This is a genomic window from Microbacterium sp. 2MCAF23 (genome assembly GCF_052115565.1).
Taxonomy (GTDB): Bacteria; Actinomycetota; Actinomycetes; order Actinomycetales; family Microbacteriaceae; genus Microbacterium.
In genome coordinates this window covers 283,417-340,610 of the sequence record NZ_JBFRGY010000004.1, presented here as the reverse complement: position 1 = coordinate 340,610, position 57,194 = coordinate 283,417, and the positions used below count along the sequence as shown (strand labels likewise).

Genomic DNA, 57,194 nt, shown 5'->3' with positions numbered 1-57,194 from the left:
TGGCGGGATCCAGCTCCTCCACGTCGACGAGCGGATGCGGGCCGGAATCGTCACCCGCGAGCATGAGTTCGAGCATGGTGGTCGTGCCGCCGCCGCCCGAGCCGAGCAGCGCGCAGCCCAGCGCGAGCGCGGTCACGTCCCCGGCTCGTAGTCGCCACGCCATCGTCCCAGACTAGAGGCCTCGCATCGGATCCGGATCGGATCCAGGGGCCGGTTCGGGTCCGGCTCCTGGATCAGGCTCAGACGCCCAGCCGCTCGACCGGGCGGAACGGCTCGGCGAGACCGAAGGCGGAGGGGCCGAAGGCCGCGAGGGCGCCCTCGGTGCGCATCATGTCCGGCGTCGAGATGCCGAGAACGCGCACGCGCTGGCCGTAGCGCAGCCCCTCGGTCGTGATGGGCTCGGCGGTCTCGTGATCCACGACGCAGATGAGATCCGGCACGATGGCGACGACCTCGCCGTCGTGCCGGGCGATGAGGTTCTCGTTCTGGAACAGGATCTCGAAAGAGCCGTCGCCCTCGAGCGGCGCGATCACGGCGCGTCCCTTCGCGAATCCCTCGGTGGTGCGGCGCTCGACGTCGACGACCTTGCCCACGGCGAGCTCGCGTACGTGGGCGTAGAGGGTGCGGGAGAGCGTGTCGGCGATCGCCTCGAAGGGGGAGCGGTGCTCTGCGCGGGCCTCGCGGATCGCGCGGCCGAGGGCGAGCGCCATCGAGATCGTGCGCGGAACGGCGGTCCGGCGCACGTCCGCGCCGGACATCGCATACTCCGCGATGTGCCCGACGCCGCCGAGGCGGATCGTGATCGCGCGGGCGAGCCACTCCATCTGGCGGTCGTCGTCGCCGGTGTCGATGATGACGGTCTCCCCGCGCTCGCCGGCGAGGGCGAGGGGCGAGCCGTGCACGCCGTACACGGCGAACGTCTCCATGGACAGCTCGGGGAAGGCGCGACCCATGCCGTCCGCGTCGACCACCGGAAGCCCGGTCTCCGCGGCGACGACGAGCGGGATCATCGAGTTGATCCCGCCGCACTCGATCGGCATGGTGGCGTCGGCCGTGCGCCCCAGGTGCGCCTCGAGCGCCCTGAGCGCCAGCGTGGGCTCTGTGCCCGCCGGGATCTTCTCGACCATCACGGTCGGCGCGCCCATCTGCGCGGTCGGGATCACAAAGAGATCGTCGGGAAGCTCCTCCGGATCCAGGATCGTGATCGCCCCGTCGCCGAGCACCCGTTCGACGAGCTTGCTGCCGATGTAGGGATCGCCGCCGCCGCCCGTGCCGAGCAGTGTGGCGCCGCGGGCGAGGTCGGGGAGATCAGCGGCCGTGAGCTGCCAGCTCATGCCGCGCCCGCCGTCACGAGGGGTTCTCCGGTCGAGACCGTGCCGTCGTAGCGATGGGCCGGCATGTCGTAGCCGAAGTAGCCGGGACCGACCATCGCGAGCGCCTCGGCGGAGTGCCAGCGCTCGTCGGCCGGGGCCGCGAGCACGCGCACGCGCTGGCCGTAGCGGAGGGCCTCTGTCGTGATCGGCTCCCCGGACTCGCCCTCGACGACCATGATGAGGTCGGGCGTGGTGGCGAGGATCCGCCCGTCGGCCTCGGCGACGAGGTGCTCGTTCTGGAACTGCAGGGTGAGCGCGGCACCGCCCTCGCCCTCGATTCGGGCGCGACCACGAGCGAAGCCGGTCGTCGTGGCGCGCTGCACGTCGATCACCTTCCCGTCGAAGAGCTCGCGTCCGGAGAGCTCGCGGACCGCGGCCTCGACCGGATCGGTCTTCGCTGCACGGGCCTCCGCGATCGCCCGCCCCACGGTGATGCACCGCGAGAGCGAGCCGCCGACGAGGCCCGCGCGGGCCTGTGCGCCCGTCATGGAGAACCCGGCGATCATCGTGGAGCAGCCCATCTCGACGGTCGCGACGCGTGCGATCCGCTCCGTCCAGGTGTTGTCGATCGTCTGCAGGACCGCGACGTTGCCCTTCTCGTCGCTGAGTGCGAGGGGCGAGGCGGTGACGCCGATGAGCGTGGGCAGCACCATCTGCAGTTCGGGGAACGCGCGGCCCATGCCGTCGGCGTCCACGAGCGGCAGTCCGAGCGCGGCGGCGGCCGCGACGGGGATCGTCGAGTTCACGCCGCCCACCTCGGCGCACGCGATGTGGGTGACGGGCCGTCCCAGATGCGAGCCGAGGGCGCGCACGGGCTCGACGACCTCGTCCAAGCTCGGGAGCTTCTCCACCATGACGGTCGGTGCGCCCATCATCGCGACGAACAGCACGTGCGCGTCGTCGGGGACTTTGGCGAGGTCGAGGACGGGGACGGGCCCGTCCGACAGCGCCTGCCGGGCGAGGAGGGATCCGATGTAGGGATCGCCGCCGCCGCCGGTGCCGAACACGGCGGCGCCGCGGGCGAGATCCTCGATCTGCGCGGTGTCGATCTGCCAGCCCATCTCAGGCCCCCATGTCCAGGTCGCCGACGGCCTTGGCGCGGATGCGCGTGGCGTTGCCGGGCAGGTACGGGATCGGGACCTCGTCGAAGTCGATGATCGCGACCGTGGACGGCTTCGCGCCGGCGGCGATCGCCTTGTCGACGGCCTCGGCGCGGACGGCCGCGATGGTCTCGTCGCGCGCGCCGGCGGCGATCGCGTAGACCTTGTCGATCTCGCCGCCGACCTGGGCGATCGACGCGCCGATCGCGTTCGCGACCGCGTAGTTCTCCGGGCGGTGCACGGGGCCGAACGGCTCCAGAACGTCGGGGAGCAGGATGGATCCGCCGCCGACCGCGACGACTGCGATCGGGTCGGGGGAGGTGCGCATCCGGTCCACGGCCTCCGTGACCCGCTCGGCGATGCGCGCGAGCACGCGCGCCACGAACTCCGGATCGAGGTGCGCGACCTTCGCGGGGTCGCCGACCTCGGCGCGCCCCGCCGCGACCGCGATGTCGGTCGCGGTGAGGGTCGAGCCGCCGAAGACGAGCGCTTCTGTGCCGAGGCGGTAGCCGACCGAGGCGGGGCCGACCTCGGCGGTCTCCTCGTCCACGATGCTCCCGCCGCCGATGCCGAGGGAGAGCACGTCGGGCATGCGGAAGTTCGTGCGGATGCCGGCGACCTTCACCTCGTTCGCGGTCTCGCGGGGGAAGCCGTTCACGAGCAGGCCGATGTCCGCCGTGGTGCCGCCCACATCGATCACGGCGCAGTCCTGCAGGCCGCTCGTGGCCGCGGCTCCGCGCATCGAGTTGGTCGGGCCGGAGGCGAAGGTCGCGACGGGATAGCGGCGCACGTACTCGTCGTCCATGAGCGTGCCGTCGTTCTGGCTGAGGAAGATCGGCGCCTCGATGCCGTGCGCCCGGACGGCGGCGGTGAGGCCGTCGACGATCTCGGAGGCGAGCTCGCGCAGGGCGGCGTTGATGATCGTCGCGTTCTCGCGCTCGAGGATGCCGATCCGGCCGATCTCGTGCGAGAGGGAGATCGCCACGTCGTCGCCGAGGACCTCGCCGAGGATCTCCGCGGCGCGCACCTCGAGGTCGTGGTTGACCGGGCTGAACACGGCCGAGATCGCGACAGAGCGGATCCCGTGCGCCTTCATGTCCGCGGCGATCCCGCGCAGCTCCTCGGGATCGAGCGGCGAGATCGGGCGGCCGTCGAACTCGTAGCCGCCGTGCGCGAGATAGCTGCGCGCCTGAGCGGCCTCGAGCAGTTCACCGGGCCAGTCCACGAGCGGAGGGAGGGCGCGGGTCGCGGGCAGGCCGAGCCGCAGGGCCGCGGTGGGCGCGAGGCGGCTGGCCTGCACGAGCGCGTTGATGAAGTGCGTCGTGCCGATCATGACGGCCTCGATGTCGGATCCCTCGAACGGGTGGTGTGCCCGAAGATCCTCGATCGCCTGCACGATCCCGTCGGTCACGTCGGGGGTGGTGGAGTGCTTCACCCCGGCGAGGGTGCGGGCGCCGTCCATGAGGACGGCATCCGTGTTGGTGCCGCCGACGTCGATGCCGATGTGCATGGTTCTCGCTTTCTCGGTGGTTCTGGGACGAATGGTCCCGTCGCGGGGCGTCGGAAGGCGCCGCACCCCGCGACGGAGTCTGGGGATCAGGCGGCCGCGGCCTCGGCGGGATCGGCCTGACGGGTGGGGACGGCGCCGACCCCGCGGACGAGGCCCAGCTTGCCCGCCACGATGTACAGCACCATCGAGAGGAACAGGCTGACGAGGGACGGGATCCCCCAGGTCACGAAGTAGCCGACGAGCGACGAGACCACCCAGACCACGATCGTGGCGGGGACGATGCGCGGGGCGGAGGCGGGCAGCACGCCCGCCTCACGGCTGGCGTCGAGGTCCCCGCGCCAGCGGCGGACGATGAAGTACTCGGCGACCATGATGCCCGCGATGGGCGGGAACGCCACGCTCAGCACGATGAGGAACTGGGTGAACTGCCCGAGGATCCCCGCGGCGGCGAGGACGGATCCGACGATGCCGAGGACGATCGTCGTCGTCACGCGGTGCAGGTTCTTGCCGAACGTCGTCGAGACGAAGTTCACCAGGCCCAGGGCCGACGAGTAGAGGTTCCAGTCGTTGATCTTGAGCGTTCCGGTGATGACGATGATGAGGCCGACCAGGCCGACCGAGCTCGTGACGATCGCGACGATGTCGCCGGACTTCGCGGCGTGCGCGAGGAGCACGCCGGCCAGGCCGATCACGAACTCGCCGAGCGTGACGCCCACGACGGTCTGCTTGACGACGTCGGCGCGGGAGCGGTTGAAGCGCGTCATGTCGCCGGTGATGATGGCGCCGACGATGAGGCCGCCGGCGACGATGCCGGTGCCGGCCCAGACGGTGATGTGCGGGCCCGGTGCCGGGCTCGTGAGCAGTGTGCCGAGGTCGTGACGGCTGAGCTCCGAGATCACGGACCAGCCCACGAGCACGAGGAACAGGGGCACGGTGATGTTCGCGAGCCACTGCATGCCGAGGAAGCCGAAGGCCACGATCGCGGTGACGGCGAGGCCGAACAGCAGGCTCCACAGCCAGGTCGGCAGCACGCCGGGCATGAGCGCGTCGAGCGACTGCGCGGAGATCGCGGACTGGATGCCGAACCAGCCGATGAGGCTGATGCCGATCGCGAGGCCCACGAGCGCCGCGCCGATCTCGCCGAAGCCTGTCCAGCGGGCGAGGAGGGCCGTGTTCAGGCCCTCGCGCTGCCCGATGAATCCGACGATGCACATGATGACCTCGAGGATGACGGATCCGAGCAGGAACGCGAGCGCGGCCTCCCCGAAGGTCATCCCGTATCCCAGCGTCGCGCCGAGGAGGAACTGCGACAGGGCGGAGACCTGGCCGAAGCGCTGCACGGCGATGCCGAACCAGGGCTTTCGCGCTTCGGGAGTCACGCGGGAGAGGGCGAAGTCGTCGTGCGGCGCGATACGGGCCATGGTGGTTTCCTTCGGGCGGAAGAGGATGGTGCCGCTCACGCTAGTGACGCGTTGCGCGACCCACCATGTGCGATCCGCACTGATCTCATCATCTGTTCGACATTTCGCACATCTTGTGCGTCGGATGTCGGGAGTCGCGGGAGGATCCAGGCTCGCTCGATCCCGATCCCTCCCGGGGCACCCGGGGCCCATCAGGGCGGTGCGCAGCCTTCGTCTACATGTCTGTGATTCCAGACAGGACGTCGTCCCGGGCACTGTCCGAGCGGCGGCCGAGGGTGTGAAATCGTCTCATGCCCCACACTTCCCCCGTCACCATCGGTGCGGCGCCCCTGCGCCCCGAGGATGTCGTCTCCGTTGCCCGCTACCTCGCACCGGTCGTCATCGACGCCGGTGCGCTCGACCGCGTCGCCGCCTCCCGCGGCGTCATCGAAGGCATGGCCGCCGACCCCAAGCCGCATTACGGCGTCTCGACGGGCTTCGGCGCCCTCGCCACGACCTTCATCGCCCCCGAGCGTCGCCGCCAGCTGCAGCTCAGCCTGATCCGCTCGCACGCGGCCGGCACCGGACCCGAGGTCGAGACCGAGGTGGTCCGCGGCCTGCAGCTGCTGCGCCTGCAGACGCTCGCGTCCGGCCACACCGGCGTGCGCCCCGTCGTCGTCGAGACCTACGCCGCGATGCTCAACGCCGGCATCACCCCGATCGTCCGCGAATACGGCTCGCTGGGCTGCTCGGGCGACCTGGCCCCGCTCGCCCACGTGGCGCTCGCCAGCATGGGCGAGGGCGACGTCCGCAACGCCGCCGGCGATCTCGTCCCGGCCGCCGACGCGCTCGCCGCCGCCGGCATCGCGCCCCTCGAACTGCAAGAGAAGGAGGGCCTCGCCCTCATCAACGGCACCGACGGCATGCTCGGAATGCTGTCGCTCGCACTGCACGACCTCGACAACCTCTTCATCACCGCCGACATCTCGGCCGCGATGTCGATCGAGTCGCAGCTCGGCACCGACGCGGTCTTCGCCGCCGACCTCATGGCGCTGCGCCCGCAGATCGGCCAGGCCGTCTCCGCCGCGCACCTGCGCGCCTTCCTCGGATCCTCCCCGATGGTCGCCAGCCACAAGGGCCCGGGCGACGGCCGCGTACAGGACGCCTACTCGCTGCGCTGCTCGCCGCAGGTCCACGGTGCCGCCCGCGACACCGCTTCCTACGCCACCATGATCGCCGAGCGCGAGCTCGCGAGCGTCGTCGACAACCCCGTCGTCACCAGCGACGGCCGGATCGAGTCCAACGGCAACTTCCACGGCGCCCCCGTCGCGGCCGTGCTCGACTTCCTCGCGATCTCGGTCGCCGACGTGGCCTCGGTGGCCGAGCGCCGCACCGACCGTGCGCTCGACCCCGCGCGCAGCCACGGCCTGCCGCCGTTCCTCGCGGACGAGGTCGGCGTCGACTCCGGTCTGATGATCGCGCAGTACGCGGCCGCCGGCATCGTCTCCGAGCTCAAGCGCCTCGCCGTGCCGGCCTCGGTCGACTCGATCCCGTCCTCCGCGATGCAGGAGGACCACGTCTCGATGGGCTGGGCCGCGGCCCGCAAGCTCCGTCGCGCGATCGACGGCCTCGGCCGCGTGCTCGCGATCGAGATCCTCACCGGCGCCCGCGCGCTCGACCTGCGCGCGCCGCTCGAGGCCGGACCCGCCACCGGCGCCGTCCGCGACCTCGTCCGCACCGTGGCCGGCGGCCCCGGTCCGGACCGATTCCTCAGCCCTGACATGGAGGCCGTGACTGCGCTCGTGCAGTCCGGCCAGATCGCTGCGATTGCGAAGGAGCACGCGAATGACTGACACCACCACCACTGCCGGCCTGACCCTGTCGGACCCGACTCGTTCGATCCGCGCACCCCGCGGCAACCAGCGCACCGCGAAGAGCTGGGGCGCCGAGGCTGCCAAGCGCATGCTCATGAACAACCTCGATCCCGAGGTCGCCGAGCACCCCGAGGACCTCGTGGTCTACGGCGGCACCGGCCGCGCTGCGCGCAGCTGGGAGGCCTACGACGCGATCGTGCGCACCCTCGACGAGCTCGAGCCCGACGAGACCCTGCTCGTGCAGTCCGGCAAGCCGGTTGGCGTGTTCCGCACGCACGAGTGGGCGCCGCGCGTGCTCATCGCCAACTCCAACCTGGTCGGCGACTGGGCGACCTGGCCCGAGTTCCGCAAGCTCGAGGCCGAGGGCCTGATGATGTACGGCCAGATGACGGCCGGATCCTGGATCTACATCGGATCCCAGGGCATCCTGCAGGGCACCTACGAGACGTTCGCCGCGGTCGCGCGCTCGCTCGGCAAGGAGTCGCTCAAGGGCACTCTGTCGCTCACCGGCGGCGCCGGCGGCATGGGCGGCGCGCAGCCGCTCGCCGCCACGCTGAACGACGGCGCGTGCCTGATCGTGGACGTGGACGAGTCGCGTCTCGCGCGCCGCGTCGACCACGGCTACCTGGACGTGTACTACACCGACCTCGACGAGGCCATCGCCCGCGCCGTCGCCGCCAAGGACTCCGGTGAGGCGCTCTCCGTCGGCATCGTCGGCAACGCCGCCGAGGTCTTCCCCGAGCTGTTCCGCCGCGGCGTGCCGATCGACATCGTGACCGACCAGACCAGCGCGCACGACCCGCTCGCCTACCTGCCCATCGGCATCTCGGTGGAGGACTGGAAGGCCGAGGCCGAGCGCGACCCCGAGGAGTTCACCCGCCGTTCGCGCGAGGCCATGGCCGCGCACGTCCGGGCGATGGTCGCGTTCCAGGACGCGGGCGCCGCGGTGTTCGACTACGGCAACTCGATCCGTGCCGAAGCGGTCCTCGGCGGCTTCGACCGCGCATTCGAGTTCCCCGGCTTCGTGCCGGCGTACATCCGTCCGCAGTTCGAGGAGGGCCGCGGCCCGTTCCGCTGGGCTGCGCTCTCGGGCGACCCGGAGGACATCTACAAGACCGACCGCGCCATCGCCGAGCTTTTCCCGGAGGACGCCGCCCTGCACCGCTGGCTGGAGAAGGCCGGCGAGAAGGTGCACTTCGAAGGACTCCCCGCGCGCATCTGCTGGCTGGGCTACAAGGAGCGGCACCTGGCGGGCCTGAAGTTCAACGAGATGGTCGCCTCGGGCGAGCTGTCCGCCCCGATCGTCATCGGCCGCGACCACCTCGACTCCGGCTCCGTCGCCAGCCCGTACCGCGAGACCGAGGCCATGAAGGACGGATCCGACGCGATCGCCGACTGGCCGCTGCTCAACGCGCTGCTGAACACGTCCTCGGGCGCGAGCTGGGTGTCGCTGCACCACGGCGGCGGCGTCGGCATCGGCCGCTCCATCCACGCCGGTCAGGTGACCGTCGCCGACGGATCCGCGCTGGCCGCCGAGAAGCTCGAGCGCGTGCTCACCAACGACCCGGGCACCGGCGTGATGCGTCACGTCGACGCCGGCTACGACCACGCGAAGGACATCGCGCGCGAGCGCGGCCTCAAGGTCCCGATGGGGCTCTGAGCGGTTCCGACCCACATCACGCGTCCCGCCTTGTGCCGGTCCCTGAGCTTGTCGAAGGGCCCGGCACAAGGCGGGACGCACCACTCTGCGGAAGGCTGAGGACATGCGGATCCTGATCACCAACATCGGCGAGCTCACGACGAACGTCGCGGACGGCGACGACCTCTGCGGCACCCTGCACGACGCCGCCGTGCTCATCGAGGGCGAGCGGGTCGCCTGGGTCGGCTCGGCGGCCGACGCGCCGGCGGCCGACGAGATCGTGGACGCGGAGGGCCGCGCTGTGATCCCCGGCTTCGTGGACAGCCACAGCCACCTCGTCTTCGGCGGCGACCGCGCTGCCGAGTTCGAGGCGCGGATGCAGGGGCAGAAGTATGCCGCCGGCGGCATCCGATCGACCGTGGCCGCCACACGCGCGGCGACCGACGACGAACTGCGGATCCGCCTGCGCGGTTTCCTCGACGAGATGCTCGCGCAGGGCACCACCACCGTCGAGATCAAGAGCGGCTACGGCCTCGACGTCGCGACCGAGCAGCGCCTCGTGCGCCTCGCCGCGGAGGTCACCCGCGAGGTCACCTTCCTCGGCGCGCACGTCGTGCCGGCCGAGTACGCCGACCGCGGCGACGACTACGTCGACCTCGTGGTCGGCGAGATGCTCGACGCCTGCGCCCCGCACGCCAAGTGGATCGACGTGTTCTGTGAGACCGGCGCGTTCACCGTGCCGCAGTCCCGCCGGGTGCTGGAGGCCGGCATCGCCCGCGGCCTGCAGCCGCGCGTGCACGCGAGCCAGCTGGGTCCGGGCGAGGGCGTGCAGCTCGCGGTCGAGCTCGGTGCTGCCTCGATCGACCATGGCACCTACCTGACCGACGCGGACGTGGCCGCGCTCGCGGGATCCGACACGGTCCTCACCCTGCTGCCCGGCGTGGAGTTCTCCACCCGGCAGCCCTATCCGGATGCGCGCCGGCTCATCGACGCCGGCGTGACCGTGGCGCTCGCCTGCGACACCAATCCCGGGTCGAGCTTCACCTCGTCCATGCCGTTCTGCATCGCCGTCGCCGTGCGCGACATGCGCATGACCGTCGCCGAGGCGATCCACGCGGCGACCGCCGGGGGAGCCGCGGCCCTGCGCCGCACAGACATCGGCCGCATCGCCCCCGGCGGTTGCGCCGACCTCGTGCTGCTGAAGAGCCCGAGCCGGGTGCACCTCGCGTACCGCCCCGGTGTGCCGCTGGTCGACGCGGTGTGGAAGGACGGCGTGCGCGCGGTCTGATCCTCCCCGTAGGACTCAGCCCAACACGTCCGCGCACACGGCGGCCGCTGCGGCGGACCATGCCTGCGGACGGCAGGATGCCGGGTACGGCACGGGGGTGACGCCGAGCACACGGGCGTCTCCTGCATGCAATTCGGGCATCCGGTAGCCGAACCCCTCGGCGGCGTCCACGAGCTGCTGCGCGATGTCGGCGGCCTCGGCCCGCAGACCCGCTCGCAGCAATCCGTGCACGGCGATCGCGGTGTCGTGCGCCCAGACGCTGCCGCCGTGGTAGCTCAACGGCCAGAATCCCGCCGCCCCCGACGACATCGTGCGGATCCCGAACCCGCTCGACATCGAGTCGCCGAGCAGCAGCGCCGCGCAGGCGCGCTCCTCGTCGGGATCCAGCAGGCCGGTGCCGATCAGGTGCCCGATGTTGCTCGTGAGCGAATCGACCGCGGCGCCGTGGGCGTCCAGAGCGATCGCGGGATAGCGGCCCTCGGGCGTGGTCACCCAGAACGCGGTGCGGAACCGGGTGCGGAGATCCACCGCCCAGGCGCGCAGTGCGTTCCCGCCGTCCTCGCCGAGCGCATCGAGCAGGCCGGCGCCGCGCACCGCCGCTTCGTAGGCGTACGCCTGCACCTCGCTGAGAGCGATGGGACCCTCGGCGAGGCGCCCGTCGCGCCACTGGATCGAGTCGCCGGAGTCCTTCCAGCCCTGGTTCGCGAGGCCGTGCCCGGTCTCGTCGACGTAGTCGATGAACCCGGATCCGCTCGCGTCGCCGTGGTCGATCATCCAGGCCAGCGCCGCTCGCAGATTCGGCAGCAGCTCGCGCACCTCCGCCTCGGGCATGCCCGCATCGCGAGCGTCGGCGAGCAGACACACCCAGAGCGGGGTGGCATCGACTGTGCCGTAGTACAGCGGGGGGAGGTGCACGCCCTCGCTCGGCAGCGACAGCGCACCGCTGCGCAGCTCGTGCGGGATCTTCCCTGGCGCCTCGGCCGTGGCCGGATCCTTCTTCGTGCCCTGCAGGCGAGCGAGCACCCGCAGCGTCGAGGCGGCGATCGCCGGATCCTGGCGGAGCGCGAGCCGCGCAGCCCAGATCGAGTCGCGCCCGAACAGGGTGAAGAACCACGGCGCGCCCGCGGCGTAGAAGGCGTCGTCCGGATGGGCGGGCAGGGCCAGGCGCAGTACGGAGAGGTCGCCGGCAGCGCGGTGCAGCCAGCGCCGCAGCCGCGGATCCCGGGTCTCGGGCACAGCAGGATAGGCGGGGGTGTCCGGCGAGGTGACGACCAGCGTCGGATCCTCGAGCGCCAGGTCGAAGGAGAAGCCCACCGCCGCGCGCGGCGGCAGCACGGCGGTCCAACGGATCACGAGGGCTTCCTCGGCCGTGATCGTCGCGTCGGGCGCGGTCAGGGCGAACGACGCGGTGCCCGAGGATGCGCGCTCGCCGTCCCAGCCCCATGCGCCGGCGTCGGCGAGGCCCGCCTTGACGCGCTGCAGGGGCTCGAAGTCGGGCACGAGGCGCACGGTGACGTCGACCGGTACCGGAATTTCGCGGTGCGAGGAGATCCGGATCTCCTCCGAGACGCCGCCGGGGCGCACCGTGCGGGTGCGTTCGAGGCGCACCTTGGGGTCGGGCTGGTCGTCGTCGAGGCCGCGCAGCACGCTCGTGAACACGGCGCGCTGCGGGGACGGAGAGGACGACGCGATCGCTTCGATCGCGGTGCCGTCGACCGCGACCGTCAGCGACCGCACATGCCGGACGTCGCCGTGATAGACACCGTGGATGGGCGCGGAGCCCATGTCCCCGGTCTCGTCCGACCACACCTGAGTCGGCGCCTGGAGTGCGATGACGGCGTCGTTCAGGAGGGGCTGCAGCGGGGTGTCGGTCATGTGGCTCCTTCGTGAGGGGCGGGCGGGTGTGCGGGTGTGCGGTGGCCGGACGTTGATGAGGGCGGGTTCAGCGGAGGGGAGGAGGGGGCAGAGCCGGGCCTCCGCACGACGCGAGCATCGTGGGGGAGCCGGCGGTCACTCCTTCACCGCCCCGTCACTGGAGTTCATGATGCGCTTCTGGAACACGAAGAACATCACGGCCACGGGGATCGTCATGATGATCGCCGCCGCGAGCTTGAGCGGATACTGCCGACCCTGACTGAGCTGTCCGTTGGCGAGTTGCGCCACGCCCTTGGTGAGGGTGGTGAGCTCGGGGGACTGCGTCGACACGATGAAGTGGGCCAGCTCGTTCCAGGATCCCTGGAACGAAAGGATCACTATCGTGATCAGTGCGGGTCGTGCCATCGGCAGCACGACCGACCAGAACACCCGGAAGGTGCCCGCACCGTCGATCCGCGCCTGCTCCTCGACCGAGGCCGGGATCGACTCGAAGAAGTTCTTCATGATGAAGACCCCGGCAGCGTCCACGAGGAGCGGCAGGATCATGCCTGCGTAGGAGTCGTACATGCCGAGCGTGTTGATCACGAGGAACTTCGGGATCAGCAGCACCACGGTCGGCACGCTCATGACGGCGACGAGTCCGGCGAACACGGCGTTGCGCCCGCGGAAGCGGAGCCGGGCGAGCGCGTAGCCCGCGAGCGAGTTGAAGAAGACCCGGCCCGCCGTGACCACGATCGTGACGATCACGGAGTTCTTGAACCACGTGGGGAAGTCGCTGCGCAGGAACAACTGCGTGTAGGCCTCGGTCGTGAACGTCTGCGGCACGATCGCGAGCGGGTTCGTCGCCGCGTCCGGGTCTGTCTTGAAGCTCGTCGCGACCTGGATGAGGAATGGGTAGATGTAGACGAGCGCGAGGGCGATGAGCAGCGCGTACAGGACCGAAGTGGAGGCGATCCGCACGGTGCCCCAGCGCCTGCGCCGAGCGACGAACGGGGCGGGAGCGGTGGCGGTCATCGCGGTGCTCCTTCACTCGTGGCGGGTGCTCGGTCGGCGGCGGCGGCGGCGCGTGCGGCGGCGTGTTGCGCGACCTCCACGTACGGCTGGTTGCGGCGACGGGACACGGTTCGCTCGCGCAGCGCCCAGCGCTGCACGAGCGTGAAGACGATGATGATCACGAACAGGATGAACGCGATCGCGGCGCCCTGGCCCCATTCCTGGTTGATGAACGACGACTGGTACGACTGGTATGCGGGCGTGATCGTCGTCTTCGCCGGCTGGCCGCGGGTGCCGGTGTAGATCTGGTCGAAGATCTGCCAGCAGCCGATGAGTCCGAGCGTGAGGACGGTGAACAGCGTGGGCCGCAGCTGCGGGAGCGTGACCCGCCAGAACCGCTGCCATCCGTTCGCGCCATCCATCATGGCCGCCTCCTGCACCTCGCCGGAGATGTTCTGCAGTGCGGCGAGGAACAGCAGCATGAAGGTTCCGCTCGTGGTGAAGATCGCCATGATGATGTAGACGCACATCGCGACGCTGGGGCCGCCGATCCAGTCCCAGTAGGAGACGCCGAGGAAGTGGTTCTCCGTCAAGGCCGCAGGGCCGGACGAGGCGCCGAAATGCAGGATCCCGGATGGGTCGTTGAGCCAGTTCGGTCCGTTGATCCCGAGCCAGCCGAGCGCGGCGTTCACGGCCCCCGTGGTGGAGAACAGGAACAGGAAAAGGACCGTGATCGCGACGGAACTCGTCACCGACGGGAAGTAGAACGCGGTGCGGAAGAACCCGCGGCCCTTGAGGATCTGCCGGTTGACGAGCACGGCGAGGAAGAGGCTCAGCGCGGTCTGGCACGGCACCACGAGGATCACGTACCAGGCGTTGTTCTTCAGGCTCATGCCGAAGTCGGCCTCGGCGAGGCCGCCGCCGAGCAGCAGGGCGGCGTAGTTCTTCAGACCCACGAACGAGACGCCGCCGGAGAAGGGCGAGCCGCGCCCGCCCCAGTCGCTCACGCTCACCCAGAGCGCCATGAGCACGGGCACGACCAGGAACAGGCCGAGCAGGATCAGCATCGGGGCGGTGAACAGCCACCCCGATGCGGTCTCACCGCGCCGCAGTCCAGGGTGGGACGCGGGACGGTGAGACCGCACGGTGGAGGAGGCCATGATTACTTGGTCAGGGCTTCCAGGTTCTTCTGCGTGGCGTCGAGGATCGCCTTCGGGTCGCCCGTCGCGAGCGATCCGAGCTTGCCGTTGAAGTCGGTCACGACGTCGCTGGCGCCCTTGGCGGTCGGCACGCCCTGGGCGTAGTCCGCCCCGTTCAGGAACGGCACGAGAGCGGCATTGTCCTTCTTCCACGCATCTGCGGCGGAGGCGATCGACGGCATCGGGCCGAAGGCCTTCGAGAACGCGAGCTGGCTGTCCGCGCTGGTCAGGTGCTCGACGAGGTCGAGGGCGGCCTTCTGGTTCTTGCTGTCGGCCGAGATGCCCCAGCAGTTCGTGAACTGCAGCGTGCCCTTCTTGCCGTCGGGGCCTGCGGGCAGCTCGACCGCCTTGTACTTCACGGTGGGGTAATCGTTCGTCATCGCACCGGTGATCCAGTTGCCCTCCACGACCATCGCGGCCTTCTGGGTGCCGAACGCCTCGCCGCCCCAGCCGGATCCGAGGTCGGCGGCGAACTTCATCGAGCCGTCGCCGAGCAGGCCCTTGAGGTAGTCGAGCGCCTTCACGTTGCCCTCGGCGTCGGCGGTGGCCTTGGTGGAGTCGGCGTTCATCAGCCCTCCGCCGGCGGCGACCATGAAGGCGCCGACGCGCGCGTACTCGCCGCTCATCGACAGGCCGACATGGCCGTCGGCGGTGAGCTTCTTCGAGACGGCAGCGAGCTCATCCCAGGTCTTGGGGACGTCGGCATCCGTGAGGCCGGCCTTCGTCCACATGTCGGTGTTGATCACGAGCTGCAGCGTCGAGAAGTCCTTTGGTGCGCAGTACAGCTGGCCGTCGTAGGTGAACGACTTCAGCAGGCTCGGGTAGAAGTCGTCCTTGTTCTTGAGCAGATCGCCGTACGCGAGCAGGGATCCGTTCGAGGCGTATCCGGCCAGGGCGTCGGTGGACTGGTAGAAGACGTCGGCAGGGGAGCCGGACGCGAAGCCCTGTGACAGCTGCTGGTTCAGGTCGCTCGCCGCGGTCACGGTGGCCTTGACGCCCGAGGTCTTCGACCACGCGGACACGGCGTCGTTCACGGCCTTGGTCTCCGCGTCGCCGGAGGATCCGATGAGGATGTTCAGCGGCTTGTCGGACGATGTGAGCTTCGAGGATCCGGTGCTGCTGCCGGCGTCGCCGCCGGAGAATCCCGAACCGCAGCCGGTGAGTGCGATCGCGCCGGCGAGGACGAGGGCTCCGGCCCCGATCGCGGCGCGCGTGCTGTGCCGTGTCATGTCTCTTCTCCCTTGATGAGCATCCGTGATGATGTGTGCTTCTCGGCGACGACGGAGGCCGTCCCAAGAATTTGAACGATCAAACTCTGTGTCGAATACGCTAGACGGCAGGGGCGCAGGGTGTCAAGGTGAGAAGGTGGTCCCGGATCCCGTGAAGAATCCGGGGAGGGAGAGACATGGCAAGGACGCCGACCGTCGAGGATGTGGCGGAGCGCGCCGGGGTGTCGCGGCAGACGGTGTCGAACGTGCTGAACACCCCGGCGATCGTGAAGCCCGCCACGCGCGAGCGCGTGCAGCAGGCGATCGTCGAGCTGGGCTATCGCCGGCATGCGGCGGCCCGGCAGCTGCGCACCCGCCGCAGCTCCACGATCGGCATCCACCTGGATCCCTACGTCGGTGGCGTCTCCGGCGTAGTCCTGGACCGTTTCGTGCACGCCCTCACCGAGCGCGCCAGCGAGCGCGGCATGCGCATGCTCGTCTACGCCGCCCGGACCGCGGACGATGAGATCGCTCGCCTCGCCGAACTCTGGGAGGGCTCCGAGATCGACGCCGCCATCATCACCGGCACGTTCCACGGCGACCCGCGCACGCGCTGGCTCGGTGAAGCGCGGCTGCCCTTCGTCGCGTTCGGCCGCCCCTGGGGCGAGGACGACCTCGCCGCGCCCGAGCATCTCTGGGTCGACGTCGACGGCGCCGCGGGCACGCGGGCGGCGACCGAGCACGCCCTCGGCTTCGGCCCGAGGGTCGCGTTCCTCGGCTGGCCGACGGGGTCGGGCACCGGCGACGATCGGGAGCGCGGCTGGCGTGAGGCGATGGCCGCGGCCGGGGCCGTGGGGCCGCGCTGGACGAGCGAGGAGGACGTCGCTCTGGCGCGAGCCGTCGTGGCCGCCGCGAGCGCGGACGTGGACGCCGTGGTCTGTGCGAGTGACTCCCTCGCGATCGGCGCGCTCCTCGCGGAGACCGGCAGGTCCGCACGGGTGCCGGTGATCGGGTTCGACAACACGCCGACCGCGGAGGCGCTCGGCTTCTCGAGCGTCGAGCAGCGTCCCGAGGACGTCGCAGCCGCGACCTTGGAACTGCTCATGGGGCCGACCGGCGAGACGGTCACTCCGCGGGACGTTCTGGCGGGCACGGCGCACGCGCTGATCGAGCCGCGTCTGGTCGTGCGCTGAGCGGATCCGGATCGAGCGACCCGTTCTCTCTGGTTCGGGCTTAGCGTGGACGCATGGCACGGATCCTGATCTTCGGCGGCCACGGCAAGGTCGCCCTTCTCCTCGAACCCCTCCTCACGGCGCGCGGCGACCAGGTGACCGCGGTGATCCGCGACGCCGCGCAGATCGACGACCTGCGTGCGACAGGGGCGGATCCCGTGGTCTTCGACGTCGAGTCGGCGTCGAAGGAGGCGATGGCGACGCTGATCGCCGGGCACGACGCCATCGTCTGGTCGGCCGGAGCCGGCGGCGGCTCGGCGGAGCGCACCCGGGCCGTCGACCTCGACGCCGCCGTCCGGTCCATGGACGCGGCCGCCGACGCGGGCGTCGCACGGTACGTGATGGTGTCGTACTTCGGATCCTCGCCCGAGCACGGCATACCCGCGACGGACTCGTTCTTCGCGTATGCCGAGGCGAAGGCGGCGGCCGATGAGGCGCTGCGCGCGTCCGGACTGGAGTGGACCGTGCTCGCGCCGAGCCGGCTCACGCTGGAGGAGCCGACGGGGCGGATCGACGCCACATCGGAGGCCTCGGGCAGCGTATCCCGCGCCGATGTCGCGCACGTCATCGCGCAGACGCTGCTCGAGCCGGCGACCATACGCCGCACGATCCGCTTCAACGAGGGAGACCGGCCGATCGACGAGGCGCTGCGCGAACTCTGAGCGCGCGCTGCGCTCAGTCGCGGTTGAGCACGGCCAGGGCGATCCTGTCCAGCGCCCACGCGGCGAAGAGCGCGACCCCGGCGATGCCGAGCCCGCTCGCCCAGAGCGCCGCTCCCACGGCGCCGAAGAGCGCGGTCTCCAGGAGCACCCGGCCCGCGGGACGGATGCCGAAGCGCGCCTTGGGAGACAGCAGCAGGCCCCAGACGACCGCCAGTACGACGATCGTCACGATGGCGCCCACCCACCCCGGCCAGCCGGGAAGGAGTCGCACTGCGGCGACCGCGGCACCGGCCAGCAGCGCGAGCTCGAGCAGGAACCGCAACCCCAGGGCGGTGCGCAGGGCGGGACCGCCATCGAGGAACGGATCGCGTGCGGGACGGTCGGTCATCGGCGGATCAGCCTCGGCCGGCCAGCGCGGCCAGCAGTTCCAGCACGCACAGTGCGGCGAGGCGCACGGTGCGCGCATCCTCGTCATCGGCGGTGGCATCCACCTCGGCGATGTCGGCGCTGACCACGCGCGGGTCGGAGGCGATGCCCCGCACCAGGGCCCGCAGCTCCCAGGCCGCGAATCCGCCGGGCACGCTCGCCGGGCATCCCGGGGTCGCTGCGCGGTCGCAGGCGTCCACGTCGATATCGAGGTGCACGCGTGAGGCGTCTCCGGCGCCGGCGATCTCCACCGCCTCGGCCACGACGTCGTCGATCCCGCGGCGGCGCACCTCGTCCAGGGTGATCACGCGGATGCCCCAGTCCGCGGCACGCTGGGCGTAGGCGGCGGAGTTCGCGAAGTCCGCGATCCCGATCTGGACGATCCGGTGCGGATCGATCGCGGATCCGTCCGGAGCGTCCTCGACGAGCCGACGCACGGGCGAGCCGTTGGACACCCCGTCGCGCAGGTCGAAGTGCGCATCGATCGTGATGAGGCCTGTGGACCCGGATCCGAGCGCGACAGGGTACGTGAGGGAGTTGTCCCCGCCGAGCGCGATCACGAGGCGCGATGCCGCGGACAGCTCGGACACGCGCGCGATCGCCCGAGCCACGCCCTCGTCACCGTCCGGCTCGTGCACGTCCCCGGCGTCGGCGATCTGCAGTACGGCGTTGAGATCGACCACGGGCGGACCCATCAGGGTCGGGCTGTAGCGGCGCAGCGCGTCGCGGATCGCGGCGGGCGTCGCGTGCGCGCCGGTCGGCGAGAGCGAGGTCCGCCAGGTCGGAACGCCCAGCAGGACGGCGTCGGCGTGCGTGCCGAACGCGGGCCAGTCGCCTCCACGGGGCCAGAGGGGATCGTGCGACAGTGCCATGAGGAGTCCCTTCCCGGACGCGCGGTCGCATCCGCTGTCCAGAGTGCCACTCGTCGGGATCCGCACTGCCGTGCCGGGCTGCGTAGTGTCTGAGAACCGAGACAGGGCAAGTGGTCTATACGTCGCGAGCGGGGCTACACGGGGATGACGGCGTGCGCCACCGCGAAGATCGCGAGCCCGGCGAGCGCTCCGACCACGGTGCCGTTCAGGCGGATGTACTGCAGATCGCGGCCGACCATGAGCTCGATCTTCTCCGTGGTCTCGGCCGGATCCCATCGCTCCACGGTGTCGGTGATGATCGAGGCGATGTCGTGCCGGTAGCGGTCGACGAGGAACACCGCGGCGTCCGTGACCCAGCCGTCCACACGGTGCTGCAGCGGGTCCTCGGTGGCCAGGCGATCGCCCAGCTCGCCGATCGCCACGGCGGCGCGACGGCGCAGCCCGCTCTCCGGATCCGCGAGCGCCGACAGCAGCCCGGTCTTCGCCGCGTTCCACGCCTCGGCGGCCAAGGCGCCCACACGCGGGCTGTCGAACAGGGCCGCCTTGGCGTTCTCCAGGCGCGCCCGCGTGGCGGAGTCGTGCTGCAGGTTGTTCGCCAGGCGGGCGAGGTATCCGTCCAGAGCGCGCCGGGCGGGATGGCGCGGATCGGCCTGCACCGCTCGCACGAACCGCACGGCCTCGTTGTAGGCGGCCTCGTCCACGAAGCGGTGGGCCAGCCGTGGCACCCATCCCGGCAGCCGGCGCGAGAGCAGACCCTGGAACGCTGCGGCGTTGCCATCCAGCCAGGTCGCGATGCTGTCGACGGCGAGGTCCACGGCGTCGCGATGGGCGTCGGCTTCGACGATGCGCTGCAGCCAGGCCCCCGCCGGCGTGCCCCACTCCGGTTCGACCAGATGCTCGCGCGCGAGTTCCGCGATCACGCTCTGCACGTCGTCGTCGCTGAGGGCGCGCAGCACAGCGGAGGCGATGGTGGATCCCTCTGTCGCAACCCGTTCCGCATGTGCGGGTACGCGCAGCCAGGATCCGAGTCGCGCGGCGATGGAGGTCTCGGACAGTTTCGTACGCACGACCTCCGCGGAGAGGAAGTTGGTCTCGACGAACTCGCCGAGCGTGCGGCCGATCTCGTCCTTGCGGCTGGGGATGATCGCGGTGTGCGGGATCGGCAGTCCGAGCGGGCGGCGGAACAGGGCTGTCACGGCGAACCAGTCGGCCAGGGCGCCGACCATGCCGCCCTCCGCTGCCGCGCGTACATACTCCAGCCACGGATAGCGCTGCTGCAGCGAGAAGGCCACGACGAACGCGACCGCCATCACGCCGAGAGCGGCGAGGGCGACGGCCTTCATCTGCCGTAGGGCGCGCAGGCGCTCCAGATCCGCCGGGGACAGCAGTGCTTCACGGGCGCGCGCCATGCGCCCATCCTTGCAGAGCCCCACCCGCGAGGCGGGCGGTACTCTCTACCTCGTGATCGAAGACATCAAGAAGCGCGCCCTGCACCGCACCAGCATCCTCGAGGGGCAGCTCCGCGGCGTCGCGAAGATGATCGAGGGCGAGGAGTACTGCATGGACATCATCACGCAGTCCCGCGCCATCCAGCGCTCTCTCGAATCCCTCAACAAGCTGCTGCTGGAGAACCACCTGCGCACGCACGTGGCGCACATGTTCGACGAGGGCGGCGAGCAGCGCGAGCAGGCCATCGAGGAGCTCCTGAAGGCGTTCGACTTCCAGGCGAAGTAGCTCGCGCGAAACGATACCGAAACACGCATATTCGTTGATGGGCATCCAATTGACAACGAATATCGTCGTCGGAATCCAATGAACCTACGTTTTCCTCTGTACTGAGCGCAGATCCTGTGCCAGACTCTCCGCAGCGAAGAACTCACTGTGGAGGTTCCATGAGCGGTCCCATGTCCGTACCTGCTCAGAGCACGACCGATGCGCCCACCGGCGGCGTCGAGATCTCTGGCGTCACCAAGTACTACGGTGAGGCGACGGCCGTCGACCGGCTGTCGCTGTCGATCCGGCCGGGGGAGTTCCTCTCCCTTCTCGGTCCCTCGGGATGCGGCAAGACCACGACCCTGCGCATGATCGCGGGCTTCGAGCACCCCGACGAGGGCGACATCCGCCTGAGCGGCCGGAGCGTCCTCGGCCTTCCCCCGCACAAGCGGGAGGTGAACACGGTCTTCCAGGCGTACGCGCTGTTCCCGCACATGACGGTGGCGGAGAACGTCGCTTACGGACTGCAGCAGCGCGGAGTGCCCAAGGCCGAGCAGCGCGAACGCGTGGCCGAGGCCCTCGACATGGTGCAGCTGCGCCGCTTCGCGGACCGCAAGCCCACCCAGCTGAGTGGCGGGCAGCAGCAGCGCATCGCACTGTCCCGTGCCCTGATCAATCGTCCCAGCGTGCTGCTGCTGGATGAGCCGCTCGCGGCCCTCGACCGCCAATTGCGCGAGGAGATGCAGCTCGAGCTGAAGCTGCTGCAGTCGCGGCTCGGCACGACCTTCGTGTTCGTCACGCACGATCAGGCGGAAGCGCTGTCGATGAGCGACCGGATCGCGGTGATGCGTGCGGGGCGGATCGAGCAGCTCGCCGCCCCCGCCGACATCTACGCCGAGCCGGCCTCGGCCTACGTGGCATCGTTCATCGGCCAGCAGAACTTCCTGCACGGGACGGTACTCGGCGGCGACGCCGTCGACACCTTCGCAGGAACCGTGTACGGACGCTGGGGCGGGGAGCAGAGCGCGCCGGGATCCTCCGCTGTCGCCGCGATCCGCCCGGAGTTCGTGCGGCTCGCTCCTGCGGGACGTGCGGACGAACCCGGCCTCGACGGCACCGTGCTGGGCGTCTCGCATCTGGGCGAGACCCTGCAGGTCGCCGTGGACGTGGGCCGCGAGCAGACGTTCCTGGTGCGGATCCCCGCTCCCGTCGCGCCGGCGGTGGCCGTCGGCGACGCCGTGCGCTGCACCTGGAGCGACGCCGACGTGCGCATCTTCGCCGGCGACGGGATCCCCGAGACGGCCACCCACGTGATCGCTCTGCCCAAGGAAGCGGCCTGATGGCGCACGGCGGCGCTCACGGCCAGCCCCCGGTGCGGGTGCTCGCGAACGCTACGTCCGCACGCAAGATCGGTGCCGAGCTGACGCGGCGCGGCTTCCTCGCGACCGCGCTTGCGGCTTCCGGCGCCGTGCTGTTCACCGCCTGCGCCCCGCAGAAGGCGTCCGCGGCATCCCAGGCGAACGGCGGTCCGCTCGAGGACAAGCTCTCGATCTACACCTGGAGCGACTACGACGATCCGGATCTGCTGAGCGCCTTCACGAAGAAGAAGGGGCCGAAGATCGTCGTCGACGCGTTCAACTCGAACGAGGAGCTCGTCGCGAAGCTGGTCGCCGCGCGCGGCACGTCGGGCTACGACATCGTCGTCCCGACGGGTCCGTTCATCCTCCCCATGGCCGAGAACGGTCTCCTGGAGCGGCTGAACCTCGACCTGATCCCGAACTTCCAGACGATGAACCCCCACTTCATCCACCGCACGTTCGATCCGAAGAACGAGTACTCGATCTGCAAGGCATGGGGCACGACGGGCTTCGCCTACGACAAGACCGTGATCAAGCGGGAACTGACCGGGTGGGCCGACTTCATCGATGCGGCGCAGAACGAGGCCTCCGGGAAGACCTCCCTCCTCGATGACCCGGCGCCCATGTGCGGCATCTACTTCTGGTCCCACGGGATCGACTGGAACACGACGGACGAGAAGCACCTCGCGGACTGCGAAGCGTTCATGACGAAGGAGATCGCCCCGCATGTGATCTCCTTCGACTCCGCACCCGGCGGACAGATCATCCCGCAGGCGACCGCGGCGCTCGTGCAGGTGTACAACGGCGACGCGCGCACCGGGATCGCGGCGTCGAAGAATCCGGAGCGCTGGCAGTGGGTGCTGGGGGCCCCGGCGACCGAGATCTGGATGGACAACTGGTCGATCGCCAAGGGGGCGCCGCACCCCGAGGCGGCGCACGCCTTCATCAACTTCATCATCGCGCCGGACGTGCAGGTGAAGCAGATGGACTACATCGGCTACGACACCGGCGTCGAGGGCAATCAGCAGCGGGCCGAGGAGGCGGGATTGGAGAACCTCGACATGGTCTTCTTCACGGAGGAGCAGATCGCCACGATGCACGAGGGGAAGTTCACGAAGGCCCAGGAGCGGATCGTGGCGATCTGGAACGCGACGAAGGCGGCCGCCGGTGCGTAAGCTCAGGATCCGCTTCGGCCTGGCCCTGCCCGCCTGGGTGTGGCTGCTCGTCTTCTTCGTCGTCCCGATCGGCGTCGTGGTCTGGTACAGCTTCGGCTACAAGCCGAGCATCTTCTCGACCAACGCGAACGACAAGCTGTCCTTCGATCGCTACGTCGAGGCGCTCTCGCCCACCTTCTTCGCGACCTTCCAGAACACGCTCTGGGTCGGCATCGCCGGAACCGCCCTGTGCCTCCTGATCGGCGCACCGGTCGCGTACTGGATCGCGGTGAAGTGCGCACCGAGCCGGCGCGGGATGTTCCTCGCCCTGGTGATGGTGCCGTTCTGGACCAACTTCCTGGTGCGCACGATCGGCTGGCAGATCATCCTGGCGCCCGAAGGCTGGCTCTCGCACGCGCTGCAGTTCCTCGGCGTGATCCCGGGACCTCTCGGGATCCTGAACACCCGCGGTGCGGTGCTGCTCGGCGTCGTCTACAACTATCTGCCGCTCATGATCCTGCCGCTGTTCGTGGCGTTCGACCGCGTGAGCGGCCCGCTGCGCGAGGCGAGCAAGGATCTCGGCGCCGGCAGCTGGCAGACGTTCTTCCGCGTGACGATCCCGCTCGCGCAGCCCGGCATCATCGCCGGGGTGCTGCTGGTCTACATCCCGCTCATGGGCGACTACATCACGGCGACCGTCCTGGGCGGCGCGAAGGGCAACATGGTCGGTCAGATCGTCGCCAGCCAGTTCCAGACCGCGCAGAACTGGGCGCTCGGATCCGCGATGGCCGTGCTGCTCATCCTCACGATCGCCCTGTCGATCGGGGTCATGGCGGCGATCGGCTGGCTCGTCACGATCCCCATCCGCCGCAGCTACCGACTGACGCTGGAGGACGCACGATGACCGTCGTCGCAGAACGCCCCGCCGAGCAGGCGGATCCGTCACCGTCCACGACCCGGGCGGGATCCGGTCGCCGTGCGAAGGCGCCGCGCAACGTCAGCCGCTGGCTGCTGCCGCTGTGGGCGACGCTGGTGTTCGTCTTCCTGTTTCTGCCGATCGCTGTCGTGATCGTCTACTCGTTCAATGTCGGCCGGCTGCTGATCTCGTGGGACCACTTCGGCTTCGACTCGTTCGCCGCGATCGTCACCAAGCCGGCCGTCCGCGACGCGGTGCTGGTCTCGCTGCGCACCGGTCTCATCGCCGCCGTGCTGGCGACGGCGCTGGGCACCCTCGCCGGCATCGCGATGGCGCGCACACCCGGCAAGTGGGTGCCGTGGTTCCTGGGGTTGCTGCTGCTCATCTCGGTGACGCCGGAGATCGTGGACGCCGTGGCGCTGCTGCCCTGGGTCGTCTTCCTCGGCCAGGATCTGGGGCTGTGGATCTTCAACGACGGCACCGTGCGCCTCGTGATCGGCCAGTCGCTGTTCTCGATCGCGATCGTCTCCTACATCGTGCGGGCGCGCCTGGTCGGCCTCGACGCCCGGCTGGAGGAGGCCTCGGCGGATCTCTACGCCAAGCCGTTCACCACCTTCGCGAAGGTCACGCTGCCGCTCGCGATGCCGGCCGTCCTCGCGGGCTTCCTGCTCTCGTTCACGCTGGGGCTCGACAACACGATCGTCTCCGCCTTCGTGCAGGTCTCCGGCACCACGCCGTGGCCGGTCTACGTGCTGAGCGCCCTGCGCAGCGGCCTGCGCCCGGAGATCGCCGCGGTGTCCACGATCATGCTCCTGCTGACGCTCGGTGCGCTCGCGCTCGTGGCGCTGGTTCTGAAGAAGGCGGGCGATTCCGCCGCCGACATCGCTCGGACGATGGCGGGCGGCTGAGCGGGACGGCTAGCCTCGGCTGCGTGGACGCCCCCGACCTCGCCGCGCTTCGCAGCGGACTGCTCGCCTTCTGCTATCAGATGCTGGGTTCGCCGTTCGATGCGGAGGACGCGGTGCAGGATGCGCTCGAGCGGGCCTGGCGCAGCCGGGCGTCGTACGATCCGGACAAGGCGGCGCTGTCCACGTGGGTGTACCGCATCGCGCGCAACGTGTGCGTGGATCGGCTCCGCGAGACACCGCGACGCCCGCTCCCACGCGACCTCACGGACCCGGGCATCGACGTCGGCGCGCCCCTGGTGCCGGCACTGGACGTGCCCTGGCTGGTGCCGGCGCCGACCCGCTGGTGGGCCGACTCCGAGCCGGAGCGGGCGGTCGCCGAAGCCTCCGGGGTGCGGCTCGCGGTGACGCTCGTGCTGCAGGCGCTGCCGCCGAAGCAGCGCGGGGTCTTCATCCTGCGCGAAGTGCTCGGGCACTCCGCGGCGGAGACGGCCCGGATCCTGGAGACGAGCGTGCCGTCGGTGAACTCGGCATTGCAGCGCGCGAAGGCGGCTGTCGCAGAGCGATCCTCCCGCCCCGCCCCGCTGCGGCGCGAGACGGTCGAGCGGTATGCGCGCGCCATCGAGCAGGCCGACGTCGCCGCGCTCGCGGAGCTCGTCGCCGATGACGTGCTGTTCGAGATGCCGCCCGTGCCGTTCTGGTCGATCGGGCGCGAGACGTACGCCGCGTTCATGGCGCACCTGTTCGACTGGCAGGGGACGGGCTGGCAGAGCCGTCCGATCTCGGCCAACGGGCAGCACGGCTTCCTGCTCCTGCGCGTCGACGACGACGGCCCGCACCCGCACACGGTGCAGCTGTTCGAAGCCGACGTGACGGGAACCCGGATCGGGCACGTGCTGGTGTACCGCGACGAGGCGCTGTTCGCCCTGTTCGAGCGCGAGGGCATCGTCGCAGTCTGACGAGTCCGAACGGATCCCGCCCGTACGGATTCCGCCCGCACCGATGAGTTCGGCTGCTCTCGCCCGTACACCCTCATGAAGCCCTCCGCGGAGGATCCGCATCGGGGCACGAGGCGAGGAGCACGACATGGCACGCATCATCGTGGCGCAGTTCATCACTCTCGACGGCGTCGTGGAGGATCCGGACGGATCCGACGGTACGCCGTTCGGCGGGTGGTGCTTCCGGCACGGTCCCGAGGCGATCTCGGGGGACAAGTTCCACTACGGCCCGATCCTGCAGACCGGGATCTTCCTGTTCGGACGTCGCACCTGGGAGGCCTTCTCGGCCCTGTGGCCGCCGCGCGACGAGACGGATCCGTTCGCCCGCGCGCTGAACGCCGCGGACAAGGCGGTCGTCACGGGCGGCGACATAGACCTCGCCCGGTGGCAGAACTCCCGGCGGGTCGAGACGGATCCGGTCGGCTGGGCGCGGGAGACCGCCACGGAGCGCGACGTCATCGTCATCGGCAGCGGGTCGCTCGTCGAGCGCTTCGTCGCGGCAGGCGCGGTCGACGAGTACCGGCTGCGTGTGTTCCCCACGGCGACCGGCGCCGGCCGGCGACTGTTCCCCGGCGGCATGGCCCTCGACCTCGTGAGCGTCGAGCAGGTCGGCCCGACGAGCCTGGTGATCGCGACGCCGTCGCGCTGAGCCTCGCGCGGCACGATCGCAGACGGCCGAGCGCGGCGCGAGCGCAGACTGCCGAGCGCGGCGCGAGAGCAGAAGAAGGGGGGAGGGCGGATCCCCATCCGTCCTCCCCCTGTCGCGTCCCCAGCGACTACAGAACCGACTCGGCCTCGGTCAGCACGCCGCGCAGGATCCCGGCGATCTCGCGGAACTCCGCCGGCCCTATGGTGAGCGGCGGCGCGAGCTGGATCACGGGGTCGCCGCGGTCATCGGCGCGGCAGTACAGGCCGGCATCGAACAGCGCGCCGGAGAGGAACCCGCGCAGCAGGCGCTCCGACTCGTCGTCGTCGAACGTCTCCCGCGTGGTCTTGTCCTTGACCAGCTCGATCCCGAAGAAGTAGCCATCGCCGCGCACGTCGCCGACGAGCGGCAGATCGAGCAGGGTCTCCAGCTCTGCGCGGAACAGCGGCGAGTTCTCGCGCACGCGCTCGTTGAGCTTCTCCTCCTCGAAGATGTCCAGATTCTCCAGGGCGACCGCGGCCGACACGGGGTGTCCGCCGAAGGTGTAGCCGTGCGGGAACGACAGGTCGCCGTGCGCGAACGGCTCGTAGATCTTGTCGCTCACGATCGCGGCGCCCAGGGGGGAGTATCCGCTCGTGATGCCCTTGGCGCAGGTGATGATGTCGGGCACGTAACCGTAGGCGTCGCAGGCGAACATGTGCCCGATCCGGCCGAACGCGCAGATCACCTCGTCCGAGACGAGCAGCACGTCGTAGCGGTCGCAGATCTCGCGCACGCGCTGGAAGTATCCGGGGGGCGGCGGGAAGCAGCCGCCCGAGTTCTGCACCGGCTCGAGGAAGACTGCGGCGACCGTGTCGGGGCCCTCGAACTGGATCATCTCCTCGATCCGGTCGGCCGCCCAGACGCCGAACGCTTCGGGGTCCGTCGGCGCGCCCATCTCCGCCGCGCGGTAGATGTTCGTGTTGGGCACGCGGAAGCCGCCCGGGGTGACCGGCTCGAACATGGCCTTCATCGCGGGGATGCCGGTGATCGCAAGCGCGCCCTGCGTGGTGCCGTGGTAGGCGATCGCGCGGGAGAGCACCTTGTGCTTGGTGTGCTTGCCCTGCAGCTTCCAGTAGTGCTTGGCGAGCTTGAAGGCGGTCTCGACGGCCTCGCCGCCGCCCGAGGTGAAGAAGACCCGGTTCAGGTCGCCCGGGGCGTAGCCGGCCAGACGGTCGGCCAACTCGATCGCGGCGGGGTGCGCGTACGACCACAGCGGGAAGAAGGCCAGCTGCTCGGCCTGCTTCGCCGCGGCCTCGGCGAGGCGCTTGCGGCCGTGGCCCGCGTTGACGACGAACAGGCCCGAGAGCCCGTCGATGTACTGCTTGCCGGTGTCGTCCCAGATGTGGTGTCCCTCACCCCGGACGATGATCGGCACCCCGTTGCGGTCCATCGTGGACTGCCGGGTGAAGTGCATCCAGAGGTGATCGTGTGCTTTCTGTTGCAGATCGGCGCTCATGCTCCGATCTTGTCACTCGAAATCGGAAATGACAACAGATATCGAAGGTTGGGATCCCCGGATCCTGCGGATTCCGAGGTTGGATAGGACTTTCGATCCGAGTCGTCGTGGTCGGGTTCGGATGCTGACGCCACCTGTGACTTCCAGCACTGTGTAGTACTCTCACTACATCGGAGATCGAGGTGCACGATGTTCACCATGACGGCGCGCGAGTTCAATCAGTCCATCGCCAAGGCGCAGCGCATTGCGGACGGCGAACCTGTGCTGGTGACGCGTCACGGCGCGCCCGCCTACGTGCTTCTGAGCATCGCGGAGTATGAGCGTCTACGACCGTCCGCACCGACCTCAATGCTCGACCTGCTCGCCATGGCGCCCGAGGAGAGCGAGCTGGACGATGGCGAGTTCGATCGGATCATCGATGAGATCGTCGCGGATCGGAAGAAGGACTTCGGCCGACCGCCGGTGGAGTTCTGAGCGGTGTACCTCGTTGACACCAACACGCTCTCGGAAGCTCGACGAGCGGGACACGTGGGGGAAGAGGCTCGGCGCTGGATGGCGTCCGTCGCACCGAGTTCGCTGTTCATCAGTGTGATCTCGGACTATGAGCTGGAGCGGGGAGTGCTGATGCTGGGTCGCCGCGATCCGCGCCAAGCCCAGGCGCTGCGGAGATGGCTCGACGGCGTGCGGCTGGAGCTCGGAGTGCGAATACTCCCGATTACGGCAGAGATAGCCCGGGCGTGCGCGGGAATCAACGTGCCCGACCGCCGCCCGTGGGCCGACTCCTTGATCGCCGCCACTGCACTTCATCACGGCCTGACCGTCGTCACGCGGAACGAGAAGGACTTCGAGGTTCCGGGGCTGGCGGTGGTCAATCCGTTCTCCGGGTGAGGAATCGAGTTCGCATCTAGCCGTCTGATGTCGCAATGCCGATCGCCTCGGGGTGCCCTGAGCGCATCGTGAGAGCGGTGCCCGCAACGCGCTCGATCGAGGGGCTGGTGTGGCCGGCGCCCGGCGGGATCTGCGTCGACGTTGCTAAGGTATGGCGTCGCCGAATGCGCGCTCGAGGCGTCGTTGTTCTTCCTCGGCTGCAAGGTAGGCGCGGCGTCTGTCTGCTTCGACCGATCGCGCGACATCGAGGTCGTGATGCAACCGCCGCACGGCCTCTTCCACGTTCTCGACTCGCTCGCGTTGCGCTCGCATGCCAGCAGACGTGTCAGCGGGACGAAGGCGTGCCTGCTTCGCTGCTGCCCAGATGGACTCCGCCTCATGTATGGCTGTCTCGATCTGATCGCAACGGTCATTGGCGTCGTGCCACTCATCGAGACGCGATTGGGTCGTCTGCCACGCAGAGATCTTGATCAGATTGTTCTTGAAGTCCCACTGGGATCGCGGCAGCGCCGTCAGGGTGACGTCACGGTACTTGATCAGTGACTCTGTAAGGCTGAAACGGCCTTGAGCTGCGTCCATGGCGAGCTTGGTGAGGTTCTGCCACTGGCCAGCAATAGACCTCGTTGCGCTCCAGTCCACAGATGTCTGTGCGTCATCTGGACTCCACCCCAAATGATTCTCGGAGCCTCGAGCAAATGACGTCAGTGACTGAAGCCTGCCGTGCCGGGTTGCGAAACTGAAGTCGGACGAGACTATCCCCGTCAAGACGCGCTCATCTCTCGCGCGCGCATCGGCCCAGTTGCCCGAATGTTCGGTGAAGGCCTCGACGGCATCTCGAAGCGAGATACCCGGGAAGACGCCATCGATCCAGCGTCCCTCGACGGTATCGACTGGAGTGGTGTTGAATCCACGGAAGCCTGCGAACGGCGCGTCGACTCCGGGCTCGCACAACACGACGGCGTCGTGTGACCCGCGCAAGATCAACGCAGGGACTTCTCGCACATAGAACACGTTGCCGCGTTCGCGCAACTGCTCCGCGCCCGCCCTTGCGCTCGTCACGTCGCGGAAGAGATGTGTGTTGCGGAACCAGTGCCTGACCCAGGTGCTGTGCCAAGCATTCCGGCCGCGATATAGATACGCGACAACTCCTGCATCGATGCTGAGCAACAGACCGTCGTCGTAGCCGCCGCTGTCCGGCCAGACGAGTTCGGGGATCTTCACGACTTCCCTTGGCTACTCAGAGCCACCCCGGGAAAGCTCGACATCAGTCGACCTCGTAGACCTTCATGACTTCGTCGCCGTAGTCGTTGATGACCTTGATGGCGATCTTGCCGGTGGCGGGGCGGTCGAAAGGCATGGAGACCGTTCGGTACAGCTGCTCCCACGCCTCGGCATTGATGTCCGCCTTGAGGGCGACTTTGAGCTTCTTCATCGGATCGTTGCCGCCCGTGAAGTAGCAGTGCCGCACGAAGAACGACTCCTCGTTGTAGTCGGTGTCGATCATCCAGAGCGCGATGTCTTTGGTATCGCGTGAGCGGACGTCGTTGATCGCCACGTCGTAGACGTCGACGCCGAAGAGCTCGGCTTCGATGCGGTCAGAGCCGTCGGATGCGGGGCGGATCTCGACGTCAGGCTCGCCGAAGACGGTGAACAGGTTTCCTGCACCGGTCTTCTTCAGGGCATCGCCCATGAGTAGTTCGGCGTTCATCCGGACGATCAGCACCTTGAGGCGGCCGAGCTTGCGCTCGCCGGAGACATGCGCGAACCCGCCGTCATCGGCCTCGATCTCCACCTGTTCGACCTCGGTGACCTCGGTCACGTTCGGCTCGAAGGAGAAGCCGAGCACGCAGAGCAGATCCACGTCACGGTCGGCGAGTGCTTCCTTGGCCGCGTCGCGGACGAAGCCGGCGCTGACCGTTCCGTATTCGGGCCCGATCGCGATCGCGACGTTTCCGGCGGGTGCGTCGTCGGTTTCGTTAGCGCGCTCGCCGATCGCCTGCACGTGCGTGCCGCCCCACTCGTCGAGCGTCGCGAACTCGATGCGCTCCTTGCGGCGCCCGTTCTGGATGCCGGCGCTGCGCAAGTTGTCGATGATCGTCTGGGCGTAGTCGGCACCCATCGCATCGGAGGATCCGGCGAGTTCACTTCGGCTCGCTTCGCCGTCCTGGTCGAGTGTGCGATAGGGCGAGAGGCTTTCGACCGTGAACCTGCCGGTCACCCGCACTTTCTTCTTGTCTTCGTACGGCTTGTCGTAGAGCAACTCGAAGTCGGCGTGCTTCTTGATCGCCGCGTCGATCTCGTCGCGCGTCATTCCCTCGTGGATGTCCGGGTTGTTCGCGATCGATTTCAGCGTGATGTGCTGCACCCGCTCGTAGACGAACCCCTGACTGATGTCGCCCTTGGTGTCGGCGGGCGGCATGAGCTTGCCGGAGACCTGCGCTTCTTTCGCGCGGCCCTCCGGCGAATCGGCCAACAGGTAGTACGGGTAGCGACCGCCCATGAGGCGCTGCCGTGCAAGGGCCAGCGCGACGCGAGACGTGTCGATCGTGATCCAGCGACGCCCCCACTGCTCCGCGACGTAGGCGGTCGTGCCAGATCCGCAGGTCGGATCCAGGACGAGATCTCCGGGATCGGTGCACATCAGCATGCAACGGCCGATGACTTTCGTGGTGGTTTGGACTACGTAGACCTTTTCATCGGTGAAGCCACCAATGATTGTGTCGTTCCACACGTTGGTGTATGGCGCCCAGCCGGAGTCATCTGCGTAGCGGACATACTCCAAATTGGAACCTTCAGCGTGGATTCGATGGGCCCACGCGAGCCGATCGAGTCCTTCCGGGAATCTCGGTTTCCAATGGAGTTGTCGACCGGGCCTGTAGACATGCCCCAGATACTCATAGGCCTGATCCGAGCTTCCCGCGGCTTGGGATCTGAGGTTGTCGTTGCGATAGATCTTCGCCCCTGCAGGTAGAAGGGACTCATCGTCTCGTTCTGCTTTGGTCGAGAGACGTCGAGTTCCATCAGGGAGCATGACCCATCGATAGCCCGTTTCGACACGTGACTCTTGACGAAGCTGGCGCACTTTCGCCTTGTCGACGCTCTTCGCATACCAAAGGATCAGGTCTCCCATACGTCCGAGCGCGGCAGATTGCGAAAACCCGCTCGTCGTGGCGAAACTGATCTGCGCCATGAAGTTCTCAGCGCCAAAGATCTCGTCAAGGATCGCTCGCACGCGATGCACATGCTCGTCGCCGATCTGCACGAACACGGATCCCGACTCTGTCAGCAGGTCGCGCGCAACGACGAGCCGATCGCGCAGATAAGACAGGTACGTGTGGATCCCGTCTTTCCAGGTGTCCCGGAACGCCTTGATCTGCTCGACTTCGCGGGCTGCGTCCTTGCCGTCCTTCACATCCCGCTTGCTTGCGGACACCTGCCAATTCGAGTTGAACTTGATGCCGTAGGGCGGGTCGATGTAGATCATCTGCACTTTGCCGCGCAGCCGCTCGCGCTCCGCGAGGGAGCCCATCGCCTGCAGGGAATCGCCGAGGATCATCCGGTTCGACCACGCAGCGTCGTACTGGTAGTACGAGATCTGCTGCAGTTCGTCGAGACCTCCATCGAAGTCGTCGTAGAAGAGCATCTCCGGCTCGGGCTCGCCTGTCGCGGCGGTGTCGCGCAGGTTCTCGACGAGCACGCGCGGATCGATCTTCTCCTGGATGTACAGCGGCGGTGCCTCCACGACAAGGTCGTCGTGATCCTGCTGGTCCTTGCCATGCCAGACGAGCTGAGGGTCGAGAGCTTCGTTTCGGCGCTCGCGCTCTGCGCTCAGACCGGCGAACCGTGCATAGACGATCGGTTCGCGCTGCATCGTCTCAGGGTCGGCCCACCGCTCCGCGCCGTCCGCCGTGGGGATGTTCGTCCGCCTCGCCTCGGGGTGCTCGTAAGCGTCGACTTCGGTGGGTCCGGTCTGGGCTGGCTTACGCGCCATCGTCGTCCTCCATGAATCGCACACGCCGGGTCGGGCGCGTAGAACGGGCAGGGGAGAAGCTGAGTTTGTCCGGATCACCGATGATCGCGTCATCGGCGTAGAGGTTGTTGATCGCCTCGCGCAGAGCTCGCTGCAGCCCGATCACGGTGTCCAGCTCGAAATAGCCCCAGCGTCCGAATCCACCGTGGTTGTTCACCGCGACGCACCACACGTTGCGTGCCGTCTCCGCCTTCACGGCCCGCAGTCGCTGGTTCTTCTGGCCACCGGACACTTCGACGATGAGCGTTCGTTCGAGACCGTCCGGATCGTCGGGGTCTGGCGCGAGCTTGAGCAGGAAGTCAGGCACGTACCGGTGCGTCACGCCCTCGTGCACGTAGGGGACGTCGAATCCGAGCCGGTCGTTCTTGACGTAGGAGGTGACGACGCCCTCGTTCGCGAGCATCTCGCACTCGTACGCCAGCAGGTTCTCCCAGGTGTTGCCGTCCCTGCCGTCGAGCGTGACGTGACTGACCTCGCTCGTTCGTGTCTCGTAGACGCGCTTACGCGTGACGAAGCGCACATCGCCGGTATCCCCGACCGGGGCTGAGCGATCGAAGATCGGCTGGATCAGCTCGCGGCGGTTGTTCCCCTGCCACCCGATGCAGCGGGTGAGCGCCTCGGCGGCGCGCCGCATCTCATTCTCGCTGCGGGTGAGATGCCACGGCTCGAAACCCGGGCCCAGCACGAGCACGTCATCGATCCACGAGCGTGCGTAGCCGAGCAGCCGCGGGAACAGCCATGGCCGCGGGTTCGTGCCCCCATCCGTGAACTCGCGATCGAGCACGAGCTTGGCGAGCTCGAACGCGACTCGCGCGTTGCGGCGGCCGTGCGCGTCCGTGTTGAAATCGTCGACTTCGCTCGAGCCGATCACGCCGGCATTCACGGTCCGCGTCGGGACCTGGCTCTGATCAACGTGGAACGGCTCGATATCGCTGGTGTCGAAGAACATCTCATCGTCGGGCATCTCGATGCGATAGCCGCTGAGCCGCGGGAACCGAATCCGGAGCCCTTCGCGCCCTTCGACGCTCCCGACTTCGATGGCAGGAGGCGGCGGCAGCGGATCTTTGCCGGCGCGCTCGCCGGGGATGAACGCGAACGGGATGCCGTACACGTTTGCGTACTCCGGCTCGAACCGACCGTGCTCGTTCAGCGCCCAACTGCGGCGCCGGAGTCCACGTCCGATCACCTGCTCGCAGAGAAGCTGGGAGCCGAACGCGCGGATGCCGAGGATATGGGTGACGGTGTTCGCGTCCCACCCCTCCGTCAGCATCCCGACGCTCACGACGCAGCGGATGTGCTCACCCAGCATGCCTCGCTTGCCGACCGTGTTCATGACCTCGCGAAGCAGATCCTGTTCGGTCAGCTGGTCGGCGTCCGCGCCGGGATGCTGACGGCTCCAGTCGTCCTTGAACTTCTCGATCTCCGGCGCCGCAGCGGCGAGGAAATCCTTCGGGAGGGACTCGCCCGATTCCAAGGCCGCGGAATCGATGAGCAGCGTCCGCGGACGGGTGCGCCAACGGGTTCCTTCGACGTTGTCAAACAGCTCGAGCCGCCCGGGGCGCAGATTGGTGCCGTTGTCCGACGGAAGCTCCTTGCCCGCGATCCATTCCGTCATGAGCTTGGATACCAGCGTGTTCGGGCAGACGAGGATCATCACAGGTGGCGGCTCACCATGATCGCGAAGCGTCGCTTCCACCGTGCGTACTCGCGCTCGTAGCTTCGATACAGGCTCTCCAACGCGGCCTGGAGCTCCTCGGGCGGCGCCCAGTTGTCCGGGATGGCGGATGCGCGCTTCGGCAGGCGGTCGCCGATGTGCGACCAGAGCGCTCGGAAGGTGACCTCATCGCCGATCGCGTCGTCGTCGACAGGCAGTCGCGGAATCTTCACAATCCCGGACTCGATGGCGTCCATGAGGGAGAAGTCGCTGACGGTCCACGGGAACACATAGCCCTCGTTCCATCCGGATCCGCCGAGATAGAACGGCGTCGCCGAGACGTCGAAGATCTGCTTGACGCCGTAGCCCTTCGTGTTCCGGATGGCCTCCAGACCGCGGAACCAGACCCGCGCGTCCTGGTTCCGATCCGCGTCGCCTTTGCTCAGCTTTCCCGAGAGCGGGCGGCTCTGATAGCAGTGGTGCGCCTCGTCGTTGAGCACGACGATGTTCCCCGGATCCTTCCCGAGGTCGCGAAGCACGCGGCTGACGATCTCCGCCGGCGATTCGACGTAGCGATCGCCCTCGCCGGGCGCGAGGATCTCTCGTGTTGCCTTCGAGACTCCCTCGAACTCCTTGCGGATCCGCGGTAGGAACTGGTGGTAGTTGGCGATCACGACCCGTGCCTCGTTGAGACGAGGGCGCAGATCCGCGGGCACGAGCTCGCGCTCGTCGTAGTAGTTGGCGGTGCTCTCTGGACGGAGGACGCGGAGACGGTCGCGAATGGTGATGCCTGGAGCGACGAGGAGGAACTTGCTCGCGAATCGCGTGTCACGGGGAGATGCGATCTTGTTCAGCGTCTGCCAGGCGATGAGCATGCCCATGAGCACGGTCTTGCCGGTCCCGGTCGCCATCTTCAGTGCGATGCGGGGGAGTCCTGAGTTGTGCTCGGCGTTCGCGTCGTCGATACGGAGACGCCAGTCGGTGTAACCGCGGCGCCCTGCCACCTCAGTGAGGAAGATCGCCGTCTCGGCGGCGTCGCGCTGGCAGAACAGCGTCCGGTTCTCGCGGTCCGCGTCCGCCCAATGCAGCAGGAGTTTGCGAGTGATCGGGGTGACCCCGTCGTAGCCCCGGGTGCGCCAGAGCTCGACGTCCCGGCGCAGGCCGTTGATGGTGTCGTTGACCTCGCGGCGTTCCCCTGTGAGGTCGAAGTCGATCTCCAGCTGTTGCGCGGTCTGAACCGCCTTGCCCCGGCCCTTGCGCTCCTGAGGGATCGGGATGAACGACTCGCTCGGACGGCGACCTGCTCGCTTCTCGCCCGTCGGGCCGTTCGGGCCGATGACGAAATGCGCTGCGGGCGGGTCGTAAGGCCCGTTGAGGATCGGATTGAGGAGGGCGTCAGCGGTCGACTCCGTCACGGCGCGCTCCCTGCTTCCCCACCCAGCGAGGAGGATATAACCTCGCGTCGTTAACCTAGCGGGAATAAGCCTTCGTGTTTACACGCGCGGGCATTAGCAAAGATGAGTGCCCGAAACTCCTGAGGATCCGCGCGTCGAGCTCGGTCGGCGGCTTGCCGAGCTCCGCGTGAACCAGTCGCTGACGATCCAGGGACTCGCGGCGGCATGCGAGCTCGATGTGTCGAATCTGCGCAAGATCGAGAAGGGGCTGGGCAATCCGCGACTGGCGACGGTGCTGAAGGTCGCGGGTGTGCTGGAGGCGGATCTACGGGAGCTGTTCGGCGGGCTGGATCCTTATGGCCTCACGGGCAAGGATCACCCGCAGCCGCTGAGCGCCTTCAACGACACGTTCTGGCGGCCGAAGGATCGCATCGCCTGAGGGTTCCCGCGGCGGGATCACGCCGTCACGGCAGCTGGACGGCCTCGGTGTCCGGCATCGGCGCGGCGTCGCGGCCGCGCAGGTCGGGGAAGAAGCGCACGAACACGACCGAGACGATCAGCGCGACGGCGGCGAAGCACGTCGCTGCGAGGTAGGCCCCGGTGGGGCTGTGCATGCTGTCGATGAGGAAGCCGGCAATCGCTGATCCGGCGGCCGCGCCGATCAGCTGGCCGGTGCCGACCCAGCCGTACGCCTCGGCGGTCTCGGAGAACTTCACGCTCGCCGACGTGATCGCGAACAGCACCGCGAGCGCCGGCGCGACCCCGATGCCGGCGGCGAGCAGAGTGCCGCCGAGCCAGAACACGTTGAGGGACACCATCGTGAGCGCGAGCCCGACGGTCACGATGGTGAGCCGGCGGGCCATGGCCCAGGGGCCCATCGGCACGTGGCCCGAGGCGAGACCGCCGACGAGGCTTCCCACCGAGAAGACCGCGAGCACCAGACCTGCCGAAAGTCCCCCGTGGTCGAAGGTCTTCACCACGCCCACCTCGACGGCCGCGCAGGCGCCGATGAGAAGGAAGCCGACGACCGTGGCCAGCAGCACCGGCGGCTTCAGCACGACGGCGCCGAAGCCGCGGCGGCTGCGCGGGATGCGCACGCGCCCGACCTCGGGGGAGAGGATGAACCAGGCGCCGCCGCCCACGAGCACGGCGGCGACGAGCAGCAGGCCCTGTACGGTGCCGATCTGCGTGGAGACGATCGTGATCACGACCGGGGCCACGATCCAGATGATCTCCTGCAGCGATGCGTCCAGTGAGAACAGCGGCGTGAGCTGTGAGGAGTTCACGAGCTTCGGGTAGATGGTGCGCGCGGCGGACTGGATTGGCGGGGTCGAGAGCCCCGCGATCAGGCCGAGCACCACGTAGCCGGCGAGCGGCAGGAACGAGAAGAACGCCAGCCCGAGGAAGGCGAGCACGCAGATCGACAGGGTCAGCGTGAGCACGGGGCGCATGCCCCACCGGCCCATCCAGCGGCTGGTGACAGGCCCGGACACGGCCTGTCCGATCGACGACGCCGCGAGCACCAGCCCGGCCGCTCCATAGGATCCGGTCGCGTGCTGCACGTGAAGCAGGATCGCGAGACTCGCCATGCCGTTCGGGAATCGCGCCGTCAGCTGTGCGGCGATGATGCGCCCGACTCCCGGTACGCGCAGAAGCTCCTTGTATCCCGATCCGGCCACGGACCAACGCTACAGGTCTCGCGGTGCGGAGAGCAGGCCTCCCGGCCGATCGAGCGCGGCTAAGGGAGGGCTCGGCGCGACACGCCGACGACACGCCGACGACACGCCGGAGGGCGATTTCCACAGGCTGAGGAATGTCCGCGGCCCGTCCTAGCGTCGGATCTGTGGAGGGATCCGGTCGGGGTGTCGGCGACCCGCAGGAAATCGCGGTTCGGGGGTGCTCCGCGGCCGCCCGGGGCTGTGGACAAAAGCGTGGAGAACCTGTGGCGAAGCGGTGGAATACGGTGGAAAACTACAGGGTTGTAACTACTAGCCCTTGTGGTCGACCTGAATGTCCGTACCTATATGTAGTATTGAACTCCCGGCGGGGCCACCTGCCCGATAGTCGGGTTCTGAGGGGAAAGAAGAGGCGCAATACATGTCCATCACGGTCTACACCAAGCCCTCCTGCGTGCAGTGCAACGCGACCTACCGCGCGCTTGACGCGAAGGGCATCGAGTACGAGATCCACGACGTCTCGGAGGACGCTGCGGCGCTCGAGCACGTGAAGTCGCTCGGCTACCTGCAGGCTCCCGTCGTCGTCACCGACGAGGACCACTGGTCGGGCTTCCGTCCCGACAAGATCGACGAGCTCGCCGCTCGCCTGGCGTAATCGCGGAGGAGGCGATCTCATGAACGCCGCCACCGCGACCGCCGCGCCGCTGCTGGTCTACTTCTCGAGCATCTCGGGCAACACTGCCCGGTTCGTCGAGAAGCTGGGCCTGGAGGCGCGGCGGATCCCGCTGCACAGCACGGAGGAGCCGCTCGTCATCGATGAGCCCTTCGTGCTGGTCACGCCGACCTACGGCGGCGGGCAGGGTCGCGGCGTCGAGAAGGGCGCCGTACCCAAGCAGGTCATCCGGTTCCTCAACGACGAGCGCAACCGGCGACACATCCGCGGAGTGATCTCCGCAGGCAACACCAACTTCGGCGACGCGTTCTGCGCCGCCGGTGACATCATCAGCCGCAAGTGCCACGTGCCCCACTTGTACCGGCTCGAGATCTACGGCACACAGGACGATGTCGATCGCGTGAGCGACGGATTGGAACGATGGTGGAAGCAGCAGTGAAGGACTCAGCGCCGGTGAAGGGCGAGATCGCGTTCAAGGCCAACGCAGCGTACGAGGGGCTCGACTATCACGCCCTCAACGCGATGCTGAACCTGTACGACGCGGACGGCAAGATCCAGTTCGACGCGGACAAGCGCGCGGCGCGGGAGTACTTCCTGCAGCACGTCAACCAGAACACGGTGTTCTTCCACTCGCTCAAGGAGCGCCTGGACTACCTCGTGGAGAAGGAGTACTACGAGGGCGCCGTCCTGGAGAAGTACTCGTTCGAGTTCATCCAGAAGCTCAACGACCTCGCATACTCGAAGAAGTTCCGCTTCGAGACGTTCCTGGGCGCGTTCAAGTACTACACGAGCTACACGCTGAAGACCTTCGACGGCAAGCGATACCTGGAGCGCTTCGAGGACCGCGTCGTGATGACCGCCCTCGCCCTCGCCGACGGCGACGAGAAGCTCGCGACGGGCCTGGTCGAGGAGATCATCTCCGGCCGCTTCCAGCCGGCGACCCCGACCTTCCTCAACGCCGGCAAGGCGCAGCGCGGCGAGCTCGTCAGCTGCTTCCTGCTGCGCATCGAGGACAACATGGAGTCGATCGCCCGCGGCATCAACTCCGCCCTGCAGCTGTCCAAGCGCGGCGGCGGCGTGGCGCTCCTGCTCTCGAACATCCGCGAGTCGGGTGCCCCGATCAAGCAGATCGAGAACCAGTCCTCGGGCATCATCCCCGTGATGAAGCTCCTCGAAGACTCCTTCTCGTACGCGAACCAGCTCGGCGCGCGTCAGGGCGCCGGCGCGGTGTACCTGAACGCGCACCACCCCGACATCATGCGGTTCCTCGACACCAAGCGCGAGAACGCCGACGAGAAGATCCGCATCAAGACGCTGTCGCTGGGCGTCGTCGTGCCGGACATCACGTTCGAGCTCGCCAAGAACGGCGAGGACATGTACCTGTTCTCCCCGTACGACGTCGAGCGCGTCTACGGCGTGCCGTTCGGCGACATCTCGGTCACCGAGAAGTACCGCGAGATGGTCGACGACCCGCGCATCAAGAAGACCAAGATCAACGCGCGCGAGTTCTTCCAGACGCTCGCCGAGATCCAGTTCGAGTCGGGCTATCCGTACATCATGTTCGAGGACACGGTGAACAAGGCCAACCCGATCAAGGGCCGGATCAACATGTCCAACCTGTGCAGCGAGATCCTGCAGGTGAACACGCCGACGACGTTCAACGAGGACCTCTCGTACGACCAGATCGGCAAGGACATCTCCTGCAACCTGGGCTCGCTCAACATCGCCCTGGCGATGGACGGCGGCGACCTGGCCAAGACCGTCGAGATGAGCATCCGCGCCCTGACCGCGGTCAGCCAGCAGAGCCACATCGCTTCGGTCCGTTCGATCGAGGACGGCAACGACCGCTCGCACGCGATCGGCCTGGGCCAGATGAACCTGCACGGCTACCTCGCTCGCGAGCACGTCTTCTACGGTTCCGAAGAGGGTGTCGACTTCACGGACATCTACTTCTACTCCGTGCTGTTCCACGCGCTGACCGCATCGAACCGGATCGCGATCGAGCGCGGCGAGACCTTCGACGGATTCGCCGACTCGACCTACGCGTCCGGTGAGTTCTTCGACAAGTACATCGATCAGGAGTGGGTGCCCGCGACCGACAAGGTCAAGGACATGTTCGCCGGTCACCACATCCCGACGCAGGACGACTGGAAGGCGCTCAAGGCGTCGATCCAGGAGCACGGCATCTACAACCAGAACCTGCAGGCCGTCCCGCCGACCGGATCCATCTCCTACATCAACAACTCGACGAGCTCGATCCACCCGATCGCGGCGAAGGTGGAGATCCGCAAGGAAGGCAAGCTCGGCCGCGTCTACTACCCGGCGGCGTTCATGACGAACGACAACCTGGAGTACTACCAAGACGCCTACGAGATCGGCTACGAGAAGGTCATCGACACCTACGCCGCTGCCACCCAGCACGTCGACCAGGGCCTGTCGCTGACGCTGTTCTTCAAGGACACCGCCACCACGCGCGACATCAACAAGGCGCAGATCTACGCGTGGCGCAAGGGCATCAAGACGATCTACTACATCCGCCTGCGTCAGATGGCCCTCGAGGGCACCGACATGGCCGAATGCGTCAGCTGCACGCTGTGATCCGTCGTTCGATCTGGGATTTCTGAAGGAAGAGACATGACCCCCGAACCGCTCAAGCTGGTCGACCGTGTCCAGGCGATCAACTGGAACCGCATCCAGGACGACAAGGACCTCGAGGTCTGGAACCGTCTGGTGAACAACTTCTGGCTGCCCGAGAAGGTGCCGCTGTCCAACGACATCCAGTCGTGGAACACGCTCACCGCCGAGGAGCAGACCCTCACCATGCGGGTGTTCACCGGCCTCACGCTGCTGGACACGATCCAGGGCACCGTCGGCGCCGTCTCGCTCATCCCCGATGCGATCACCCCGCACGAGGAGGCCGTCTACACGAACATCGCGTTCATGGAGTCGGTGCACGCGAAGAGCTACTCCTCGATCTTCTCGACGCTGTGCTCGACGAAGGAGATCGACGAGGCGTTCCGCTGGTCGGTGGAGAACCCGAACCTTCAGAAGAAGGCTCAGATCGTCATGGACTACTACCGCGGGGACGAGCCGCTCAAGCGCAAGGTCGCCTCGACCCTGCTGGAGAGCTTCCTGTTCTACTCGGGCTTCTACCTGCCGATGCACTGGTCGTCGCGGGCGAAGCTCACCAACACGGCAGACCTCATCCGCCTCATCATCCGCGACGAGGCCGTGCACGGGTACTACATCGGCTACAAGTTCCAGCGCGGCCTCGAGACTCTCGACCAGGCCAAGCGGGATGAACTGAAGGACTACACGTTCTCGCTGCTGTACGAGCTCTACGACAACGAGGTGCAGTACACGCAGGATCTGTACGACGGCGTCGGCCTCACCGAGGACGTCAAGCGGTTCCTGCACTACAACGCGAACAAGGCGCTCATGAACCTCGGCTACGAGGCGATGTTCCCCGCGACCGTGACCAACGTGAACCCGGCGATCCTGTCGGCGCTCTCGCCCAACGCGGACGAGAACCACGACTTCTTCTCGGGATCCGGATCCTCCTACGTCATCGGCAAGGCCGAGGCCACCGAGGACGAGGACTGGGACTTCTGAGCCACGTCTCAGCCCCGGGTGAACCGACGAGGGCCCGGATCCTGTGGATCCGGGCCCTCGTCGCGTTCTCCCATGACGTCCGTGACGCGGCGCCGCTTCCACGCGATGACGGCCGAAGCCCCCACGCGCGTCAGGGGGAAGTGATGCATGATCATCATTCCCGACTAGCGTCTGTCACTATTGACAGACGCTAGTCGGCGGCCTAGGCTCGGATCATTCACCGACCGAAGGAGTCAGGATGAGGGATCTGTCCGCCGTCGAACAGGCGATCCTGTCCGCGCTGCGCACGCAGACCGCTCCGGCCGGTTCGCGGATGATCTGCCGAGAGCTCGCGATCGCGGGATTCGAGACGAGTGAGTCCACGGTGAACAGGCTCCTCTCCGGGCTGGACTCCCGAGGGTTGACCGATTCGCTCGGGCGCAAGGGGCGCGTTCTGACGGGGGAGGGTCGTCGCGTGAGCGAGGTGCTGCATCTCGATCGGCACCGCAGCATCTATTTCGAGCGCGCCCTGCAGATGCACAGCGTCGAAGACCTCATCGATCACCTGATCGCACGCCGCGGGATCGAACGCGAAGCCGCCCGCGCCGCCGCGCTGCGAGCGACCCCGGAGGAGGTCGCCCTGCTCCGCGCACTCGCCGATCCCACAGGGCCGGCCCTTCACGACCGGCTGGGATTCCATCGCGCCGTCGGCGACGCCTCGCACAACAAGCAGATCCAGGCGATCGCGAACACCCTGTTCGTCGAACGTCTCGACCCGCTGGAGAGCGTCACCCTGACGGTCGGCCTCAGGCAGGGAGTGCTCGCCGAATGGGAGAGCGACCACCGTGCGATCGCCGCGCGGATCGAGGAGCGCGACCCTGACGGGGCGGAGCAGGCGATGTTCGCCCATCTCGACGGGACGATCCGCGAGACCGAGGCCTTCGCCCGCAGCGGCTGGGGCGAGGTCATCCTGCAGCAGCTTCGCGAGGGCGTCGAACGTTCGTCGCCGCAGGCCATGCCGCATCCCTCCTAGTTCCACGCCTTCCCCGGATCGGGTCATCGACCCGGTGCTCGGCGTGCCTGCAAGACCCCGCCCAGATCCCTCCTCACCCGAACTCTTCTAAGGAGACTGCAATGTCGCACCACCCTGAATCCCGGCTCGCCGTCGATCGCCGCTCCTTCCTCCGTCTCAGCGCTCTCGGTGCGGGAGCGCTCGCGCTCGGCGGTTCGGCGCTCGCTCTCACCGGTTGCGCGCCCACCGGCTCCGGCTCGGGCGGAGGGGGCAGCGCCACCGTTCCCTTCACCACGAAGCTCGGCTGGATCCCCGACGTCGCCTACGCCGGCTTGTTCATCGCGAAGCAGGACGGCCTGTTCACCAAGGCCGGGCTCGACGTCACGATCCAGCCCGGCGGGCCCAATTCTCCGGTGGTCCCGCTGGTCACCACGGGCAAGCTCGACGTCGGCCTGGAGTCGATCCCCGAGAACGTCGCTTCCGCGATCAAGAACGGCGTCAAGCTCCGCATCGTCGGAGCCGGTCTGCGCAAGAGCCCGGAATGCTGGATCTCGAGAGCGGACAACCCCATCAAGACCCCGAAGGACATCGAGGGAAAGAAGCTCGGAACCACGCTGAGCGGGCAGAACCTGATGATCGAGTTCATGAAGCGCAACGGCGTGGACCCGAGCACGGTGACGCTCGTGCCGACGCAGTTCGACCCGGCGCCGCTCGCCGTGGGGGAGGTCGATGCCCTGCTCGGCTTCGCCTCGAACCAGCCGGTGGCGCTGAAGAACAAGGGCATCGACACCTACGTCATGCCGACCGCTGACTTCGGCCTCAACCGCATGCAGCAGGTGTTCTTCGTGACTCAGGCGACCCTGGACGACAAGGCGAAGCGAGCCAGGGCGAAGGCGTTCCTGCTCGCTGCCCGCGAGGGCACCACCAAGATGCTCGCCGATCACAAGGCCGCCGCCGAGCTCACCGTGAAGCTGTACGGCAAGGAGGTCGGGCTCAAGGTCGCCGACCAGACCGCCAACCTCGATGCCCTGGCCCCGTTCGTCGCCGGCGACGACACCTCGGAGCTGTTCCTGATGTCCGACACGCTCATCGAGCAGACCATCGAGAGCCTCGGCCTCATCGGCGTCAAGGCCGACAAGTCCCTGTTCACCAACGAGCTGCTCCAGTCCTGACCCGACGGACTCGAGATCAACGGAGATCCCCATGCGAAGCGACATCGCCGAACCCGGCCTGCGCATCGAGGCGCTGAGCAAGACCTTCGACACCGATGGCACGACCGTCCAGGCGCTCGAAGACTTCACCTACACCGCGCGCAAGGGCGAGTTCATCGGACTGCTCGGCCCGTCCGGCTGCGGCAAATCGACGGTGCTCCGCGTGCTCGCCGATCTCGAGGCCGCAACCTCGGGAACCGTCGAAGTGCACGGCACGTCGCCGCGTGACCTGCGCCGCAGGCACCGCATCGGCGTCGGCTTCCAGGACGCCGGCCTCCTGCCCTGGCGCTCCGTGGAGGCCAACGTCCGGCTGCCGCTGGAGATCGCGGGCATGAAGGACGATCAGACCGTCGACGAGCTCATCGAACTGGTCGGGCTCTCCGCCTTCCGCAACGCGCGTCCTGCTCAGCTCTCGGGCGGTATGCGCCAGCGAGTCTCTCTGGCACGGAGCCTGGTCACCGAACCCGACCTTCTGCTGCTCGACGAGCCGTTCGGCGCTCTGGACGATCTGACCCGGCAGAATCTCAACTTCGAACTGCAGCGGATCTGGTCCGAACGCGGAACGACGACGGTGCTCGTCACGCACGGCATCGCCGAGGCCGTGCTGCTGTCGGACACGGTCATCCTGATGTCCCCGCGACCCGGCACGATCGTCGACGTCGTGACGATCGATCTGCCACGACCGCGCACGGCGGAGATCCTGGAGGACCCGGAGTTCCACGCGCTCTGCGACCGGCTGTCGCGTAAGCTCTTCCACGCTCAGGAGGCGGGTCGGTGAGCACCGCGACCAGCGTCGTGGACATCGGCGTGCGCCGCCGCAGGCGGGTCTCCGCACCGTCGCTGGCGCCGCTGCTCTCCGTGCTCATCCTGGTGGCGATCTGGCAGATCGGATCGCTGCTCACACCGCTCGTGCCCGCACCCTTCGCCGTCCTGCAGCAGATCGGCGCCGACGCGGCGTCGTATCCGGCGAACATCGCGCAGACGATGAGCACGGCGGGGCTCGGATATCTGTGGGGCAACGGCATCGCCATCGTCCTCGCCCTGCTCACCCTCCCGTTCCCTCGGGTGCAGGCGGTCCTCGAGCGCGTGGCGGTGGGCGCCATCGCCCTCCCGCTCATCGCCGTGGCGCCCATCCTCGTGATCGTCTTCTCCGACAACGTCCCCGGCATCATCCTCTCCGCGCAGGCGGTGGTCTTCACGACGCTCGTGGCTGTCATCCTCGGACTCGGCAACGTCGATCAGAGCGCGCTCGACCTGGTTCACGCGGCCGGTGGCTCGAGCTGGACGGCGATCTGGAAGGTCCGCCTCCCGGCCGCCATCCCGAGCCTCGTCGTGGGGCTTCAGATCGCCGCACCGAGTGCGATCCTCGGGGCGATCATCGGCGAGTACATGGGCGGAAGCAAGGGACTCGGCGTCGCCATGATCCAGGCGCAGGGGGCCTTCGACGTCCCCCGGGCCTGGGCGCTCGCCCTCGTCACCTCGGCTCTCGCCGCGATCGCGTTCCTGGCGATCCCGTGGATCGTGCGCCTGACGATGCCCTGGGTGGGCCACGCCAATTCCACGATCGCCGCGCGTGCCACCGCGCGGCCGAGCCGGCGTCTTCGGTGGCCCCTCGCCCTGGGACGGGTGCTGCTCTCCGTCGTCGGCACGATCCTGGTCGTCGTGGTGGCATGGTGGGGGCTGTCGGCGGCGGTTCCCGGCGGCGAGCTCGTCGCGAAGGGGCCGCTGTCGGTGATCCGCTACTTCACGGATCCGGCATCGGTGATCGTCAGCCAGAGCGGCCAGCAGCAGAGCTCGATGGATGCCCTGCTGGCCTCCCTCGGGCAGACGGCCTTCGACGCCGGCGTGGGTTTCCTCGTCGGTACGGTGCTGTCGATCCTGATGGCGGTCATCGTGCACGAGTTCCGCACCGTCGAGGCACTCATCATGCCCGTCTCGATCGTGCTGCGCTCGGTTCCGATCGTGGCGGCCATGCCGCTGCTCGCCCTGATCTTCGGCCGGGGGATCCTCGCCGTCACCGTGCTCATCACGATGATGACGTTCTTCCCGACGCTGGTGAACCTGCTGCTCGCGATGCGCAGCGCCCCCCGCGGCGCCGTCGACCTGTTCTCGGCCACCGGGGCGACACGGGCGCAGCGGATCCGCAAGCTGCTCATCCCGTACGCACTGCCTGCGCTGCTCGCCTCCGTCAAGGTCGCGCTCCCGCTCTCGGTCGGCGCGGCGATGGTGGCGGAGTGGCTGGCCACCGGCACCGGCCTCGGGGCCGCGATGACGGTCGCGGCGACCATGTCGGACTACGACTTCGTGTGGGGCGGCGTCGCCGCGGTCCTGCTCATCTCCCTCTTCCTCTATCAGCTCGCCGGATACGCGGAGCGCAAGATCGCCGCGCGCCTGGGCTGACCCCTTCCTCCACTCAATGACGAAAGCAGGTATCGCTGTGCGCAGACTTCTTCTCAACGGCCGTGTCGAGGGCGCCGAGGCCACGGACATCGTGATCGCCGACGGCCGGATCGCGCAGATCGTTCCGGCGGGAGACGCCAGAGCCGAGGCGGGCGACGAGGTCGTCGACCTCGCCGGCCAGCTCGTCCTCCCCGGCTTCGTCGACGGACACTCGCACGCCGACAAGAGCATGTGGGGCGAACCGTGGACGCGCCGGCGTTCCATCGACATCACGATGGATCAGATGTTCGAGGACACGCTGGAGCAGTGGAAGCTGCCGCAGTCGTCCATCAAGGATCGGGCACGGCGGTTCCTGCACAAGAGCATCGCGGCCGGATCCACGACCATTCGCGCCTACGCCGATGTCTTCCCCGGCATCGATCTGCAGGGCGTGCACGCGCTGCTCGAGCTGAAGGAGGAGCTCGCGCCTCTCGCGGACATCCGCGTGGTCGCGTTCCCGCAGCTCGGGATCCTGCGCATGCCGGGAACCGAGGACCTGCTCGAGCAGGCGCTGAAGGACGGCGCGGACGGCATCGGCGGGCTCGACCCCGCGGCGGTCGAACGCGAGGCCACGCAGGTGCTCGACATCGTCTTCGGGCTCGCCGACAAGTATCAGGTGGCCGCCGACTTCCACGCCCATGAGGTCGGCGAGCTCGGAGTCTGGCTCGTCGAGCGGGTCGCGGAGCGGACGAGGGCCCTCGGCATGGCCGGGAAGGTCAGCATGTGCGATGTGTTCGCGCTCGCCGAGCCCAGCCCCGAGCAGTTCGAGCGGCTCAGCCACGCGTTCGCGGATGCGGGCATCGCGTTCTCGATCGGGGTGCACGGGCTCCTCCCGGTGCCGGACGTCAAGGGCCTGCACGATGCCGGCGTGGCGATGTGCCTCGGGTCGGACTCCTCGCGCAGCCTGTGGTCGCCCTGGGGCGACGGCGACATCCTGTCGCGCGCGATGATGATGTCGTACAAGAGCTACTGGCGCACGGATGACGACCTCGAGCTCGCCGCACGGCTGGCGACGTCGCTGGGGCACCAGGCGCTGGGCGCGGCTGCCCGGAGCGTCGAGGTCGGCGAGGTCGCAGACCTGGTCGTGCTTCCCGGTGAGGCCGTCGCCGAGGTCGTGGTGCAGCCGGTGCCGCGCTCGCTCGTCCTGAAGGGCGGCGTGGTCGTCGCGCGCGACGGCGAACTGGCCTCCGTCGCAGGCTGAGCGACGAAGGCTCTCCGCGGGGCGCGGAGAGCGATCCGGGGCCGCGGTGGGGTGCCGCGGCTCCGGATCTCACCGCGGGTGACGGCACCGGCCGCCGCATCCTCGACAGCGGATCCGCCGCCCCCGGGTTCCTCAGCACCCGTACTGATCGAAGGCGATACAGGATGAAGCAGACGGCCGCGCTCGGAGCGGTGAAGGCACCCGGTGCCTCCCGCCCCCGTTGCCGTCGCGCGGGGCTCGGGATGCCCCTGCCGTACGGACAGGCGCTGTGGAACGAGGCGGTCGGCCCGAGCCCGGGTGAGGGCGGAAACACCGGGCCTCCGATCGCCTGACCGACTGCCATCCCCGATCGATGAGCGAGCGCCGTCTCCGACGCATGCGCCGCATCGGGCCGGCTCCGCTGCGGCGGAGCGGCGTCGGGGCGGATCCACGGTGCGCGGCCTTCGCGGGGCGATGATGCCCCACACGCGGAGCGCCGAGTCCTCAGGCGGGAACGCGGTGCCGTCGCGCAGTGCGCGGACGGAGCACGCTGCCCGCTCGTGTTGTCATGCGTCATCACCGGCCTACCCGGCCGCTACGCGACTCCCGTCCTCTGTGTTCAAGATCGGAACTGTCATGCCCTCTCCCTCATCCATCGACTCTGCTCGCGGTGTCTCCCGCCGGAGCTTCCTGAAAGCCATCCCCTCGGTCGGCCTCTTCGCCGCCGGCATCGTCGCCGGGGCCCCGTTGCTCACGTCCTGCAGCGGCGGTGATCCCGCGACCGGTGCAGCCTCCTTCGAGTTCAAGCTGGCGTGGATCCCGAGTGCCGAATACGCAGGATTCTTCGTCGCGCAGCACGACGGCCTCTTCGCCAAGGCCGGGGTCGCACCGAAGATCCTCCCCGGCGGCCCGAACTCCGCCTCGATCCCGCTCGTGACGTCCAAGCGCTCGCTCGTCGCCGTCGAGGCGATCCCCGAGAACGTGGCGAACGCGGTCAAGTCAGGCAGCCCGATCAAGATCGTCGGCGCCGTCTTCCAGAAGAGCCCGGAATGCTGGGTCTCCCTCGCGGAGAACCCCGTCGCGCAGCCCAAGGACATCGAGGGCAAGCGCCTCGGAATCACGCTGGCCGGCCGCAACACGGCGATCGTCTTCATGGAGCGCAACGGCGTCGACACGTCGAAAGTGACCCTGGTGCCGATCCAGTTCGATCCTGCCCCGCTCGTCAACAACGAGATCGATGCCCTCTGGGGCCTCGCCTCCAATCAGCCGGTGACGTTGGAGCTGGCGGGCCACCCCACCCACGTGATGGCGCTCGCGGACTACGGCTTCAACCGGATGCAGAACGTCCTCATGGTCCACGAGGACACGCTCAAGGACAAGACCAAGGCCGACACGGTGCGCAGGTTCCTCGCTGCCTCGCAGAAAGGGTGGGCATCGGCGATCGCCGACCCGGAGAAGGGGGCCGCCGTGACCGTCGACGCCTACGGCAAGGACCTCGGCCTGAAGCTCAGCGACCAGACCGCGGTGCTCAAGGCGATGATCCCCTACATGGCCCGCACGACGGACAAGGACAAGCCCGCCTTCTGGATGTCGGACGCCCTGGTGCAGGAGAGCATCACCAGTCTCGCCAGCATCGGCATCACCGCCGACGCCGCCATCTTCACGAACGAGCTGCTCTCATGACCGCCTCTCAGGATCCACTGACCATCTCGCTCCCCAGGAGGACCACCCATGGCTCGTGAAGGCCTGCAGCACCACATCCACCTCGCCGACGCCGACAGCGCCGCCTATGCGCTGCTGCCGAACGATCCGGCGCACTCGAAGATCGTCGCGTCCTACCTCGACGATGCGCGGCTCGTCGCGCAGAACCGCGAGTTCGAGACCTGGCGCGGATTCCTCGACGGAACTCCCGTCGTCGTCACCTCGACCGGAGTCGGCGGACCGTCCACCGCGCTCGCGATCGAGGAGTTGTACAAGACGGGCGTGCGCACCTTCATCCGGGTCGGCGTCTCGTTGACCATGCAGCCGTTCGTGAAGACGGGGGATCTGGCGATCATCACCGGAGCGATCCGCGACGAGGGCACCAGCCGGCAGTACCTGCCCATCGAGGTTCCCGCCGTCGGCGACTTCGACGTGATCGCCGCGCTGCGGCGCGGCGCCGATCTGGCCGGTGCGCGGCGCCACCTCGGCATCGCGCACTCCAAGGACTCGTTCTACGGCGAGACCGAGCCCGACCGGCTCCCTCTCGCTCGGCGTCTTCGCGAGAACCTCGAGCTGTGGGCCGGTATCGGCGCGCTCAACTCCGAGATGGAGACCGCGTCCGTCTATGCCGTGGCGACGGCACTTGGCGCCCGCGCGGGCAGCGTCGTGATGATGTGGGGCGACGGCGCGAGCGGCGACAACCCGCCGTCCCTCGAGCAGCTCCATCGCACGGGGGTCGAGGCAGTGCGCCTGCTCATCTCGCAGGACGACTGACGACGGCCTGGGCCGGCGACGGGTGGACGTCCCGCCGGCCCCGACCCGCCCGGTGCGTGACGTGGCGGCCGAAGCTGCGCAGAGCGATGCGGCCGGGGCGAGCAGCGTTCGCCGATCGTGTCATCCCAGCAGATCCCGTAGGAACTGGCGGTAGTCCTCATGAAGCGCGTGACAAGCGAGGAGCGCGGCCTCGCGATCTCCTCCCAGCGCCCCGCCGGCGAGTGCGCGATGCCGATCCAGGATGTCGGCGCTCATCGCGCCGTCCGCCGGGCTCACCCTGACCACGGCGGCGATGTCCTCGGTGAGGTTCTCCCACTCCCGCACCAGGGACGGCGATCCGGCCGCGGCGATGATCGCCCGGTGGAATTCGTGGTCGGTCTCCGTCGTGGCGATGCCGGCCGCGACGCGGCGCTCGAGCTCGGCGAGCGCCTCTCGGATCGCGGACGACGTCTCCGGACGTTCCTCCCGCCGGTTCGCGAGGGCGATCGAGCCGGCCTCGATCGTCTCCCGGGCGATGGTGACGTCGATAAGCGAGCGCTCGGCCTCGCGCGACTGCTGCGCGATCTCCTTGTCCGTCACGTACGCGCCGCGGCCGATCTGGATGTCGACCAATCCGAGGGAGCTCAGCATTCCGAGGGCCTCGCGCACGACGGGCCGGGAGACGCCGAACGACTCGGAAAGGCGGCGCTCGGAGGGGAGGCGCTGCCCCGCGGGGTACGCCCCGGACCGGATGCCGTTGAGCAGTTGGTCGGCGACGTCGGCGCGCCGGGTGCCGTTGCTCATCGCGCGTTCGCCGGTCGCGGAAACCCGAAGGCGGGGGCGTGCGGTGCTCGATCGGCCATCGGTCTCCTCTGTCAGCCGGATCGGGAGGCGGGCGGCCCGAGGGATCTCGTCGCCGGAAGAGCTCCACCCTATCGCTGCGCGCGCGGGGTCGCGGAGGGGGCCGGCGCCGAGGGGAAATCGCTCTGGACAGTTCGCCATCTTCTCTCTAACCTAATTGGTATTACCGGTTTTACCAATGAGGCGGACGGAATGTCATCGACAGGGTTGCAGGAAGTCGCGCGGCTCCCGATCGGGGTCGATGCGCGGAAGTTCCCCGGCGGCCTCCGCAATGCGCCCAGCACCACCCTGCGCCGAGCAAGGGAAGAGGGGTTCGACGGGGTCTTCTTCCGGACGGTTCTGGATCTCTCACCCTCTCTCGATCCTGCGGAGCTGCATGATCTCCGCCAGCTGGCCGATGACCTCGATCTCTACCTGGAGACGGGGCTCGGGAAGGTCAACCCTTACGCGATCCCGGAGAGCCCCGAACTGCGCGCGGCCGGAGACGGCGACACCCTGCTCGGCTTTCGCCGGATGATGGAGGCGAGCGCGGAGATCGGATGCCGCGAGCTCTGGGCGGCCACGGCGGGCTACCAGCTGCGCGCGTCGGGACGCTTCGTCTGGGACCGCTTCCGCACCGACGTCTCCTGGGCGGACCAGCTCGACGCCACGGTCGGCTTCCTGCGGAGGCTGCGGCCGATCGCGGCGGATCTCGATGTGCATGTGAACCTCGAGACGCATGAGGAGATCACCAGTTTCGAGCTCGTGGGCATCGTGGAGAGCGTGGGGGCCGACGTGTTCGGCATCGTGTACGACACCGCCAACCTCGCCCAGCGGCTCGAGCACTACGCGTGGACGGCCGCGAGGGTCGCACCGTATGTGCGACAGGTTCAGCTCAAGGACTGCACCGTCACGCCGCACGCCGAAGGGTACGAGTTCGCCCTCGCCTCCAGTTGCGGCGAGGGCACGATCGATTTCGGAGTGATCCTGCGTGAGCTCTCCGCCGGTCCGGTTCCGCTCAACCTCACGATCGAGGCCCGGGAGTGCGTCGACGACTACCCCGGACCCGCACCCGTCATCGTGATGCCGATCCAGGATCCGGAGTTCGTGGCCTCGCACCGGGACCTCACCGTGCCCGAGTTCGCGGCGTTCGTCGGGTGGGGGGCGTCGCCGATCGGCGTGCACGAGGACCGGGACACCGCCAGGTTCGACGAACCCGCGGCTCTGCAGGCTCTCCGACGGAGCCGAGACCATCTGCGCGGGGTGCTCGCCCAGCTGGACCGGGATCGTCCGGCCGCGACAGAAGGGGATGTGGATCGATGACGACGTCGATGGCAAGGATCGATGCGCTGCGCGGACGCCTCGCCGACCGCGGGCTGCTCGCGGCGCTGGTGCTTGGGGCGCCTGCCGCCGCGGGACCGTTGGCCGACTCGCCGGGGAACATCCGGTTCCTCACCGGATGGGTGGCCCCGCTCTCGCCCGCCGCCCTCGTGCTGCCGGCATCCGGGAGCCCGGTCGTCCTCGCGTTCGGCCCTCACGATCCGCGCGGATTCGAGGCGGCCGTTCCGGACGGGGCCGTCGTCATCCGGGTCAACGGCAACGACGAGTTCGCTCGGACGGTCGCCGACCTCCTCGGCGAGGCAGGGCGGGAACGTTACGGCATCGCAGGACGGGGAGAGAGCGCGACCGCGCTGTCGGAGGCCCTGGCCGGCGCGATCCCAGGGGCACCGGTCGCCATCGACGGCGATCTCGTCCGTCTGCGGCTCACCGCCATCGGCGACAACGCGAGCGCGGCCAGGCGTGCCGCGGAGATCTCGGATGCGATGGTCGACGCCGTCATGGCGGCGGCATCGTCATGCACGCTCACCGGCGCAGAGCTGATGATGCTCGCGGAGCGGGTCGGCCGCGAATCGGGTGCCGAGTCCGCCGGATGCTGGCTGTCGACCGGGCCGGCGCCGGAGACGACGTACTTCGAGACCCGGGAGCTGCAGGCCGTCGTCCGTCCCGGCGACCGCGTGCAGCTGGGCACGACGGTGCGCGTCGACGGAGTCTATGGCCAGTGCCTGCGCATGGGGCAGGTCGGCGAGCCCGGTGCCGCGCTCTCCGAACACGCCGCGATCCTGCGGGATATCCAGGATCGGGCAGCAGCGCTGTGCCGTCTCGGAGCGCCGCTGAGGGCGGTGCATGAGACGATCACCGCGCTTGTGGACGACGCCTGCCCTTACCCGCGCGGACGCGATCCGTTCCGCTTCCAGCTCGCGCACGGCCTCGGCCTGAGCTACTCCGAGCCCGGCATGCGCGCCGTCTCGGGGCCGATGACGGACGAGGATCTCGCCGAGCTCTGCTTCACGGAAGGCATGGTCGTCGAACTGCATCCGAACTACTCCGTCCCCGGCATCGGCCACGTCTGCCTCGGCGACATGGTCGAGGTCACCGCGGACGGCCCTCGTTTCCTCACCCGCTCCGACCGATCGCTGCGCAGGCTCGGCAGCGATCCCCGCTGAAGTCCCACCTCACCCGACATCCGACCCGAAGGGCACGCATCATGGACGATCACACCCCCTCCACCCCCTCCCGCAGCGGCGAAGCCTCGTTCTGGAACCGCCCCCGCACCCGGCGGGCGATGCTCCGCACCGCCGTGCTCGGCGGCGCGGCGATCGGCGGCGCGGCTCTGCTCAGCGCCTGCGCTCCCGACGCGTCCAGCGGGAGCGGCCCGAGCAGCACGAGCGGCAAGGACCTGAAGAAGGTCAAAGTCGCACTCGGCTGGGTCACCGATGTCGGTTTCGCCGGCTACTACCTCGCGATCGCCCGGGGCTACTACGCCGACGAGGGTCTCGACGTGGAACTGCTCCCCGGTGGCAACAACACGCCGCTGCCTCCGGTGCGGGTCGCCTCGGGCGCGGCCGACTTCGGCATCGACGCCAGCATGCGCCAGTCGCTCGAGGCCATCGCGCAGGGCAACGATTTCGTGATCCTCGGCGCGCACAACCAGGAGGATCCGACCGGACTGATCTCGCTCGCGAAAAGGCCCGTCAAGGGTCCGAAGGATCTGCCCGGCCTGAAGATCCTCAGCCAGCAGGGCACGCAGCAGCTGCTCGAAGGGCTCTACAAGGTGAACGGGCTCACGCCGGACTACACCTTCGTGCCCGCGGGATTCGACATCGGGCCCCTGCTGGCGGGCCAGGGTGACGCGTACAACGGGTATGTCACGAGCCAGGCGGTCACTCTCGAGACCCAGCACAAGCTGAAGAAGGGGAGCGGCTACGAGGTCGCGACCTACGGAGACCTCGGCTGCTCGGCCTACGCGAATCTGGTCACCTGCAAGCGCAGCTTCGCCACGGCGAACCGCGAAGCCGTCGTCGGTTTCATGCGGGCCTCGGCGCGCGGATGGCAGGACAATGCCGACGATCCCAAGGCCGCGGTCAAGCTCGTGATGGAGAAGTACGGCGTGGACCTCGGTCTCGACGAGCAGCAGCAGCTGCGCTCGAACGAGCTCATGATCCCTCTCACCGAGAGCGCGCTCACGAAGGCGAAGGGCATGATGCGGATGGACGCGGCCATCGTGAAGGAGAAGATGTATCCCTGGTTCGAGCTCGTCGGCACCCAGCTGCCGGACTTCGCCAAGGTCTTCGACCCCACGGTGCTCGATGAGGTCTTCAAGAAAGGCCCTCGCCTGTGAGTCCCACCGACGCGAGGACCACATCCGGTGCTCCCGCCGTCGAGCTGGAGAAGGTCACCGTCGAGTTCCGACGCGGCAGACGCAAGGAGTCCCTGCTCGCTGTGTCCGAGCTGGATCTCCGTGTCGAGGAGGGCGAGTTCGTCGCACTCCTCGGCCCCTCCGGCTGCGGGAAATCGACTGTGCTGCGCACCATCGCCGGGCTTCAGGACACGACCAGCGGGACGGTCCGAGTGCTCGGGGGTCCCTCCTCCCGGCTCGTGGACAGCCACCGCCTCGGCGTGGCGTTCCAGGACTCCTCACTGCTGCCCTGGGCGACAGCCTGGGACAACATCGCGCTTCCGTTCCGCATCGCGAGGCAGACGCCGCCCCCGGGCCGCATCGACGAGCTGCTGGCGATGATGGGCCTCTCGGGCTTCGCCCGGTCACGCCCCAAGCAGCTCTCCGGCGGCATGCGACAGCGCGTGTCGATCGCCCGGGCGATGGCGCTGTCACCCGAGGTGCTGCTTCTGGACGAGCCCTTCGGCGCCCTCGACGCCGTCACCCGGCGACGGCTCAACCTCGAGCTGGGCGCGATCTGGGCCGACCAGAAGACGACCACCGTCCTGGTCACCCATGACGTGCCCGAGGCCGTCCTCCTCGCGGATCGCGTCGTGGTGATGACCGGGCGCCCCGGCAGCATCGCGCACATCGAGAAGATCTCCGACGCACGTCCGCGCGGCGAGCAGTTCAGCACCAGCCCGGAGTTCCACGACGTCGTCGACCGCCTCACGCGCATGCTCGACCATCCGGAAGGACATCCCTGATGTGGCGCAGGATCGGCACCGCGATGCTCGGGATCGTCATCCTCCTCGGAGCCGCAGAACTCATCGGACGCTTCCAGCTCGCCGGCCCGACCTGGCCCCCGCTGACGACCGTCGTGCAGTACGCGACCACGGAACCGGGGCGGACGATCCTGCTCCGCGCGGTCCAGGTGTCCGTCGGAGAAGCCCTGACGGGCCTGCTCATCGGGACCGTGGTCGGACTGGCCTCCGCCGCGATCGGCATGCTCGTGCCGTGGCTGCGACCCGGGATGAACCAGCTGGCGATCCTGCTGAGCACGGTTCCGCTGATCGCGCTCGGACCGATCCTCGTGACGACCGTCGGAAGCGACGGGACGCCGACCATCATCGCGGCGCTCGGCGCGGGTTTCGCCGTGTTCGTGGCGATGTCCTCGGCGCTCACCCGCCCCACGGGCGGGCTCGGCGACGTGTTCTCGGCCCTGGGCGCGTCGCGGCTCACGATCCTCGGGATGCTCCGTCTTCCGGCCGCCGTGCCGGCCTTCTTCGACGGTCTCGCCCTCGCGGCGCCCGCCGCGATCCTGGGCGCCGTGGTCGGGGAGTGGTTCGGTGCGCCTCGAGGCATCGGCGTGCTCCTGGTGACCTCGATGCAGAACTACGCGATCCCGCAGCTCTGGGCCGCGGCCATGTGCGTCGCGCTCGTCTCGCTCATCGTCTACGGGCTTCTCGTCGGGGCTCGTCGACTCGCCTTCCGCCGATTCGCCTGAGGACCTCCCATGAACTCTTCGCAGACCTTCGGGCGCGGTCTTTCGCGCGCCGCACAATCGCTCTGGCCCGTCGTCCTCTTTCTCCTCGGGTGGTGGCTCTGGGTGCGTGTCAACGGGTACACGGACCTCGTCGCACCCACTCCGCTGTCCGTGCTGCTCGACATTGTGCAGAACCCGCTCATCTACCTTCCGCCCACGCTGATCACTGCCGCGACGGCATTGGCCGGGCTCGTGCTGGGCACCATCACCGGGATGGCCCTGGCGATCCTGGTCTGGACCTCGCCGCTGCTGTCCGCGGTGCTCATGCCGATGGCGGTGCTGCTCCGGGTCGTTCCGGTCGTCGCTGTCGTCCCGGTCATGATCGGCGTGCTCGGCACGGGCAAGCCGACGGTCGTGGCGATCACGGTGATCGTGACGTTCTTCCCGGCGTTCAGCCTGATCAGCACGGCCCTGAGGTCGCCGACCGACACCTCCCAGGACCTCTTCCGCGCGCTGGGCGCCTCCCGGCCGCAGCTGCTTGCGCGGCTGCTGCTGCCTTCGAGCGTGCCGAACCTCCTCACGGCGGTGCGTCTGTCCGCGCCGAGCACGATCCTCTCCGCGATGCTCGCCGAGTTCCTCATCGGGCAGAGCGGGCTGGGCTATCTCTTCGTCTCCGCGACCGCATACTCCGAGCACGCCAGGGCATGGGGCGCCGGCATCGTCGCCACGATCCTGGCTGTGATCGTCTACCTCCTTGCCGATCGCCTGGAGCGATGGGGATTGGAGCGGGTCTCATGAGGCGGCCGTCGTGACGGGCCGAGGTCCGATCAACCCCGAACGCGCGGCACGGATCGACGGAAGCCACTGGGTCAGCCCCCTCAACTTCGAGGATGAGGTGACGTCGCAGCTCGACTTCCCGAGCCCGCTCGGGCTGATCGACAGCACGCTCCGCAAGACCGCGTACACGGCGGGCGCATCCTGCAGCATCGACGGTTACCTGCGCATTGCGGCCGCACTCGACGACGCCGGGGTGAAGGACGAGAGCCTCAATCTCGACTGGTGGGGCGATCCCGATCCGCAGCCGCGGGAACTGGATCTCGTGCGCGAGGTGC

At 68.5% G+C, this 57,194-nt stretch carries 51 protein-coding genes and 1 pseudogene (2 of these 52 only partly in view); 34 read left to right on the top strand and 18 right to left on the bottom strand.

Features of this window, described 5'->3' with window-relative positions; all coding sequences use genetic code 11:
• The 5 genes from AB4078_RS06250 to AB4078_RS06230 all read right to left on the bottom strand — a co-directional run.
• Positions 1–163 carry the 5' portion of an S-methyl thiohydantoin desulfurase domain-containing protein gene (locus AB4078_RS06250; protein WP_441976395.1) on the bottom strand. It extends 872 nt beyond the left edge of the window, so 163 of the gene's 1,035 nt are visible here — the first part of the coding sequence; its start codon is at positions 161–163; its stop codon lies beyond the left edge, outside the window.
• Positions 164–239: 76 nt separating this feature from the next.
• Positions 240–1,334: a DUF917 domain-containing protein gene (locus AB4078_RS06245; RefSeq protein WP_441976394.1), complete on the bottom strand. Its 1,095-nt coding sequence runs from the start codon at positions 1,332–1,334 to the stop codon at positions 240–242.
• A complete protein-coding gene (locus tag AB4078_RS06240) occupies positions 1,331–2,434 on the bottom strand; it encodes a DUF917 domain-containing protein (RefSeq protein ID WP_441976393.1) in 1,104 nt (367 codons plus the stop codon). The genes AB4078_RS06245 and AB4078_RS06240 overlap by 4 nt, the downstream gene beginning before the upstream one ends.
• Position 2,435: 1 nt before the next feature.
• Entirely contained in the window at positions 2,436–3,983 is a 1,548-nt protein-coding gene (locus AB4078_RS06235; protein WP_441976392.1) for a hydantoinase/oxoprolinase N-terminal domain-containing protein, read from the bottom strand.
• A gap of 86 nt (positions 3,984–4,069) precedes the next feature.
• Complete coding sequence (locus AB4078_RS06230; protein ID WP_441976391.1) at positions 4,070–5,404, bottom strand: purine-cytosine permease family protein; 1,335 nt, start codon at positions 5,402–5,404, stop codon at positions 4,070–4,072.
• Between the two features lie 290 nt (positions 5,405–5,694).
• Here AB4078_RS06230 and hutH point away from each other — a divergent pair, with 290 nt between their 5' ends.
• From hutH to hutI, 3 genes are all read left to right on the top strand, one after another.
• Positions 5,695–7,236: a histidine ammonia-lyase gene (gene hutH / locus AB4078_RS06225; protein ID WP_441976390.1), complete on the top strand. Its 1,542-nt coding sequence runs from the start codon at positions 5,695–5,697 to the stop codon at positions 7,234–7,236.
• On the top strand, positions 7,229–8,917 hold the full coding sequence (hutU, locus tag AB4078_RS06220; protein ID WP_441976389.1) for a urocanate hydratase: 1,689 nt from the start codon (positions 7,229–7,231) through the stop codon (positions 8,915–8,917). The genes hutH and hutU overlap by 8 nt, the downstream gene beginning before the upstream one ends.
• Positions 8,918–9,020: 103 nt before the next feature.
• A complete protein-coding gene (hutI, locus tag AB4078_RS06215; protein ID WP_441976388.1) occupies positions 9,021–10,184 on the top strand; it encodes an imidazolonepropionase in 1,164 nt (387 codons plus the stop codon).
• A 15-nt stretch (positions 10,185–10,199) separates the two neighbouring features.
• Here the strand turns inward: hutI and AB4078_RS06210 are convergent, their stop codons facing one another.
• The 4 genes from AB4078_RS06210 to AB4078_RS06195 form a co-directional block, all read right to left on the bottom strand.
• Positions 10,200–12,059, bottom strand: coding sequence for a glycogen debranching N-terminal domain-containing protein (locus AB4078_RS06210; protein WP_441976387.1), 1,860 nt, complete (start codon positions 12,057–12,059; stop codon positions 10,200–10,202).
• Between the two features lie 135 nt (positions 12,060–12,194).
• Positions 12,195–13,073, bottom strand: coding sequence for a carbohydrate ABC transporter permease (locus AB4078_RS06205; protein WP_441976386.1), 879 nt, complete (start codon positions 13,071–13,073; stop codon positions 12,195–12,197).
• The gene (locus AB4078_RS06200; RefSeq protein ID WP_441976385.1) at positions 13,070–14,212 is read right to left on the bottom strand and encodes a carbohydrate ABC transporter permease; all 1,143 of its coding nucleotides are present in this window, start codon (positions 14,210–14,212) and stop codon (positions 13,070–13,072) included. Before AB4078_RS06200 ends, AB4078_RS06205 begins: the two co-directional genes overlap by 4 nt.
• Before the next feature lie 2 nt (positions 14,213–14,214).
• On the bottom strand, positions 14,215–15,480 hold the full coding sequence (locus tag AB4078_RS06195) for a sugar ABC transporter substrate-binding protein (RefSeq protein WP_440733673.1): 1,266 nt from the start codon (positions 15,478–15,480) through the stop codon (positions 14,215–14,217).
• Positions 15,481–15,656: 176 nt separating this feature from the next.
• Between AB4078_RS06195 and AB4078_RS06190 the strand changes: the two genes are divergently transcribed.
• Complete coding sequence (locus AB4078_RS06190) at positions 15,657–16,652, top strand: LacI family DNA-binding transcriptional regulator (protein WP_441976384.1); 996 nt, start codon at positions 15,657–15,659, stop codon at positions 16,650–16,652.
• Between the two features lie 53 nt (positions 16,653–16,705).
• The gene (locus tag AB4078_RS06185; protein ID WP_440733671.1) at positions 16,706–17,353 is read left to right on the top strand and encodes an SDR family oxidoreductase; all 648 of its coding nucleotides are present in this window, start codon (positions 16,706–16,708) and stop codon (positions 17,351–17,353) included.
• Positions 17,354–17,366: 13 nt separating this feature from the next.
• On the opposite strand, the gene AB4078_RS06180 is transcribed toward AB4078_RS06185, so the two are convergent.
• The 3 genes from AB4078_RS06180 to AB4078_RS06170 form a co-directional block, all read right to left on the bottom strand.
• Complete coding sequence (locus AB4078_RS06180; protein WP_441976383.1) at positions 17,367–17,741, bottom strand: YrdB family protein; 375 nt, start codon at positions 17,739–17,741, stop codon at positions 17,367–17,369.
• A gap of 7 nt (positions 17,742–17,748) precedes the next feature.
• Positions 17,749–18,651, bottom strand: a complete 903-nt coding sequence (locus tag AB4078_RS06175) for an agmatinase family protein (RefSeq protein WP_441976382.1) — start codon at positions 18,649–18,651, stop codon at positions 17,749–17,751.
• A gap of 134 nt (positions 18,652–18,785) precedes the next feature.
• A complete protein-coding gene (locus AB4078_RS06170; RefSeq protein ID WP_440733667.1) occupies positions 18,786–20,060 on the bottom strand; it encodes a DUF445 domain-containing protein in 1,275 nt (424 codons plus the stop codon).
• A 52-nt stretch (positions 20,061–20,112) separates the two neighbouring features.
• On the opposite strand from AB4078_RS06170, the gene AB4078_RS06165 reads away from it, so the two are divergent.
• From AB4078_RS06165 to AB4078_RS06135, 7 genes are all read left to right on the top strand, one after another.
• Positions 20,113–20,385 (top strand): metal-sensitive transcriptional regulator, encoded by a 273-nt coding sequence (locus AB4078_RS06165; protein ID WP_440733666.1) that lies wholly within the window; start codon positions 20,113–20,115, stop codon positions 20,383–20,385.
• Positions 20,386–20,555: 170 nt separating this feature from the next.
• Positions 20,556–21,704 (top strand): ABC transporter ATP-binding protein, encoded by a 1,149-nt coding sequence (locus AB4078_RS06160; RefSeq protein WP_441976381.1) that lies wholly within the window; start codon positions 20,556–20,558, stop codon positions 21,702–21,704.
• Entirely contained in the window at positions 21,704–22,897 is a 1,194-nt protein-coding gene (locus AB4078_RS06155) for an extracellular solute-binding protein (RefSeq protein WP_441976380.1), read from the top strand. Before AB4078_RS06160 ends, AB4078_RS06155 begins: the two co-directional genes overlap by 1 nt.
• Complete coding sequence (locus tag AB4078_RS06150) at positions 22,890–23,780, top strand: ABC transporter permease (protein WP_441976379.1); 891 nt, start codon at positions 22,890–22,892, stop codon at positions 23,778–23,780. Before AB4078_RS06155 ends, AB4078_RS06150 begins: the two co-directional genes overlap by 8 nt.
• Complete coding sequence (locus tag AB4078_RS06145; RefSeq protein ID WP_441976378.1) at positions 23,777–24,700, top strand: ABC transporter permease; 924 nt, start codon at positions 23,777–23,779, stop codon at positions 24,698–24,700. The genes AB4078_RS06150 and AB4078_RS06145 overlap by 4 nt, the downstream gene beginning before the upstream one ends.
• 23 nt (positions 24,701–24,723) lie before the next feature.
• The gene (locus tag AB4078_RS06140; RefSeq protein ID WP_441976377.1) at positions 24,724–25,656 is read left to right on the top strand and encodes an RNA polymerase subunit sigma-70; all 933 of its coding nucleotides are present in this window, start codon (positions 24,724–24,726) and stop codon (positions 25,654–25,656) included.
• A 127-nt stretch (positions 25,657–25,783) separates the two neighbouring features.
• Positions 25,784–26,344, top strand: coding sequence for a dihydrofolate reductase family protein (locus AB4078_RS06135; RefSeq protein WP_441976376.1), 561 nt, complete (start codon positions 25,784–25,786; stop codon positions 26,342–26,344).
• A 127-nt stretch (positions 26,345–26,471) separates the two neighbouring features.
• Here the strand turns inward: AB4078_RS06135 and AB4078_RS06130 are convergent, their stop codons facing one another.
• Positions 26,472–27,839 (bottom strand): aspartate aminotransferase family protein, encoded by a 1,368-nt coding sequence (locus AB4078_RS06130; protein ID WP_441976375.1) that lies wholly within the window; start codon positions 27,837–27,839, stop codon positions 26,472–26,474.
• 189 nt (positions 27,840–28,028) lie between these two features.
• On the opposite strand from AB4078_RS06130, the gene AB4078_RS06125 reads away from it, so the two are divergent.
• Entirely contained in the window at positions 28,029–28,313 is a 285-nt protein-coding gene (locus AB4078_RS06125; protein WP_441976374.1) for a type II toxin-antitoxin system Phd/YefM family antitoxin, read from the top strand.
• Positions 28,314–28,316: 3 nt separating this feature from the next.
• The gene (locus tag AB4078_RS06120; protein ID WP_441976373.1) at positions 28,317–28,727 is read left to right on the top strand and encodes a type II toxin-antitoxin system VapC family toxin; all 411 of its coding nucleotides are present in this window, start codon (positions 28,317–28,319) and stop codon (positions 28,725–28,727) included.
• A gap of 144 nt (positions 28,728–28,871) precedes the next feature.
• Here the strand turns inward: AB4078_RS06120 and AB4078_RS06115 are convergent, their stop codons facing one another.
• From AB4078_RS06115 to AB4078_RS06105, 3 genes and pseudogenes are all read right to left on the bottom strand, one after another.
• Positions 28,872–29,948 (bottom strand): hypothetical protein, encoded by a 1,077-nt coding sequence (locus AB4078_RS06115; RefSeq protein WP_441976372.1) that lies wholly within the window; start codon positions 29,946–29,948, stop codon positions 28,872–28,874.
• Positions 29,949–29,991: 43 nt separating this feature from the next.
• Positions 29,992–32,718, bottom strand: a complete 2,727-nt coding sequence (locus AB4078_RS06110) for a site-specific DNA-methyltransferase (protein ID WP_441976371.1) — start codon at positions 32,716–32,718, stop codon at positions 29,992–29,994.
• Positions 32,708–35,826: pseudogene (locus AB4078_RS06105) on the bottom strand (BPTD_3080 family restriction endonuclease). The gene AB4078_RS06110 and the pseudogene AB4078_RS06105 overlap by 11 nt, the downstream one beginning before the upstream one ends.
• Positions 35,827–35,932: 106 nt before the next feature.
• Between AB4078_RS06105 and AB4078_RS06100 the strand changes: the two are divergent.
• Positions 35,933–36,244 carry a helix-turn-helix domain-containing protein gene (locus AB4078_RS06100; RefSeq protein ID WP_441976370.1) on the top strand — a complete coding sequence of 104 codons (312 nt, stop codon included), beginning with the start codon at positions 35,933–35,935 and terminating at the stop codon, positions 36,242–36,244.
• Positions 36,245–36,269: 25 nt separating this feature from the next.
• On the opposite strand, the gene AB4078_RS06095 is transcribed toward AB4078_RS06100, so the two are convergent.
• The gene (locus tag AB4078_RS06095) at positions 36,270–37,484 is read right to left on the bottom strand and encodes an MFS transporter (protein ID WP_441976369.1); all 1,215 of its coding nucleotides are present in this window, start codon (positions 37,482–37,484) and stop codon (positions 36,270–36,272) included.
• Between the two features lie 418 nt (positions 37,485–37,902).
• Here AB4078_RS06095 and nrdH point away from each other — a divergent pair, with 418 nt between their 5' ends.
• The 12 genes from nrdH (at position 37,903) to AB4078_RS06035 (ending at position 50,062) form a co-directional block, all read left to right on the top strand.
• Positions 37,903–38,136, top strand: a complete 234-nt coding sequence (gene nrdH / locus AB4078_RS06090; protein WP_045273567.1) for a glutaredoxin-like protein NrdH — start codon at positions 37,903–37,905, stop codon at positions 38,134–38,136.
• 19 nt (positions 38,137–38,155) lie between these two features.
• Entirely contained in the window at positions 38,156–38,593 is a 438-nt protein-coding gene (nrdI, locus tag AB4078_RS06085; RefSeq protein WP_440733659.1) for a class Ib ribonucleoside-diphosphate reductase assembly flavoprotein NrdI, read from the top strand.
• Positions 38,575–40,752, top strand: a complete 2,178-nt coding sequence (gene nrdE, locus AB4078_RS06080) for a class 1b ribonucleoside-diphosphate reductase subunit alpha (protein WP_441976368.1) — start codon at positions 38,575–38,577, stop codon at positions 40,750–40,752. The genes nrdI and nrdE overlap by 19 nt, the downstream gene beginning before the upstream one ends.
• Before the next feature lie 36 nt (positions 40,753–40,788).
• A complete protein-coding gene (gene nrdF, locus AB4078_RS06075; RefSeq protein ID WP_441976367.1) occupies positions 40,789–41,766 on the top strand; it encodes a class 1b ribonucleoside-diphosphate reductase subunit beta in 978 nt (325 codons plus the stop codon).
• Positions 41,767–42,004: 238 nt separating this feature from the next.
• A complete protein-coding gene (locus tag AB4078_RS06070; protein ID WP_441976366.1) occupies positions 42,005–42,778 on the top strand; it encodes an FCD domain-containing protein in 774 nt (257 codons plus the stop codon).
• 101 nt (positions 42,779–42,879) lie between these two features.
• Complete coding sequence (locus tag AB4078_RS06065; protein ID WP_441976365.1) at positions 42,880–43,929, top strand: ABC transporter substrate-binding protein; 1,050 nt, start codon at positions 42,880–42,882, stop codon at positions 43,927–43,929.
• A gap of 31 nt (positions 43,930–43,960) precedes the next feature.
• Positions 43,961–44,746, top strand: a complete 786-nt coding sequence (locus AB4078_RS06060; RefSeq protein ID WP_441976364.1) for an ABC transporter ATP-binding protein — start codon at positions 43,961–43,963, stop codon at positions 44,744–44,746.
• Positions 44,743–46,368 carry an ABC transporter permease gene (locus tag AB4078_RS06055; protein WP_441976363.1) on the top strand — a complete coding sequence of 542 codons (1,626 nt, stop codon included), beginning with the start codon at positions 44,743–44,745 and terminating at the stop codon, positions 46,366–46,368. Before AB4078_RS06060 ends, AB4078_RS06055 begins: the two co-directional genes overlap by 4 nt.
• A gap of 37 nt (positions 46,369–46,405) precedes the next feature.
• Positions 46,406–47,608 (top strand): amidohydrolase family protein, encoded by a 1,203-nt coding sequence (locus tag AB4078_RS06050; protein ID WP_441976362.1) that lies wholly within the window; start codon positions 46,406–46,408, stop codon positions 47,606–47,608.
• 164 nt (positions 47,609–47,772) lie between these two features.
• The gene (locus AB4078_RS06045) at positions 47,773–47,940 is read left to right on the top strand and encodes a hypothetical protein (protein ID WP_441976361.1); all 168 of its coding nucleotides are present in this window, start codon (positions 47,773–47,775) and stop codon (positions 47,938–47,940) included.
• Between the two features lie 283 nt (positions 47,941–48,223).
• Positions 48,224–49,270, top strand: coding sequence for an ABC transporter substrate-binding protein (locus tag AB4078_RS06040; RefSeq protein ID WP_441976360.1), 1,047 nt, complete (start codon positions 48,224–48,226; stop codon positions 49,268–49,270).
• A gap of 48 nt (positions 49,271–49,318) precedes the next feature.
• On the top strand, positions 49,319–50,062 hold the full coding sequence (locus AB4078_RS06035; protein ID WP_441976359.1) for a nucleoside phosphorylase: 744 nt from the start codon (positions 49,319–49,321) through the stop codon (positions 50,060–50,062).
• Between the two features lie 120 nt (positions 50,063–50,182).
• On the opposite strand, the gene AB4078_RS06030 is transcribed toward AB4078_RS06035, so the two are convergent.
• Positions 50,183–50,845, bottom strand: coding sequence for a FadR/GntR family transcriptional regulator (locus AB4078_RS06030; protein ID WP_441976358.1), 663 nt, complete (start codon positions 50,843–50,845; stop codon positions 50,183–50,185).
• A 249-nt stretch (positions 50,846–51,094) separates the two neighbouring features.
• On the opposite strand from AB4078_RS06030, the gene AB4078_RS06025 reads away from it, so the two are divergent.
• The 7 genes in view from AB4078_RS06025 to AB4078_RS05995 are tightly spaced (at most 41 nt apart) and all read left to right on the top strand, a layout consistent with a single transcriptional unit that may run on beyond the window.
• Positions 51,095–52,204, top strand: coding sequence for a sugar phosphate isomerase/epimerase family protein (locus tag AB4078_RS06025; protein ID WP_441976357.1), 1,110 nt, complete (start codon positions 51,095–51,097; stop codon positions 52,202–52,204).
• A gap of 8 nt (positions 52,205–52,212) precedes the next feature.
• On the top strand, positions 52,213–53,385 hold the full coding sequence (locus AB4078_RS06020; RefSeq protein ID WP_441976356.1) for a M24 family metallopeptidase: 1,173 nt from the start codon (positions 52,213–52,215) through the stop codon (positions 53,383–53,385).
• A gap of 41 nt (positions 53,386–53,426) precedes the next feature.
• Positions 53,427–54,560, top strand: a complete 1,134-nt coding sequence (locus AB4078_RS06015; protein ID WP_441976355.1) for an ABC transporter substrate-binding protein — start codon at positions 53,427–53,429, stop codon at positions 54,558–54,560.
• Positions 54,557–55,363, top strand: a complete 807-nt coding sequence (locus AB4078_RS06010; protein WP_441976354.1) for an ABC transporter ATP-binding protein — start codon at positions 54,557–54,559, stop codon at positions 55,361–55,363. Before AB4078_RS06015 ends, AB4078_RS06010 begins: the two co-directional genes overlap by 4 nt.
• Entirely contained in the window at positions 55,363–56,103 is a 741-nt protein-coding gene (locus AB4078_RS06005; protein ID WP_441976353.1) for an ABC transporter permease, read from the top strand. Before AB4078_RS06010 ends, AB4078_RS06005 begins: the two co-directional genes overlap by 1 nt.
• A gap of 9 nt (positions 56,104–56,112) precedes the next feature.
• The gene (locus AB4078_RS06000) at positions 56,113–56,880 is read left to right on the top strand and encodes an ABC transporter permease (RefSeq protein WP_441976352.1); all 768 of its coding nucleotides are present in this window, start codon (positions 56,113–56,115) and stop codon (positions 56,878–56,880) included.
• A 10-nt stretch (positions 56,881–56,890) separates the two neighbouring features.
• Positions 56,891–57,194 carry the beginning of a hypothetical protein gene (locus AB4078_RS05995; protein WP_441976351.1) on the top strand. Its footprint extends 1,067 nt past the window's final position, so only the first 304 of its 1,371 coding nucleotides appear in the window; the start codon lies at positions 56,891–56,893; the stop codon falls past the right edge of the window.

Excerpts from the sequence above, each read along its gene's own strand:
- AB4078_RS06230 (WP_441976391.1), bottom strand. The coding sequence starts at position 5,404 with ATGGCCCGTATCGCGCCGCACGACGACTTCGCCCTCTCCCGCGTGACT.
- AB4078_RS06240 (WP_441976393.1), bottom strand. The coding sequence starts at position 2,434 with ATGGGCTGGCAGATCGACACCGCGCAGATCGAGGATCTCGCCCGCGGC.
- AB4078_RS06205 (WP_441976386.1), bottom strand. The coding sequence starts at position 13,073 with ATGACCGCCACCGCTCCCGCCCCGTTCGTCGCTCGGCGCAGGCGCTGG.
- AB4078_RS06125 (WP_441976374.1), top strand. The coding sequence starts at position 28,029 with ATGTTCACCATGACGGCGCGCGAGTTCAATCAGTCCATCGCCAAGGCG.
- AB4078_RS06185 (WP_440733671.1), top strand. The coding sequence starts at position 16,706 with ATGGCACGGATCCTGATCTTCGGCGGCCACGGCAAGGTCGCCCTTCTC.
- AB4078_RS06195 (WP_440733673.1), bottom strand. The coding sequence starts at position 15,480 with ATGACACGGCACAGCACGCGCGCCGCGATCGGGGCCGGAGCCCTCGTC.
- AB4078_RS06175 (WP_441976382.1), bottom strand. The coding sequence starts at position 18,651 with ATGGCACTGTCGCACGATCCCCTCTGGCCCCGTGGAGGCGACTGGCCC.
- AB4078_RS06235 (WP_441976392.1), bottom strand. The coding sequence starts at position 3,983 with ATGCACATCGGCATCGACGTCGGCGGCACCAACACGGATGCCGTCCTC.
- nrdE (WP_441976368.1), top strand. The coding sequence starts at position 38,575 with ATGGTGGAAGCAGCAGTGAAGGACTCAGCGCCGGTGAAGGGCGAGATC.
- hutU (WP_441976389.1), top strand. The coding sequence starts at position 7,229 with ATGACTGACACCACCACCACTGCCGGCCTGACCCTGTCGGACCCGACT.
- AB4078_RS06060 (WP_441976364.1), top strand. The coding sequence starts at position 43,961 with ATGCGAAGCGACATCGCCGAACCCGGCCTGCGCATCGAGGCGCTGAGC.
- AB4078_RS06065 (WP_441976365.1), top strand. The coding sequence starts at position 42,880 with ATGTCGCACCACCCTGAATCCCGGCTCGCCGTCGATCGCCGCTCCTTC.
- AB4078_RS06020 (WP_441976356.1), top strand. The coding sequence starts at position 52,213 with ATGGCAAGGATCGATGCGCTGCGCGGACGCCTCGCCGACCGCGGGCTG.
- AB4078_RS06200 (WP_441976385.1), bottom strand. The coding sequence starts at position 14,212 with ATGGCCTCCTCCACCGTGCGGTCTCACCGTCCCGCGTCCCACCCTGGA.
- AB4078_RS06045 (WP_441976361.1), top strand. The coding sequence starts at position 47,773 with ATGAAGCAGACGGCCGCGCTCGGAGCGGTGAAGGCACCCGGTGCCTCC.
- AB4078_RS06030 (WP_441976358.1), bottom strand. The coding sequence starts at position 50,845 with ATGAGCAACGGCACCCGGCGCGCCGACGTCGCCGACCAACTGCTCAAC.
- nrdH (WP_045273567.1), top strand. The coding sequence starts at position 37,903 with ATGTCCATCACGGTCTACACCAAGCCCTCCTGCGTGCAGTGCAACGCG.
- AB4078_RS06130 (WP_441976375.1), bottom strand. The coding sequence starts at position 27,839 with ATGAGCGCCGATCTGCAACAGAAAGCACACGATCACCTCTGGATGCAC.
- AB4078_RS06145 (WP_441976378.1), top strand. The coding sequence starts at position 23,777 with ATGACCGTCGTCGCAGAACGCCCCGCCGAGCAGGCGGATCCGTCACCG.
- AB4078_RS06005 (WP_441976353.1), top strand. The coding sequence starts at position 55,363 with ATGTGGCGCAGGATCGGCACCGCGATGCTCGGGATCGTCATCCTCCTC.
- AB4078_RS06155 (WP_441976380.1), top strand. The coding sequence starts at position 21,704 with ATGGCGCACGGCGGCGCTCACGGCCAGCCCCCGGTGCGGGTGCTCGCG.
- AB4078_RS06035 (WP_441976359.1), top strand. The coding sequence starts at position 49,319 with ATGGCTCGTGAAGGCCTGCAGCACCACATCCACCTCGCCGACGCCGAC.
- AB4078_RS06210 (WP_441976387.1), bottom strand. The coding sequence starts at position 12,059 with ATGACCGACACCCCGCTGCAGCCCCTCCTGAACGACGCCGTCATCGCA.
- AB4078_RS06190 (WP_441976384.1), top strand. The coding sequence starts at position 15,657 with ATGGCAAGGACGCCGACCGTCGAGGATGTGGCGGAGCGCGCCGGGGTG.
- hutH (WP_441976390.1), top strand. The coding sequence starts at position 5,695 with ATGCCCCACACTTCCCCCGTCACCATCGGTGCGGCGCCCCTGCGCCCC.
- nrdF (WP_441976367.1), top strand. The coding sequence starts at position 40,789 with ATGACCCCCGAACCGCTCAAGCTGGTCGACCGTGTCCAGGCGATCAAC.
- AB4078_RS06180 (WP_441976383.1), bottom strand. The coding sequence starts at position 17,741 with ATGACCGACCGTCCCGCACGCGATCCGTTCCTCGATGGCGGTCCCGCC.
- AB4078_RS06025 (WP_441976357.1), top strand. The coding sequence starts at position 51,095 with ATGTCATCGACAGGGTTGCAGGAAGTCGCGCGGCTCCCGATCGGGGTC.
- AB4078_RS06170 (WP_440733667.1), bottom strand. The coding sequence starts at position 20,060 with ATGGCGCGCGCCCGTGAAGCACTGCTGTCCCCGGCGGATCTGGAGCGC.
- AB4078_RS06015 (WP_441976355.1), top strand. The coding sequence starts at position 53,427 with ATGGACGATCACACCCCCTCCACCCCCTCCCGCAGCGGCGAAGCCTCG.
- AB4078_RS06160 (WP_441976381.1), top strand. The coding sequence starts at position 20,556 with ATGTCCGTACCTGCTCAGAGCACGACCGATGCGCCCACCGGCGGCGTC.
- AB4078_RS06245 (WP_441976394.1), bottom strand. The coding sequence starts at position 1,334 with ATGAGCTGGCAGCTCACGGCCGCTGATCTCCCCGACCTCGCCCGCGGC.
- AB4078_RS06110 (WP_441976371.1), bottom strand. The coding sequence starts at position 32,718 with ATGGCGCGTAAGCCAGCCCAGACCGGACCCACCGAAGTCGACGCTTAC.
- nrdI (WP_440733659.1), top strand. The coding sequence starts at position 38,156 with ATGAACGCCGCCACCGCGACCGCCGCGCCGCTGCTGGTCTACTTCTCG.
- AB4078_RS06070 (WP_441976366.1), top strand. The coding sequence starts at position 42,005 with ATGAGGGATCTGTCCGCCGTCGAACAGGCGATCCTGTCCGCGCTGCGC.
- hutI (WP_441976388.1), top strand. The coding sequence starts at position 9,021 with ATGCGGATCCTGATCACCAACATCGGCGAGCTCACGACGAACGTCGCG.
- AB4078_RS06040 (WP_441976360.1), top strand. The coding sequence starts at position 48,224 with ATGCCCTCTCCCTCATCCATCGACTCTGCTCGCGGTGTCTCCCGCCGG.
- AB4078_RS06000 (WP_441976352.1), top strand. The coding sequence starts at position 56,113 with ATGAACTCTTCGCAGACCTTCGGGCGCGGTCTTTCGCGCGCCGCACAA.
- AB4078_RS06135 (WP_441976376.1), top strand. The coding sequence starts at position 25,784 with ATGGCACGCATCATCGTGGCGCAGTTCATCACTCTCGACGGCGTCGTG.